This window comes from Actinoplanes sp. CA-051413 (genome assembly GCF_050955795.1).
In the GTDB taxonomy this organism is placed as follows: domain Bacteria; phylum Actinomycetota; class Actinomycetes; order Mycobacteriales; family Micromonosporaceae; genus Actinoplanes.
This window is the reverse complement of the sequence record NZ_CP192101.1, coordinates 1-53,647: the sequence shown is the minus strand read 5'-3', so window position 1 is coordinate 53,647 and position 53,647 is coordinate 1. Positions and strand designations below refer to the sequence as shown.

54 protein-coding genes and 1 pseudogene are annotated in these 53,647 nt (G+C 70.0%); 35 read left to right on the top strand and 20 right to left on the bottom strand.

Features of this window, described 5'->3' with window-relative positions; translation table 11 throughout:
- Nucleotides 1-1,080: 1,080 nt before the first annotated feature.
- Nucleotides 1,081-1,404: a hypothetical protein gene (locus ACQP2Y_RS46940; protein WP_433732532.1), complete on the bottom strand. Its 324-nt coding sequence runs from the start codon at nucleotides 1,402-1,404 to the stop codon at nucleotides 1,081-1,083.
- Nucleotides 1,405-1,537: 133 nt separating this feature from the next.
- Here ACQP2Y_RS46940 and ACQP2Y_RS46935 point away from each other — a divergent pair, with 133 nt between their 5' ends.
- Nucleotides 1,538-1,858 carry a hypothetical protein gene (locus ACQP2Y_RS46935; RefSeq protein ID WP_433732530.1) on the top strand — a complete coding sequence of 107 codons (321 nt, stop codon included), beginning with the start codon at nucleotides 1,538-1,540 and terminating at the stop codon, nucleotides 1,856-1,858.
- A gap of 409 nt (nucleotides 1,859-2,267) precedes the next feature.
- Here ACQP2Y_RS46935 and ACQP2Y_RS46930 read toward each other — a convergent pair whose 3' ends face one another.
- A complete protein-coding gene (locus ACQP2Y_RS46930) occupies nucleotides 2,268-2,996 on the bottom strand; it encodes a helix-turn-helix domain-containing protein (RefSeq protein ID WP_433732528.1) in 729 nt (242 codons plus the stop codon).
- Complete coding sequence (locus ACQP2Y_RS46925) at nucleotides 2,996-3,331, bottom strand: hypothetical protein (RefSeq protein ID WP_433732526.1); 336 nt, start codon at nucleotides 3,329-3,331, stop codon at nucleotides 2,996-2,998. The genes ACQP2Y_RS46930 and ACQP2Y_RS46925 overlap by 1 nt, the downstream gene beginning before the upstream one ends.
- Nucleotides 3,332-4,118: 787 nt before the next feature.
- Here ACQP2Y_RS46925 and ACQP2Y_RS46920 point away from each other — a divergent pair.
- The 5 genes from ACQP2Y_RS46920 (at nucleotide 4,119) to ACQP2Y_RS46900 (ending at nucleotide 10,075) form a co-directional block, all read left to right on the top strand.
- Nucleotides 4,119-5,435 (top strand): M48 family metalloprotease, encoded by a 1,317-nt coding sequence (locus ACQP2Y_RS46920; RefSeq protein WP_433732524.1) that lies wholly within the window; start codon nucleotides 4,119-4,121, stop codon nucleotides 5,433-5,435.
- A gap of 6 nt (nucleotides 5,436-5,441) precedes the next feature.
- On the top strand, nucleotides 5,442-6,860 hold the full coding sequence (locus ACQP2Y_RS46915; protein ID WP_433732522.1) for a type IV secretory system conjugative DNA transfer family protein: 1,419 nt from the start codon (nucleotides 5,442-5,444) through the stop codon (nucleotides 6,858-6,860).
- Between the two features lie 131 nt (nucleotides 6,861-6,991).
- Nucleotides 6,992-8,101 (top strand): hypothetical protein, encoded by a 1,110-nt coding sequence (locus ACQP2Y_RS46910; protein WP_433732520.1) that lies wholly within the window; start codon nucleotides 6,992-6,994, stop codon nucleotides 8,099-8,101.
- Nucleotides 8,102-8,726: 625 nt separating this feature from the next.
- Entirely contained in the window at nucleotides 8,727-8,993 is a 267-nt protein-coding gene (locus ACQP2Y_RS46905) for a hypothetical protein (RefSeq protein ID WP_433732518.1), read from the top strand.
- Nucleotides 8,990-10,075, top strand: coding sequence for a hypothetical protein (locus ACQP2Y_RS46900; RefSeq protein WP_433732516.1), 1,086 nt, complete (start codon nucleotides 8,990-8,992; stop codon nucleotides 10,073-10,075). Before ACQP2Y_RS46905 ends, ACQP2Y_RS46900 begins: the two co-directional genes overlap by 4 nt.
- 374 nt (nucleotides 10,076-10,449) lie before the next feature.
- On the opposite strand, the gene ACQP2Y_RS46895 is transcribed toward ACQP2Y_RS46900, so the two are convergent.
- The 4 genes from ACQP2Y_RS46895 to ACQP2Y_RS46880 all read right to left on the bottom strand — a co-directional run bounded on the left by ACQP2Y_RS46895 (nucleotide 10,450) and on the right by ACQP2Y_RS46880 (nucleotide 13,490).
- Nucleotides 10,450-10,836, bottom strand: coding sequence for a helix-turn-helix domain-containing protein (locus ACQP2Y_RS46895; protein ID WP_433732514.1), 387 nt, complete (start codon nucleotides 10,834-10,836; stop codon nucleotides 10,450-10,452).
- A gap of 5 nt (nucleotides 10,837-10,841) precedes the next feature.
- On the bottom strand, nucleotides 10,842-11,093 hold the full coding sequence (locus ACQP2Y_RS46890) for a hypothetical protein (protein ID WP_433732512.1): 252 nt from the start codon (nucleotides 11,091-11,093) through the stop codon (nucleotides 10,842-10,844).
- 1,303 nt (nucleotides 11,094-12,396) lie between these two features.
- Nucleotides 12,397-13,026 carry a helix-turn-helix domain-containing protein gene (locus ACQP2Y_RS46885; protein WP_433732510.1) on the bottom strand — a complete coding sequence of 210 codons (630 nt, stop codon included), beginning with the start codon at nucleotides 13,024-13,026 and terminating at the stop codon, nucleotides 12,397-12,399.
- 221 nt (nucleotides 13,027-13,247) lie between these two features.
- Entirely contained in the window at nucleotides 13,248-13,490 is a 243-nt protein-coding gene (locus ACQP2Y_RS46880) for a hypothetical protein (protein WP_433732509.1), read from the bottom strand.
- A 152-nt stretch (nucleotides 13,491-13,642) separates the two neighbouring features.
- Between ACQP2Y_RS46880 and ACQP2Y_RS46875 the strand changes: the two are divergent.
- The 6 genes and pseudogenes from ACQP2Y_RS46875 to ACQP2Y_RS46850 form a co-directional block, all read left to right on the top strand.
- Nucleotides 13,643-14,635: pseudogene (locus ACQP2Y_RS46875) on the top strand (tyrosine-type recombinase/integrase); the annotation flags it as partial.
- Between the two features lie 135 nt (nucleotides 14,636-14,770).
- The gene (locus ACQP2Y_RS46870) at nucleotides 14,771-15,253 is read left to right on the top strand and encodes a tyrosine-type recombinase/integrase (protein WP_433732588.1); all 483 of its coding nucleotides are present in this window, start codon (nucleotides 14,771-14,773) and stop codon (nucleotides 15,251-15,253) included.
- Between the two features lie 134 nt (nucleotides 15,254-15,387).
- Complete coding sequence (locus tag ACQP2Y_RS46865; protein ID WP_433732507.1) at nucleotides 15,388-15,651, top strand: hypothetical protein; 264 nt, start codon at nucleotides 15,388-15,390, stop codon at nucleotides 15,649-15,651.
- A gap of 364 nt (nucleotides 15,652-16,015) precedes the next feature.
- Nucleotides 16,016-16,723 carry a hypothetical protein gene (locus ACQP2Y_RS46860; protein WP_433732505.1) on the top strand — a complete coding sequence of 236 codons (708 nt, stop codon included), beginning with the start codon at nucleotides 16,016-16,018 and terminating at the stop codon, nucleotides 16,721-16,723.
- Nucleotides 16,720-16,887, top strand: a complete 168-nt coding sequence (locus ACQP2Y_RS46855) for a hypothetical protein (protein ID WP_433732503.1) — start codon at nucleotides 16,720-16,722, stop codon at nucleotides 16,885-16,887. Before ACQP2Y_RS46860 ends, ACQP2Y_RS46855 begins: the two co-directional genes overlap by 4 nt.
- 322 nt (nucleotides 16,888-17,209) lie before the next feature.
- Nucleotides 17,210-18,367 carry a hypothetical protein gene (locus ACQP2Y_RS46850; RefSeq protein WP_433732501.1) on the top strand — a complete coding sequence of 386 codons (1,158 nt, stop codon included), beginning with the start codon at nucleotides 17,210-17,212 and terminating at the stop codon, nucleotides 18,365-18,367.
- A 68-nt stretch (nucleotides 18,368-18,435) separates the two neighbouring features.
- Here ACQP2Y_RS46850 and ACQP2Y_RS46845 read toward each other — a convergent pair whose 3' ends face one another.
- A complete protein-coding gene (locus tag ACQP2Y_RS46845; protein ID WP_433732499.1) occupies nucleotides 18,436-18,651 on the bottom strand; it encodes a hypothetical protein in 216 nt (71 codons plus the stop codon).
- Between the two features lie 139 nt (nucleotides 18,652-18,790).
- Between ACQP2Y_RS46845 and ACQP2Y_RS46840 the strand changes: the two genes are divergently transcribed.
- The gene (locus ACQP2Y_RS46840; protein WP_433732497.1) at nucleotides 18,791-19,348 is read left to right on the top strand and encodes a recombinase family protein; all 558 of its coding nucleotides are present in this window, start codon (nucleotides 18,791-18,793) and stop codon (nucleotides 19,346-19,348) included.
- A gap of 121 nt (nucleotides 19,349-19,469) precedes the next feature.
- On the opposite strand, the gene ACQP2Y_RS46835 is transcribed toward ACQP2Y_RS46840, so the two are convergent.
- Both ACQP2Y_RS46835 and ACQP2Y_RS46830 read right to left on the bottom strand, forming a co-directional pair.
- Complete coding sequence (locus ACQP2Y_RS46835; RefSeq protein WP_433732495.1) at nucleotides 19,470-19,970, bottom strand: hypothetical protein; 501 nt, start codon at nucleotides 19,968-19,970, stop codon at nucleotides 19,470-19,472.
- An 831-nt stretch (nucleotides 19,971-20,801) separates the two neighbouring features.
- A complete protein-coding gene (locus ACQP2Y_RS46830) occupies nucleotides 20,802-20,996 on the bottom strand; it encodes a hypothetical protein (protein ID WP_433732493.1) in 195 nt (64 codons plus the stop codon).
- A gap of 243 nt (nucleotides 20,997-21,239) precedes the next feature.
- Between ACQP2Y_RS46830 and ACQP2Y_RS46825 the strand changes: the two genes are divergently transcribed.
- A complete protein-coding gene (locus ACQP2Y_RS46825; protein WP_433732491.1) occupies nucleotides 21,240-22,070 on the top strand; it encodes a hypothetical protein in 831 nt (276 codons plus the stop codon).
- Nucleotides 22,057-22,965 carry a hypothetical protein gene (locus ACQP2Y_RS46820; protein ID WP_433732489.1) on the top strand — a complete coding sequence of 303 codons (909 nt, stop codon included), beginning with the start codon at nucleotides 22,057-22,059 and terminating at the stop codon, nucleotides 22,963-22,965. The genes ACQP2Y_RS46825 and ACQP2Y_RS46820 overlap by 14 nt, the downstream gene beginning before the upstream one ends.
- A 741-nt stretch (nucleotides 22,966-23,706) precedes the next feature.
- Here the strand turns inward: ACQP2Y_RS46820 and ACQP2Y_RS46815 are convergent.
- The 3 genes from ACQP2Y_RS46815 to ACQP2Y_RS46805 all read right to left on the bottom strand — a co-directional run bounded on the left by ACQP2Y_RS46815 (nucleotide 23,707) and on the right by ACQP2Y_RS46805 (nucleotide 25,698).
- Nucleotides 23,707-24,783: a hypothetical protein gene (locus ACQP2Y_RS46815; protein ID WP_433732487.1), complete on the bottom strand. Its 1,077-nt coding sequence runs from the start codon at nucleotides 24,781-24,783 to the stop codon at nucleotides 23,707-23,709.
- Nucleotides 24,780-25,367, bottom strand: a complete 588-nt coding sequence (locus ACQP2Y_RS46810; RefSeq protein WP_433732485.1) for an RNA polymerase sigma factor — start codon at nucleotides 25,365-25,367, stop codon at nucleotides 24,780-24,782. Before ACQP2Y_RS46810 ends, ACQP2Y_RS46815 begins: the two co-directional genes overlap by 4 nt.
- Nucleotides 25,368-25,494: 127 nt before the next feature.
- Entirely contained in the window at nucleotides 25,495-25,698 is a 204-nt protein-coding gene (locus ACQP2Y_RS46805) for a hypothetical protein (protein ID WP_433732483.1), read from the bottom strand.
- 806 nt (nucleotides 25,699-26,504) lie between these two features.
- Here ACQP2Y_RS46805 and ACQP2Y_RS46800 point away from each other — a divergent pair.
- Together ACQP2Y_RS46800 and ACQP2Y_RS46795 are read left to right on the top strand one after the other, a co-directional pair.
- A complete protein-coding gene (locus ACQP2Y_RS46800) occupies nucleotides 26,505-26,975 on the top strand; it encodes an excisionase family DNA-binding protein (protein ID WP_433732586.1) in 471 nt (156 codons plus the stop codon).
- Nucleotides 26,976-27,021: 46 nt separating this feature from the next.
- Nucleotides 27,022-27,633 (top strand): PIN domain-containing protein, encoded by a 612-nt coding sequence (locus ACQP2Y_RS46795; RefSeq protein ID WP_433732584.1) that lies wholly within the window; start codon nucleotides 27,022-27,024, stop codon nucleotides 27,631-27,633.
- A gap of 243 nt (nucleotides 27,634-27,876) precedes the next feature.
- Here the strand turns inward: ACQP2Y_RS46795 and ACQP2Y_RS46790 are convergent, their stop codons facing one another.
- From ACQP2Y_RS46790 to ACQP2Y_RS46770, 5 genes are all read right to left on the bottom strand, one after another.
- Nucleotides 27,877-28,749, bottom strand: a complete 873-nt coding sequence (locus ACQP2Y_RS46790; protein WP_433732582.1) for a ParB/RepB/Spo0J family partition protein — start codon at nucleotides 28,747-28,749, stop codon at nucleotides 27,877-27,879.
- 1 nt (nucleotide 28,750) lies between these two features.
- A complete protein-coding gene (locus ACQP2Y_RS46785; RefSeq protein WP_433732580.1) occupies nucleotides 28,751-29,497 on the bottom strand; it encodes a ParA family protein in 747 nt (248 codons plus the stop codon).
- A gap of 607 nt (nucleotides 29,498-30,104) precedes the next feature.
- A complete protein-coding gene (locus tag ACQP2Y_RS46780; protein WP_433732578.1) occupies nucleotides 30,105-32,486 on the bottom strand; it encodes a hypothetical protein in 2,382 nt (793 codons plus the stop codon).
- Nucleotides 32,487-33,010: 524 nt separating this feature from the next.
- The gene (locus ACQP2Y_RS46775) at nucleotides 33,011-33,820 is read right to left on the bottom strand and encodes a protein phosphatase 2C domain-containing protein (protein WP_433732576.1); all 810 of its coding nucleotides are present in this window, start codon (nucleotides 33,818-33,820) and stop codon (nucleotides 33,011-33,013) included.
- Complete coding sequence (locus ACQP2Y_RS46770) at nucleotides 33,820-34,611, bottom strand: GntR family transcriptional regulator (protein WP_433732574.1); 792 nt, start codon at nucleotides 34,609-34,611, stop codon at nucleotides 33,820-33,822. Before ACQP2Y_RS46770 ends, ACQP2Y_RS46775 begins: the two co-directional genes overlap by 1 nt.
- A 186-nt stretch (nucleotides 34,612-34,797) precedes the next feature.
- Between ACQP2Y_RS46770 and ACQP2Y_RS46765 the strand changes: the two genes are divergently transcribed.
- The 18 genes from ACQP2Y_RS46765 (at nucleotide 34,798) to ACQP2Y_RS46680 (ending at nucleotide 48,611) form a co-directional block, all read left to right on the top strand.
- Complete coding sequence (locus ACQP2Y_RS46765; RefSeq protein WP_433732572.1) at nucleotides 34,798-35,109, top strand: hypothetical protein; 312 nt, start codon at nucleotides 34,798-34,800, stop codon at nucleotides 35,107-35,109.
- Nucleotides 35,106-35,828 carry a GGDEF domain-containing protein gene (locus tag ACQP2Y_RS46760; protein WP_433732570.1) on the top strand — a complete coding sequence of 241 codons (723 nt, stop codon included), beginning with the start codon at nucleotides 35,106-35,108 and terminating at the stop codon, nucleotides 35,826-35,828. The genes ACQP2Y_RS46765 and ACQP2Y_RS46760 overlap by 4 nt, the downstream gene beginning before the upstream one ends.
- On the top strand, nucleotides 35,825-36,292 hold the full coding sequence (locus ACQP2Y_RS46755) for a hypothetical protein (protein ID WP_433732568.1): 468 nt from the start codon (nucleotides 35,825-35,827) through the stop codon (nucleotides 36,290-36,292). The genes ACQP2Y_RS46760 and ACQP2Y_RS46755 overlap by 4 nt, the downstream gene beginning before the upstream one ends.
- Nucleotides 36,289-36,528, top strand: coding sequence for a hypothetical protein (locus tag ACQP2Y_RS46750; RefSeq protein WP_433732566.1), 240 nt, complete (start codon nucleotides 36,289-36,291; stop codon nucleotides 36,526-36,528). The genes ACQP2Y_RS46755 and ACQP2Y_RS46750 overlap by 4 nt, the downstream gene beginning before the upstream one ends.
- On the top strand, nucleotides 36,525-38,063 hold the full coding sequence (locus ACQP2Y_RS46745) for a hypothetical protein (protein ID WP_433732564.1): 1,539 nt from the start codon (nucleotides 36,525-36,527) through the stop codon (nucleotides 38,061-38,063). The genes ACQP2Y_RS46750 and ACQP2Y_RS46745 overlap by 4 nt, the downstream gene beginning before the upstream one ends.
- 302 nt (nucleotides 38,064-38,365) lie before the next feature.
- Nucleotides 38,366-38,728: a hypothetical protein gene (locus ACQP2Y_RS46740; RefSeq protein ID WP_433732562.1), complete on the top strand. Its 363-nt coding sequence runs from the start codon at nucleotides 38,366-38,368 to the stop codon at nucleotides 38,726-38,728.
- A gap of 12 nt (nucleotides 38,729-38,740) precedes the next feature.
- Entirely contained in the window at nucleotides 38,741-39,211 is a 471-nt protein-coding gene (locus ACQP2Y_RS46735; RefSeq protein WP_433732560.1) for a hypothetical protein, read from the top strand.
- Nucleotides 39,211-40,203, top strand: coding sequence for a hypothetical protein (locus ACQP2Y_RS46730; protein WP_433732558.1), 993 nt, complete (start codon nucleotides 39,211-39,213; stop codon nucleotides 40,201-40,203). Before ACQP2Y_RS46735 ends, ACQP2Y_RS46730 begins: the two co-directional genes overlap by 1 nt.
- Before the next feature lie 111 nt (nucleotides 40,204-40,314).
- A complete protein-coding gene (locus tag ACQP2Y_RS46725; RefSeq protein ID WP_433732556.1) occupies nucleotides 40,315-42,360 on the top strand; it encodes a hypothetical protein in 2,046 nt (681 codons plus the stop codon).
- Between the two features lie 102 nt (nucleotides 42,361-42,462).
- Nucleotides 42,463-43,140: a hypothetical protein gene (locus tag ACQP2Y_RS46720; RefSeq protein ID WP_433732554.1), complete on the top strand. Its 678-nt coding sequence runs from the start codon at nucleotides 42,463-42,465 to the stop codon at nucleotides 43,138-43,140.
- 82 nt (nucleotides 43,141-43,222) lie between these two features.
- On the top strand, nucleotides 43,223-43,780 hold the full coding sequence (locus ACQP2Y_RS46715) for a Pycsar system effector family protein (RefSeq protein ID WP_433732552.1): 558 nt from the start codon (nucleotides 43,223-43,225) through the stop codon (nucleotides 43,778-43,780).
- A 5-nt stretch (nucleotides 43,781-43,785) separates the two neighbouring features.
- A complete protein-coding gene (locus tag ACQP2Y_RS46710) occupies nucleotides 43,786-44,343 on the top strand; it encodes a hypothetical protein (protein WP_433732550.1) in 558 nt (185 codons plus the stop codon).
- A complete protein-coding gene (locus ACQP2Y_RS46705) occupies nucleotides 44,340-44,918 on the top strand; it encodes a hypothetical protein (RefSeq protein WP_433732548.1) in 579 nt (192 codons plus the stop codon). The genes ACQP2Y_RS46710 and ACQP2Y_RS46705 overlap by 4 nt, the downstream gene beginning before the upstream one ends.
- Complete coding sequence (locus ACQP2Y_RS46700; RefSeq protein ID WP_433732546.1) at nucleotides 44,915-45,475, top strand: DUF3307 domain-containing protein; 561 nt, start codon at nucleotides 44,915-44,917, stop codon at nucleotides 45,473-45,475. Before ACQP2Y_RS46705 ends, ACQP2Y_RS46700 begins: the two co-directional genes overlap by 4 nt.
- 12 nt (nucleotides 45,476-45,487) lie before the next feature.
- Nucleotides 45,488-45,916 carry a hypothetical protein gene (locus ACQP2Y_RS46695; RefSeq protein ID WP_433732544.1) on the top strand — a complete coding sequence of 143 codons (429 nt, stop codon included), beginning with the start codon at nucleotides 45,488-45,490 and terminating at the stop codon, nucleotides 45,914-45,916.
- 3 nt (nucleotides 45,917-45,919) lie between these two features.
- Nucleotides 45,920-46,105 carry a hypothetical protein gene (locus tag ACQP2Y_RS46690; protein WP_433732542.1) on the top strand — a complete coding sequence of 62 codons (186 nt, stop codon included), beginning with the start codon at nucleotides 45,920-45,922 and terminating at the stop codon, nucleotides 46,103-46,105.
- Nucleotides 46,102-47,454 carry a hypothetical protein gene (locus ACQP2Y_RS46685; RefSeq protein ID WP_433732540.1) on the top strand — a complete coding sequence of 451 codons (1,353 nt, stop codon included), beginning with the start codon at nucleotides 46,102-46,104 and terminating at the stop codon, nucleotides 47,452-47,454. The genes ACQP2Y_RS46690 and ACQP2Y_RS46685 overlap by 4 nt, the downstream gene beginning before the upstream one ends.
- Complete coding sequence (locus ACQP2Y_RS46680; protein ID WP_433732538.1) at nucleotides 47,451-48,611, top strand: hypothetical protein; 1,161 nt, start codon at nucleotides 47,451-47,453, stop codon at nucleotides 48,609-48,611. Before ACQP2Y_RS46685 ends, ACQP2Y_RS46680 begins: the two co-directional genes overlap by 4 nt.
- Nucleotides 48,612-48,727: 116 nt before the next feature.
- On the opposite strand, the gene ACQP2Y_RS46675 is transcribed toward ACQP2Y_RS46680, so the two are convergent.
- Entirely contained in the window at nucleotides 48,728-48,904 is a 177-nt protein-coding gene (locus tag ACQP2Y_RS46675) for a hypothetical protein (RefSeq protein ID WP_433732536.1), read from the bottom strand.
- A 411-nt stretch (nucleotides 48,905-49,315) separates the two neighbouring features.
- Nucleotides 49,316-53,647 carry a MobF family relaxase gene (gene mobF / locus ACQP2Y_RS46670; protein WP_433732534.1) on the bottom strand — a complete coding sequence of 1,444 codons (4,332 nt, stop codon included), beginning with the start codon at nucleotides 53,645-53,647 and terminating at the stop codon, nucleotides 49,316-49,318.

The following is a 53,647-nucleotide window of genomic DNA, read 5'->3' as shown; positions in this document are numbered from 1 at the left end:
GTGCCCCACCTCCCGAAATGCGCTCTTTGTGGATCTTGTAGGCGTTCAAAATCCTTGATCTTGTATCGAAGATACCTTGGTACTTCAATCGAAGTTGACCTTGAGGACTCTGTACAGAGCTGAGCTGGCCGGATGGCCCGGCGGCCGACCAGACGACGCGTAGCGGCGTCGTGAGGCGACTGGACAGCCAGACAGCGACTCCCAACAGGGTGAGCAGGCAGCAGCCCGGCACAGACGTACTCAGGGCGACAGGGGCTGCTCGGCCACGACGCGACGCCGGCGGCAGCCAGACCTTCGAGGGCAAGCCGGCGCAGCCGGTGCGGCCGGTGCGGCAGCCGGGCGCCGGGACCAACGACGGCGACCAGCCACCCGCTGCACCCGTTCCGGCTCGGCCACGGGGCGGGGGCGGGGGCGGGGGCGGGGGCGGGGGCACAGAACGTGCGTCTTACCGAATTCCCGGCTCGGGCGCGGCAGGTTTGCTTCGCGTGGCCGATCGGCCACGCGAAAGACGCACGTTTGGTCCGACCGTGCGCGCAAGCACCCCGTCAAGCTGTCCGGTGGGAGAGTTCCGTGCCGCAGCGCACGGGAGGTGGGCGCTCGGGGGCTAACCAAGCGCCCACCGATCTCCTCGAGCGTTCTGTTCCTCCGAGGAGGGCCGCCGCGTCTTAGCAAGGGAAGCGGCCCTGGAAAGAAGTCTGCCGTGTCTCAGCGAAAACCGTCGCACGCAATGTGCGAAAAAAATCGGGACATTCCCCTCATTGAAGTACGCATCACCCGTACCCGTATTCAGCGGTGGGGATGCACGCTGGCAGCAGTGCTGCTAGGTGTCGCGGTCTCGCAGTATCCGGAGACTGCCACGCCCGTCGCGCTGGCGCTGACCGCACATGTCGCTTTCAGGCGGTCTTTGGTTTGACCGTCTAGTTCGCCTCCCTGCGCCGAGGGCGACCTCGGTACAGGGAGGCTACGACCTGCGACTGGCCTGTCGTCCCGACACGATGATGGTCCAGGCGCCAGGACCACGACGGCGAGACGGCCGTCTGTCCGCGGCTGTCCGCCCGTCCCTCCGGGCGCGATCGCGTCCTAGGTGAGCCGGCGGCGTTCGCCCCAGGTGACCGCGGTCGCCGCGGTGGGCAGGAGGGTGGACTGCAGGGCGGTCTCGCCGGCGATGACCGACGCGAAGTACCGCTCCCGTGCCCGGGCCCGCGTCTGGACCGGGCGGATTCGCACGTGGGCGCCTGCGCCGGGCGGGGCGTACACGGCGCCCTGGTCGTCGAGCTGCCAGTGCGGCCGCTGCGCGATCGCGGCGGCCAGCTCGGCATCGTCGATCACGGTCTCGACCGTACGCGGCCCGGTCCGGGCGGACTGCCGGTAACGGGCCGCTAGCCCGTAGCGGGGTGTTGCCACCCGTTGCCACCTCCCGACCTGCGCCGTTGAGCCACCGGTTCTCGTTTCGCGACCACGAATGAGGCGCCTGCAATAGTGCGGCAGCGTCCTCAGTCCGGAAGCTTGTCGTACAGGTGTGCGATAGCGTGTCGGGGTGAACTGGGGGAACTACCAGATGCAGCGCCGGGTGCGGGAGTCCGCGACGTACCTGGCGCAGGCCGGCGACGGCGAGCTGGCGCAGTACATCGTGCGGCTCTGCGAGCTGCCGGACGGCAGGTGGCTCGTGCACCTGATGGCGCTGCCCTGGGACAGCCACGTCACGGAGAACACGTTCGCCACGGTGGAGCAGGCGTGCGAGGCGGCCGACGCGCTGTATGCGATGGGCCTCGACGGCGGTCGCTGGGAGATCCGGCACTGGGGGTGGCGGCGCCCCGAGCCGGCTACCAGGCCGAGCGCCGCGTCTGACCGGAGCTGACTGCGGCCGAATTGACGTCGGCGTCAGGTCCCGTCGCAGCAGACTCGTCACCTGGACCGACCTGCGCCGCCCGACTCCACGAGCCCGCAGGCCGCGATGACCCGGACGTGACCCGGCGGAACGGTCCGGCCTCGACCGCGGGCGCTTTCCGGAACGGTCCGCCGTTCCGCACGGCCGCGGCGACCGTTCCGCCGGGTCACGGTCCACCGACACCGCGTTCACCTCCGCCGGTGGGAGCCGCAGCACGCTCACCGAGCAGCTGCCCATCGAGATCACCGGCACCATCGACATCGACCCGACACAGCTCAGCCGGGTCATTTGGAGCGGCTGAAGAAACGGCGGGTCGCCTGGCCTGGAAGGACACTGGCGGCCCCTGCTGTTACAGCAGGGGCCGCCAGGCGTGCGAACTTCAGCTGACGCTCCGCAGGTGCCCGCCTGCCGCCGGCAGGTCCTCATCGTCTCGGTGGGCGCCGCCATCGTGCTGGAAGAACGAGGCCGGCTGGTCGCTGACCTCGACGTTGCCGCCGTGCACGATGATCTGACGCGCCGCCCGTGCGGCCTCAGGGGAGAAGAAGACGTCGCCACCGTGGATCATGACGACCCGGCCACCGGTGGCGGCCTTGTCGGTGAAGGCGATCGACCCGCCGTGCACGACGATGTCCGTCTCCTGCTCGTTCGCCGCTGCCGTGGAGGCCTTGGGCTTTCCGGGCCCCGCGTTCGCACTCATGGCCGCTGCCCAAAGCTGCATGATCTGCTGCCCGGTACCGGCCGGCGTCTCCAGCGCGGCGAGGATCTTCCCGAGCACGGAGCGGGTCGGCATGATCTTCCCGTTGAAGATCCGCGACAGCGTGGCCGCGCTCTTGCCGACCTTGGGCTCCAGCGCACGCAGCGGGATCCCCGCATCGGCGCGCAGAGCCGACAGCACCTCGGCGAAGCGCGTGCCCGGGTCTTCGTGGGGCAGATCGAGATAGCCGCTTGGCGTCATCGCGATGGCGCCCGTGGAGCGGTCGCGCGTACGGGTCTTCAGAAGGTCTTTCAGCGAGGCGTAGGCGTTTGCCGTGGCGTCTGTCGCGGTCCCTTCGAGCGCGTTGCCCGCCCCGGCTGCCAGTGCGGCCACGATGAGCTCTACCGAGCCCATCAGGCTGCCTGGTCCGTGTCAGCCGGCTCGGCACCGGGGTCCTGAGCGGGGCCGGGCTGGGCCGACGGGTTGGTGCTGGGCGTGCCGGGCGCGGTAAGAGAGCCGAACCCGCCGGGGATCACGTTCGGCGGCAGGGCGGGCGGCGCCGCCTTGTCGTCGTTGATGATCCACGGGATGACGTTCGCGGCGACCAGGAACACCAGCACGACGCCGGCGAGGGCGCCGAGCAGGCTCTCGCCGGAGGCCATGAAGGCGGCGCAGACTGCCAGCACGATCAGCAGGACGAGGACGCGCAGGAGCCACCTGCGGAAGGTCAGCCAGGGATTGTGATTCACGTGCACCTCCGGTGCGGTGATGCCCCGACCGCATAGCGGTCGGGGTCGCGGTGGTCTGGGTTGGTACCCGGGCCTTGAGTTGTGGAGCCAATTACCGATTCGCGTGTGACAGCGCGAATCTGGGTGTCATCCTAACTGGCCGTATCGATAGCGCAACCGATGTAGGAGAGAAAGACCCCGCCGAAGTCAAGATGGATTGATCCACAAAAGAAGATGGGCCGGAGATCCGCAAAGGATCCCGGCCCATCGTCGTGCCAGGAGGCTGTTGTCACCCAGTCTCACCAGCGGCTCCGTCTCGCACGCCCGGGTACCAACCAGACAACGCTTCGGAGGTAGCCGCCCCTGCCGTAAAGCCGAGGCTCGCTGAGAACAAGATGGTCGCGGGAAGAAGGAAACGGAAGAACTTTGCGGCGATGCGCGCAAAAAGCTAAACAGCTGAAACGTGCAACACCCCCTGCTGAGCTGCTTTCATTGCATTCGACGAAAGCAGCTCAGCAGGGGGTGTTGCACGCAACATAGTGAAACGCTGAAAGGAATTGATCAGGCTGTGCAGGGCCCCAGCGTGGATCACCCGCCAGCTGCTCGGCGTCAGCCCGAGCACCGGTGTGTTGTGCAGTGCAGGCATCGGACGGCGCGTTCTGCGGCCCGCAGGTCACTGCAGGCGCCAGCAGTGGTTGCGACGAACTTGCACTGCGGCTGCGTGACAGTGCCGGGTGTGCAGGCCAACGGCGTGCTGACGCTGATCTCTACAGTTGACCTCCGCCAGGCGACACGGGGAGGGTGCCAGGTGTTCTGTGACCAGTGCGGGCGGCTGCTACCGGACCCGGCCGCGACGTCGTGCCCGCACTGCGGTGCCGCCCTGACGCCCGCCGTCACCCCCGCCCCGGCCCCGGTCGTGCTGGACGCGCTGCCCGCCCCGGTGCCCGGCCGGGCGGCCCGCGGCCCGAGCAGGCGGTCCTGGGTGCGGGCCACGATCGGCCGGAACGTGCCCGGCACCCTCGCGGGGATCGTGGGTGCGTGGTTCGGGGTGCCGATGGTGCTGCTGATGGCCGGGGTCGGCGCCATCGTCGGCGGTGTCGCCGGCGTGGTGTCGGGCACGCTGATCGGCACGGCGATGCTCGGTCGGATCGATGTCCTGCTCGGCTACGTGTTCCCCCTGCCGGTCTCCGCGCAGGACCTGCTGCCGACCGCGGCCGCGCAGATCGGCGGAATCGTCGGCGGCCTGCTTGGGATGGTCAACGGCGCGCTCGAGCTCGGCGCGATGACCGCGGTCTACCCGTGGCGCAAGCTCTACGCCGGCGATCCGTTGTGGCCGGTCGCGGTGCTGCTCGGCCAGGTGCTGGTCGCCGTGGTCGTCGGCGGGCTGTACGTGTGGTGGTCCGCGGCGACCGAGGCGGCCCGGCTGCGCATCGGCGGCGCCCGCCGGCTGTCACGGCGTGAGGCGGACTGGCTGCTGCCGATCCTGACCGAGGCCGGCCAGCGGCTCGGCCTGACCGGGCTGCCCAGGTTGCTCATCGACGACCGGCGCGAGCCGAACGCGGCCGCCGGCATCCGGCACATCGTCATCAACCAGGGCCTGCTGGAGCAGCTCAACCACGACCGCGAGCAGGTCGCCGGCGTCCTGGCCCACGAGCTGGCGCACTGGCGCGACGGCGACGCGATCGCGATGGCCTGGGCCAAGGGCGTCGCCCTGCCCCTGTATCTGGTGTTCGAGCTGGCCGACCGGATGCTCCGCGCCGCCCGGGCCCGCCCGCTGCAGGTCCTGATCCGGGTGCTGCTCTGGTCGGTGCTGGTCACCGTCCGGTACGGCGTCCTGCCCGCCCAGTCGCGGCTGTGGCGCGGGCAGGAGTACCGGGCCGACGCCGCGGCGGCCGCCGCCGGCTACGCACCCGGCCTGCGCCAGGCCCTGACCTACCTGCGCGGGTCTTTCGACGGGCAGCGCTCGGGCTGGGACCGCACCCTGCTCGCGTCGCACCCGCCGAACGAGCTGCGCCTGGAACGCCTGGAGGACACCGGCCGGGTCTACCCGATGAACGAGGACCACCCGCTGATGCGGGCGCTGCCCGGCTGGACCGGCGACAGCACCGTCCGGAAAGGCTGGTAAGCCCCGGTGCTCGAGTTCGCGCCGCTGCCGCGCTTCGACGTCGTCGCCCGCCCCGCGGTCTACCTGGGCCTGGACCCCCTGGATGGGTTCTCGCCGTGCTGGTCGAGCGCGCAGGACTCGGTCGGCGTGGTCGGTCCGCCCCGCTACGGCAAGAGCTCAGGCGTGCTGATGCCCACGTTGATGACCTGGGACGGCCCGGCCGTGGTCACCTCCACCCGGCCCGATCTGCTGCAGTTCACCGGCAACCGCCGCCGCCAGCTCGCCGCGGCCCGCGGCGGCCAGGTGTATGTGTACGACCCGTTCGGCTCGGTGCCCGGCGTAACCAGCGTCCAGTGGTCCCCGATCGCGGGCTGCGCCGATCCGTCCGTGGCGTACCGGCGGGCCTCGGCGATGGTCGCCGTGGTCGGCCAGGGCGTGAGCGACTCCGGGCACTGGACCGCCGGCGCCGCCTCCATCCTGCGCGCGCTGTTCCACGCCGCCGCCCTCGACGGCTCAGACATCGCCGACGTGCGCCGCTGGCTGGCCCGCCAGGACACCGAGCAGGCGGCGACGATCCTGCGCGCCTCGACCAGCATGGCCGCGGACTGGGCCGACGACCTGGACGCGCTGCACCTGCTCGGCGACCGTGAACGCGGCAGCTTCTTCTCGATGGCCCGAACCTGCATCGACGCGACCGCCGAACCCCGGGTCCGCGCCTCGACGCACGGGCCGTTCCTGGACATCGACGCGTTCCTGACCAGCGGCTCGACCCTGTTCATCGTCGGGCCGTCGCACTACCAGAAGGTGGCGGCGCCGCTGATCGTCGGCCTGGTCGACGCGATCGCCCAGCGCGCCGCCGAGCTCGCCGCCCGCACCCCGGGCGGCCGGCTCGATCCGGGCCTGCTGCTGTGCCTCGACGAGGTCGCCAACATCGCGCCCTTGGACTCGCTGCCCGAGCTGGTCTCCGAGGGTGGCGGCGCCGGGGTCGTCACCCTGTGGGCCGCGCAGTCCCTCGCCCAGCTACGCGCCCGGTACGGCACCGACATGCAGCAGGCCATCCTCACCGCGACCACGGCGAAGGTGATCTACGGCGGGATGAGCAACGGCGGGGACCTGCGCGACGTGTCGTCCTGGGCCGGCGAGTACAGACAGGCGCAGGCCACGTACTACACCGGCGGACCGGACCCGACGCGTTCGCCGGCGCAGCCCGGGCAGCTGGCCGACCGGGACAACGAGGGCCGGCAGCATGCGATCGGTTCGCTGTACCGGCCCGTGCTGCCCGTCGACGCGCTGCAGCAGCTCCCGCCCGGGCGGGCCTGGCTGTTCTACCGCTCCGACAAGCCGCTACTGGTCGAGACCCGCCCCGCCGGCCTCATCGCGCCGTACCAGGCCCTGTCCGGGTACACCCCGCTGCACCCGCTCGACCGGCTGCCAGCCGCATCATGACTGCCCTGACCTGCCCGCGCTGCGGTGCGCCGGCGGCCGCGGCCGCCCGGTTCTGCCGCACCTGCGGCGCCTCTCTCGCCGGCGCCCCGGACCCGGCGCCCGCCCCGGTCCCTGCCCCGGAGCCTGCGCCCGTGCCTGTTCCGGAACCTGGCCCGGTCCTCGCTCCGGAGCAGGTGCGGGCTGACGCGCTCGCGCCGGCGCGGGCCTGGTGGAACCGGCGGCCGCGCGGCCGCACCCCATGGCTGGCCGGGCTCGGCGTCGCCCTGGTCGTCGTGCTGGCCCTGGTCGGCTACCTCGCCGCGGTCACCATCAACAACACCCGGTACCCGCCCGACCAGCCCGTCCGGGCCCTGTTCGCCGCCCTGACCGCCCGGGACACCACCACCGCGGCCGAGCTCGCCGGCTGCACCTCACCTGCCTGCACCGGCAACGCCCTGAGCAGGGGGTACGAGCCACCGACCGACGTGCAGCTCGGCAAGATCTCCTACAGCGACCCGACCGACAACACCCGCCGGCCGGACAAGTCGATCGCCTACGTCCCCGTCACGTACCGGCTCGGCGGCGCCGCGCAGACCGTGACCATGCGGGTGCAGCGCACCGGGACCGGCCTGGCCCGCCCGTTCCGGATCATGTCCGGCGCCACCGGCCGCCTGGCCGTCACCGCGGGCCGCCTCGACCAGGTCCAGGTCGCCGGCGCCCAGGTGCCCGTTGACGACCAAGGCGTGACCGTGCTACCCGGCCGCTACACCGTCCAGGTCCCGCCGACTGACCCGCTGTTCGCCGCGACGCCGGCGGCCCCGGCGCAGGTCGACGTCCCCGCCACCGCCGACCAGCGCGCCACCCCCGTCGCCCTGCAGCTGCCCGTGCAGATTCGGCCCGACGTCGTCGACCAGGTCGACGAGCAGGTCGCCGCGTTCCTCGCCGCCTGCGCCGAGCAGGAGACGCTTACCCCGGCCGGCTGCCCGTTCCGGGTGCCCGGCATCGTCATCAGCGCCACGGACGTGCGCTGGCGCATCGACCAGGCACCGGTGATCGAGGTCGTGCCGGCCGAGCAGCCCGGGCCCACCGACCCGCCGGCGGCCATGCGGACCATCACGCCGGGCCGGGTCACCGTCACCTACGCCGCGTTCACCTCCGCGGGCGGCGACCGCAGCACCGTCACCCAGCAGCTGCCCATCGAGATCACCGGCACCGTCGACGTCGACCCGGCGCTGCCCGGCCGGATCATCTGGAGCGGCTGAACCACCGCGGACAACACGGCGGTCTCTCGCGGGCGAGGACATGACAACGGCGGGACGATCCGTAACGAGGGAGAGGCGCCGCTATTTTGGGGGCCCCGCTGCGGGCAGCTACAGCGATTGATCCGCATCCGCCAGGGCTTCGCACTCCGTGATCAAGCGCCGGATATTCACGCCGTTACGCAGTTTTAGCTCTCCGTGCCCGACTCATGACCACAAGCGGTGGCACGGGTGCGGGGTCCCGTAGCCGTGGGACCCCGCTTCTCGACGTGGTGAAACCCGTGAGACCGATGTCGAGAATGCATGCCAGCCCCCACCATGATGGCTACGACCCGTTCATGCAAGGGTCTGACCTGGGGTTTCTGTTCCGCGGCCATGTTCACGTACCCGCCGCGGTTGTGAACTTGCTGGTCTTCGCCTCGTTCATGACGCCCCATGTCGATCTTGATGAACATCGGGGTGCCTCTACGGGCTACCGCACCGGGCGCAAAAGGGGAATCGTCTTCTATCGCCTGGACGACTGGGCTGTGGAGTAGCCGCCACGGTGAGCCCTCTCGTCTGCGCGAAACCCAGAGCACGCCGGCTCCGGCTGGCGTGCTTCCTTCGTCCCTTTGAAGGGTTGAGACCGATGTCGTTCCTCCCTTGCCTGCCTACTGGGCTGGGCAACCGCCAGCGCGTGCCGTCACGCGCGGTGCTCATCATCATCGTGGTGTTCGTGTCCGCCACAGCGCCGTTGCTGCTCATCAACGGCGGCATGCCGACCGCGGACGCGCTGGCCACGGTCGCCGCCGTAGCTGCCTTCGCGGTCGGCTTCACCTACCAGGTGCTGGCCCTGATGGCCGGCGGCCGCCCGGCGGGCGGGCCCGCCGACGCGTCACCGCTGCATCTGAGGTGAGCCGGACCAAACGGGACGGTGCATCCGCAGATCCGGACCAACCGGCGAAGCTGACCCCGCGATCGTTCAAGGACATCCCCGAGGACAGGCCGGCCAAGGCGCTGGGTGAGTACCTCAGGAAGATGCTCCGCGATCAGGACATCCTGCCTGACTGGATGACCCGCACCGGGACCGCGAAGAACACGATCACCACCACCATGGACGGCCGCTACAAGGGGTGGCCGTCGATCGAGAAGTGGCTTGAGGTGTTCGTCGACGAACGCGTCGGTGGCACCTACACCCAGCAGCAGTACGACCACATCCGCGAGCTCCACGAGGAGGGCCGCAAAAGCCACCAAGCAAACACTCCGAAGGTCGCCAAACCGGCGCCGAGACGCAAAGCACGCAAATCCGAGCAGGCCGCGCCTGCTCCCGCACCGGGTCCGGCACCTCCACCGCCAGCACCCAGACGGTTTCCGGCATCCTCGGCCTCGCTGCACGCCCAACTCCCGCGGCGGGAACCCGGAATGCGCCTCAACGTCGCTGAAGGAGTCTTCCTCGACGACCACGAGGCCCAGCAACGCCAGACCGAGCTCCGGCAGGAGGCGCTGCGCAAGGCCCAAGAGGCATGGCAGCGCCGAGCCGAGACGCTGGCAGACGCCCCACCCGGGCATTGCCGCTACATCGGACGGGCTATCGCCGAACAGACCAAGCCCCACCAGCCGCTCACCGCCACCGAAATCCTCATGTACACCTGGGAACGGTCGCGCGGCACCCTCTACTCGGCCCACAGCCGCGAGGACAGAATCCGCGCGCAGATACGGTCGCGGTTCCGCAACACCCTCGACGCACCGGACAAACTCCAGGCGTCGCCACCGGCTCCCGGGCTCGCCATCAACGGCGCTCCCGGCGACAGGACACCCCTGCCGACGCCGCAACGACCGAAGACCACAAACCGCTCACCGCGATCCGGTCTCCGCGTTCCCCGGCAGTGGACCAGCGCTCCTCCCATCCCGGTGACAGTCGGGCTGATCCTGCTGCTCACCGGCCTGTTCACCGGCTCCGGCTATGTAGTGATCGACCAGATCCTCGGATGGGTCTGACGACCTCACCCACCGAGGCGCACTGTTAACGGCCAGGGCCGCCCACCGGCGGCCCTGGCCCTCGGCCGCGCTCAGGGCCGGCCCCGTTCGGGTACGCCCGGCCTTGGAAGGGGTCCGGCTGGACGGCACGCCCTGCCAGCCGAGCCGGTGCCCGGGGCGTCGAGCGTCAGGTCCGGCCGCCGAGGAAGTGGGCCAGGGCGAGCAGCACGGCGATGGTGCCGCCAGCGCCGGAGCGGGCGCGGCTGGCTGGTGCGGGTGAGCCGTCAGCGTGCCGTTCATGGCACATCGGTCGCGGCCCGCTCGATCGCGCGGTAGACCGTCGAGCGGCGAGTGGCCCACCATCTGTGCTGGCGGGCCACTCGTTTGGTGCTGGGTTATGCGGGTTTGCGTCGGGTGGCGCCCGGCGGCTCACTGGTAGGGACGGCGGTCAGCCGCCTCGGCGGGTGGTAACTCGTGCCGATCGGGCCGACGTCGTCGGGGATCGGCTTGAGGATGTTGCGTACGGACATCCACCGGGCCTTGAGCTCATCCGTGGCGTCGAAGCCCATGATCGGCCCGTACTCGGCGAGGTAGGCGACCAGGAAGCTCCAGCGCGGCAAGATGCTGCCGTGCAAGTACCGGTGCACCGTCGCGGGTGAGGTACCGGTCACCTTGGCGACCTCGCGGTACGACACTTCGCCTCCTCGGCGATGCAGCCCACGCATGTAGATGCCGAATTCGCGCAGCGCGGCCTGGTATTCCGGATCGTTGACGGTGGCCATGGCGGTCACACCGCCCGGGACGCCGCAGCGCCGAGGACGTAGCGAGCCGTCATGCTGGCCGCGCACACGACACCGATGATCGCGGCCAGCGCCGCGCCGAGGGTGTAGCCCTGCACGACCAAAGCAAGCACGACAGCAGCGACCACGATCAGGATCAGCAGACGCCACCGGCGTGCCGAGCGGGCGCGGGCCTCCTGTGGGTCTAGAGGCTGACACGCCCACCGGAGCGGGCGGACAGCTATCAACGCGAAGATCATCGCGCTCCTCACTTTCCGGGCGCCCCCGCGAGTACGGAGGCGCCCGCCAACGGTCTTGGCGGCTCGGACATGGGTATTGCGAGCGAGATGCTTGAGCCACCGCTGGCCTACGGGGTTGCCGCCCCGGACACCGAACATCTCGCCTTCACAAATGATGCATGACTTTCGGCGAGCGCGCATCAACCCGAACCGCGATACCCCGGACCGGAACGATTACAAGCCGAGTCAGTCAGCGCGCCGATTAATTTGCGTTTGGACGCCACGGAAGCACAAGAGTGAGCAAATAAAAAAGGCAGGAAAAGCGTTATGCTTTTCCTGCCTTATTCCACAAAAATAGGCCCCCGCGGCAACGGAGGCCCGATTTTCAGTTGAGTCCTCGAAGCCGCCAAGACCGTTGGAAGAAGCGACGAGGGCTCCGGGCGCGGACCGGGCGTTGGGGGCAGTCACGGTGACTTAGGTGGTAGCCCACTGTCGCCCCCCTCGGTATGCCCTGCTCCGTCCCACGGGTACCAGCATCAAAGTTCTGAGCTGTTTAAACAACCTCCTGGAACGAACTGGAACGAACTGAGGGGGATCTGCCCGCGGTCTGCAAGCGGATGAAACGAACTGACCATGCGCACAACGTTGCGTAAGTGTGCCGGCGGCCAACAAACAGTTCCGATGGGTCCCACTTAGCCTCACATCGCCTCCCTTTGGATCTCGGAATGCGCGCACCCAAGGCGCGTCACGCGCGTGAAGCGCCCGCGCGTTCGGAAGCGCGCCCCCACGCGCGCGGGCGGGCACCCTCGCGCGGGCACGCGCGCGATGCAGGCCACAAAAACGATCATTAAGCAATTTCCTAAAACGCCCCCAGCGCATCGATGTAAGGCAATTGCAAGCGCGTCTGCCAAGCTTTACCTGGCACCATCGTCGAAACGTCGTTCATTGCTCGAAAAATGATTCGATAAAGAGTCGAGGGTTGACCCTTTCCGACCCGTCGGAGCACTCCCCAAGAGCTCCAAAAGTTCCCGCATCGTGAGACGATGAGGTCGGCCTGTCGATCAGCCGAGCGTGCCGGCCCGGCGTGTCGTCGTCGGCGTCTACGGGTTTGGCGCCGCCGGGAGAACCGGCCGTGCGAGCGTGCCGGTGTCGCGGGCGCGCCGCGCGACCGGCAAACCACAGGCAGCGGCCGGTTGTCACCGCGGCCACCGCGCAGCCCAGCACCGGGTACGACGATCACCCAGCACGTCTGACCCGAACCGGTAAGAGACCGGTGGCCCTCTCCCCAGACGGGGCAGAGGGCCACCGGTCTCTTACCGTCGCCCTACCGCGGCTCGTCGCCGTCAGCGGGCAGCACGAGCGCCCACCGGTGGCACCGGGTCATGCCGTCGAGCTCGAGCACGTCGATCGGCCCGTCCGGGCCGGTACTGTCCGCGACTGTGCCGAGCGCCGCGGTCATGTCGCCTGCGTCGTCGTCGGGCAGGCAGATTACCCGGTCGCCCGGCTGCGGGCGCGTCCCGTTGCCCTCGGCGTCGCCGATCAGCGCCCAGGAGTGCGCGATGACATCGACGATCTTGCTGGGCACGCTGACGCCGAGCAGGTCACCGGCGTATCCGCTGGCCTTGCCGATGTGCCCGACCCACTTCGGGCGACCGGCGGGGAACTTGGAGCGGGTCAGCACGAGCACCGGGGCGCCCTTGACCGTACGGGGCCGCTGCGTGGGCAGCTCGGCCAGCGGTGTCCGGTCGGACACCGTCAGGCCGGCCTGGCCCTGGGCGTAGCCCTGGCTCCAGTTGTAGACGGTCTGGCGGGTGACGCCGGCCGCCTTGGCGATCGTGGCGATCGGTTCGTCGGCTTGCCGGGCCGCGGTGACGGCGAGGCGTAGCTGGTGCTCGGCGGCGGAGTAGTCCTTGGCGGCCTGACGGACGGCATCGAGGAAACGCGGATCAGCCATGTCCAAACATTAGACAGTTTGTGGTCAGAGTGTCCACTCATTTTACGTCTAGTGTTTAGACACTTCCAGTTGGGCGATCAGGCGAGGCGTTCGACCACCAGGCGCCGGCACACCTGGGCCTGGTGGTCGAAGCGCTGCCCCCGGCTCGCTGGACGGTCCGGGCGGGCGGCGCGACCCCCGCCGCGGCGTCGTCCGCCAGCCGGGCGGGCCAGGTGGGGATGTCATCCGCGGCCGCCGGCACCGAAGTGGGCCAGGCCGAGTAGCAGGCCGGTGGCGCCGGCGAAGGCGGCGCCGCCGGTCAGGATGGCGTTCGGGATGCTGGCGCCGCCGGCGTGGGCGAGCAGACCAGCGGTCACGGCGACCAGCGCGGCGGTCAGCAGAATCAGCAGCACCCAGACCCAGCGCGGGGTGCCGGACGGCGCGGGCGGCGGGACGGGGGTGGCGGCGGGAGCCGGGGAGGTCATGGCGGGCGGGGTCCTTCCGGTCGGCAGAGCTCTCCTTAAGGGAGAGCTGCCTGACTTCGCCCTGCTTCGCAGGATCCGACGGTGGCCGAGGACTGCAAAGTCGCAGTAGTGATAATCACTGTTATCACCTGCTGGGCCGTAGGCTGGCCAGCATGGCCTCTCCGCTGCCCGACCTGGTGCACCTCGCCGGACACGGTGAGCTGGAGCCGGCGGATCTCGCATTGTCCGAAGTGCCGCCGGCGTCCGGCCCTCGCGCCGAGGCCAACGCGGAGCTGCTCTGGCACACCCTCGCCTCCGGCGCCACCATCGGCGACCGGATCCACGAGCAGGGCGAGGAGGGCCCCGCCGCAGACCAGCCGTTGTCCGTCTTCATCAACGGGGAGCTCTACCGGGAGGAGGTACTCAGCCTCTCGATCGGCTCTCGCAACCTGGTGTGGCTTAGCGATGGCGGCGCGGCCCGAACGCTCAGTGCGGACGAGCAAGCCCTCGTCGATGCCGTGGCGGCGCTGCCGCTGCCCGGCAACGGTCCAGGCCGGTGGACCTGGCGCACCGCCACCGTTGCCTGGCTGCTCTCGCGGCGCTCGCCGCACACCCGCCGGGCGTATTTCCGCGACCTCGCCGGCTGGCTGAGCTGGCTGGCCGCGCGTGACCAGGACCCCCGCGCGGTGCGCCGCGGCGACCTCGACACCTACCTCGCCCAGCTGCGCGACGGCCCGCGACCGCCCGCCGCCAGCACCGTCAACCGGCGGCTGTCCACCCTGTCCAGCTGGTACGGCTACCTCGCCGACCACGACCTGGTCGCCCGCAACCCGGTCACCGCCGTCGACCGGCCGCCGCTGAACCGCGACTACTCGCCCACCGTCGGGCTCACCGTCGCCGAGGTCCGCGCCCTGCTGCGCGCCGCTAACCAGGTGGTCGAGCGCCGCACCATGACCGGGGCCGGCGACCTCGTCACCTCCGGCCGCGACCGCGTACTGCTCGGCTTGCTCGCCAGCCTGGGCCTGCGCGTCGGCGAGGCCACCGGCCTGGACGTGAGCGACCTACGCGTCAACCAGGGCCACCGCACCGCCGTCATCCGCGGCAAGGGCGGCCGCACCCGCGAACTTCCCGTACCGCCAGCGGTCGCCCGCCACCTTGAACCACTGCTCGCCGAACGCCGCCGCGACATCGCTCGTCGCCGGATCCGCGACCAGTTCACCCCGCTGATCGACCGCGACCAGGAGCAAGTACGCCGACAGCTCAGCGCCGGCGTCCTGCCGCGGCGAGCTGTCGAGCGCGGCATGTCTCTCGCCGCCGCTCGGGCCCTGGTGGACAACGGGGGCGTGTACCTGGCACCCGCCTCGGCGGCGTGGTCGTCGGCAGATCGAGAGATCGACGGCCTGTCATCCGCCCAGCTCGAACAGCGGGGCGAGCGCGGGCCGCTGCTTGTCACCAGCGGTGAGAAGCGGCTGACCCAGGCGGCCGTCTACGCCATCGTCCGGCGACTGGCCCGCGCCGCTGGCCTGCCCGCCGCCGAGCAGGTCAGCCCGCACAGCCTGCGCCACTCGGCCGCCACCGCCGCCCTGGACGACGGCGCCCCGCTGCGCGACGTGCAGGACTTCCTCGGCCACGCCGACCCGCGCACCACCCGCCGCTACGACCGCAACCGCGGCTCGCTGACCGCTCGCCCGCGCACCGCCTCGGCGTGCTGTACGCCGAGTAAGGACCCTTTGTCGACATTGCGGGCCGACACGAGTTCCCGGCGTCAGCTCCGCCTCAGGTGACGCGCGTTGATCTGGTGCCGGCAACGGGTCGTTTTTCGACAGCATCAGGCCAGCTCGAGCGGCGTCGGCGGGAACTGGACGGAAGCGGTCCGGGGGCGAGTGCAACGTAGGCCTTGCCCGGCACGGATCTCTCCGTGCCAATCTCGCCGCTTTCCGACAGGGACCTTCTCAAAGACCTCGGCAGCCTTCTGCAGAACCTCGCGCCCCTGGTGCCTGACCCGGCCCAGACCGTCCTGGACACAGCCGGGCAGATGCTCGAGTTCGGGCCCGATCTCTGGTCGGCGTCGCGGCACGCATGGCGCATGATCGCGGCCTGCGTTCATGCTGGCCGTCGTCGTGCCAGGCGGGCCGTGACGCGCATGATGCGCTGGCCTCGCAGCCGCGCGACGAAGATTTGACCTATTGTGTCCGGTTCGCCAGGACCGGGGCCACATGGTCCCGGTCCTGCGCTGAGGTGGTCACCGCTGCGCGCCGGTTTCGCCGTCCGGCTTCCGCTGTCCCGGCTCTTCCGCCCTGCACTGGTTCTCGCACGGGTCTCGTCAGCGGCTCTCGGCACTCGGTGATCGGCACTTGTGCTCGTCAATGCACCCGCTACGACGTGCGGTTTACCGATCGATGGTTCGTTTGTTCGTCGAAGGTCGTACGGCAAGACTGTGCCCCATGACCAAGCAAACGAAGCAGACCTCATTCAGCAAGCGTCCGGCCCCCGTCACCGGGGGGCAGACCCGAAGCGCCTTGCTCATCCGAGCTAAACGCGCCGCCGTGCCCCTGCGCAAGGTGTTCGTCCAGCTGCCTCAGAGCGCCGAGACCCGGCCCGGGCTGCTCGCGCCGTTCATCACCGCGGGCGACCTGCGCGGGCTGCGCGCCTACCTGATGATCGTGGCGGCCAGCAGCAACACCACCGAGCAGGGCACCTGGACCACGGAGCTGGACAGCCTGGTCTGGGCCCGGCTGTTCGACGCGCACACCGGCGCCGAGCACGCCGCCGCCCGGACCGCGGCGTGGCGGACCATGGGCCGGCTGCAGGACAAGGGCCTGATCGAGTGCCACCGCACCAAGGGCAGCCGCAACATCGCCGTCACGCTGCTGCGCGAGGACGGCAGCGGCAAGGAGTACACCCGGCCCGGGATCGCCGACAAGGACGCCTACCTGCAACTGCCCATCGCGTTCTGGACCAAGGGCTACGACGAGAAGGTCAACCTGCCCGGGCTCGCCATGCTGCTCGCCATCTGCAACGAACGCAGCTGGGCCGCCTTCCCCGCCGAGTGGATGCCGGCCTGGTACGGCTGGTCCGCCGACACCACCCTGCGCGGGCTGAAGAACCTGCGCGAGCACGGACTGATCGAGCAGCGCGAGCGCTTCAAGAAGGCGGCGCTGACGGCGCCGGGCTCGACCATGTTCTACGAGTACCGCCCCGCCCGGCTGCTGCGTCCGGCGGTCCAGGCCCGGCCCGCGGGAGAGACGGCGTGAGCGCGAAGAAACCGACCCCGGCCGGCGATCCCGGCCGCGAGCCCCTGCTGCGCATCCAGCTCACCGTCCCCCGGTCGCTGTGCTGGATGCTGGCCGGCGCGCTGCTCGGCAACCTCAACGACCTCGGGCCCCTGCTCCAGGGCCTCGGGCGGTTGCTGCTCTGAACAGCTCTGGTCGGGTGTGCCGGACACGGAACGGCGGTAACCCGCGCCGGTCCCCGTGACCGGCACATCCGACCAGAACTCATCGTTTCCACTCCCGCCACTTGCCCATGGCGGCTTCGGGCCACGTAAGTCACGGACTCTGTTACTTCCGTACTTCGGTACTCCACACTTCGCGGATCAGGTAGCCACCGTGGCCGGAAGCGCCTCTGACGCTGATCTTGGCCCCACGGAAGAGAGCGGTGCGCATCGATGCGTCTTGTCGTACTGGTCTGGCATTCTGACGCTGGGTATCCATAGTGATCACTATCTGTTGGAGAGTGCCGTGCCGAATCAGCAAGAGGTGGCGATCAGCAAGCACATCGTCAAGCGGCTGGGTGAGCGCGGCGTCGAGGAGACGATGGCGAGCCTGTTCCCGGTCGACTGCCAGACCTGCAATCGCTCGCTGGCTGGCACAACGATGGCGCTGGTGGTCACGGACATGATGGTCTTTGCCCGCGCGGCGCTGCACCACCGTCGTTGCCACAAGTCGGAGTGGAACGACTCCGGCATGGTCTCGTCGGCCGGCGGAGCCACCTTGAGCCACCGGATGCGCACCCCGATGCTGCCGTGGACCAACGCCAGCACCGGCGAGGTGGTGATGCAGCCGATGTACCTGCTCAACCCGGGACTCGAGGCCGTGTTCCTCGAACGCGACGCCGACGAGCAGTGGCACGTGAAGCTGCCGACCCAGTTCACCGCCGCCGGCCTGGTCCACGACGCCAGGCAGCTCTCTGAGCGGCCGGTCCAGGAGGCCACCGTCCGGCTCGCCGACGACGGAGTGGCGCTCACGATGGAGAACCTGCCCCCGCAGACCTACGTGTGCGACGCCGACGAGGCGTACCGCGAACAGGTCCGGGCCCGCGGGGGCGTCATGCTCATCGTCACCCACGCCCTGAACCCCGACACGATGCTGCACGGCGACGATCTGCTGCAGGTGCTCGACGATCACCGCACCCTGGCCGGGTGGGTGCCGCTGGCCGAGGTACGCGAAAAGCAGCCGAGACAGCCGGCGCCCTCGAACCCGGCCAAAACCGGGACGACGTACCTGCTGCACCGTAGTCCCCGCCATCTCGCGGTCGGCCCGCTGCTCGGGCACAACCCCGCGGCACTGTCCCCCGAGCAGGCTCAGCAGTGGGCCGAGCAGGTGATCGGCTGCGAGACGATGATCGGCTGGGACTCCACCATCGGCGGGGAGCCGGCCAGCGGATGGTTCAACATCGACTTCCTCAGTGTTGCCCAGTACGTCCTGATGCAGTACCCGGACGGCTGGCGGGTGCTGCGCACCCTGTCGCGGGTTGCCGGAGCCGGCGGCGCGGAGACCGACACCGAGGCGAAAGTGTGGGCGGACAAGGTCGTCAAGTTCAAAGATCAGGTCACCGGCCTGCAGTGGACGCCCGGTCCCACTCCAGACGGTGCCATCACCCTGTACGCCGTCGCTTGAGCCTCCGGACCTGGGAGCCGCCGCGCGCTTGAGTGAATACTGGTCGGCCGGACCGTTCGGGTGGTCGATCAGCCGGTCAGCATCGTGATGATCTGGTCGAGCTTCGCGGTGTGCTCGCGGCGCAGGGACGTGATCGCGTCGCCCTGGGCGTGCAGCAGCTCGGTGTGCTGCGACTGGATGATCGACAGCGCCTGGATCAGGTGGTGCTGGGCGCGAACGGTCTGGGCGACGTCGCCCAGGTCGCGGATGTCTTGATGAAGCTGGCGGGATATGGATGGTGCCATTTTGGGGTACACCCCAACACCACATTCATCACGGGCATCAGATGTCGTCAGAATAGGGTACCCTTGGGCATTTCTTGACGCATGTCCGGTGACTTTATAGAGTCCAGCTCGACAGAACACGTCGGGAGAGGACCAGACGATGCGCGTCGGATACGTCAGAGTCAGCACCGTCGACCAGAACACCGTCCGACAGCTCGACGGGGTCGAGGTTGAGCGGGTCTTCACCGACAAGGCGTCCGGCAAGGACACCACCCGGCCGAAACTCGATGAGATGATCGCGTTCGTCCGTGACGGCGACACGGTGCTTGTGCACTCGATGGACCGCCTTGCCCGCAACCTCGACGACCTGCGCCGGCTCGTACGCACCCTGACCGGCAAGGGGGTGCGGGTGGAGTTCGTCAAGGAAGGCCTAACGTTCACCGGCGAGGACTCACCGATGGCCACCCTGCTACTCAGCGTCATGGGAGCGTTCGCCGAGTTCGAGCGCGCCCTGATCCTGGAACGCCAGCGTGAGGGCATCGCCGTGGCCAAGCAGCGCGGCGTGTACACCGGCCGCAAGCCGGCGCTCACCTCCGAGCAGGCGCAGCAGCTGCGCGAGCGCGTCGCCGCAGGCGAGAAAAAGTCCGTGCTGGCTCGGGAGTTCGGCATCAGCCGCGAGACGGTTTACAGCTACCTGCGCACGGCCATTGCCGACTGACCAGCCGGAACTGCCGATCCAGCTCTCAACAGCATCCGGCAGAAGTCGGCCGGGACCGCTGCCTTCCCTCGAGGCTAGGTGAGCGGGCTTGGCAACGATGACACCGCCGTATGCGGGCAAGTTAGAAGGGCGGCTCGTCGTCGAACGCGGCGGAGGCTGCTCGTGCTGGCGCGGTTGCCCATGGGTCTTCGAAGCCCGAGCGCTGTTGCCACAGCTGAGGATCCCGGCGCGGCGGCAGAGTCGGCATCTCTTCGTCCTGCTCGTAGTCGTCGAGCATGGCGTTCCAGTGCCTCTTCACCGCGGCTCGAAACGACTCGGAATCATTGCTGTACTCCCCCCAGCGTTGCTCGTTTGGGTCGCGGCCGGCGATGCCGCAGAGCGCCTCGAGGATGGTGTCCACGGTGGGCCAGATGCGCGGGATGGTTATGCCGGTGAGGACACGGCGGATCGTCTCAGTGCTCGCAGTGCCGCTTAGGTTCCGCGCGTCGGCGTTGTTTTTGATCCAGTTGGAGATGGTGCGCAGAGGTGGTCGACCGGCCTCACGATAGTGCGAGAAGAGTTCCTCGACGAACGCGCGGTGCGGTCCTTCGGGCAACTGCGCCTTCGTCGGCATCCGCAGCATCCTTGGCATGGTGTCCCGTTTCGTCTCAAGCCGACCCGTGATGACAACCTAAGTCTAAAGACACCATGTATCGGCACTCTTTGACACATGGTTGCCAACCGTAGACATCACTTGTCCTTACCGTGTCTTCGCAGGTCAACCACTTTTGATGGTCCCCGACGATGGAAACAGTGGCGCAGCGAGCGCCTGCTGGAATCTCATCCTTTGAAGGGCCTTACGTTGACGAATCCCACTGCTCGTGGTCTCTGGCTCGCGGTTACGGCTCTGACCGCCGCGTTGGTCGGCATCGCCGCTGGGCTGCTGGCTTGGGTCGGTGGACTGAACCCGCCTACCTCGATCCTGACGGGTGGAGCAGCCTTCGGTAGCACAGTCCTGCTCGTTTTGGCCGTCCTGCACTTTGCTGGTAACGCCGCGGACTGAGTTCGAAAAGCGTGCGGCTTGCCAAGATGCGCCGCGTGGGCTGCCGACTACCACGCATGAGACTCGGTTCCGTACGGCCGGGCTGCAGCTCTGCGTCGACCGGAGCAGGTCCTGGCACGCGCCCCCTGCCGGTACTCGACGATCTGGTCGCCGGACGCGACCGTGCTGGGTGGCTTCCTCAGGCCCTGAATGGCGACCCGGCCGGATCGCGGCTCAGCGGGCGTACGCGGTAATCGCATCGCCCTGCTCCCCTCCCACCCTGCTGGCGAAAACTGGTAGACCTTGTGGCCGGCGCAAGTGGCGGGTGCGCATCTCTCGCGAGCGCAGCCGCCAGAGCACTCGAGGCCCCACAGACACCGGCAGCCTGGTTCCGTGGTGCGCAAACCAGGCTGCCGGGGGTGGAGGCCATGGTTAGTTGAGGCCGACGATGCTGTGAAACAGCACGATCGACGCGCCCGCGGCACCGCCTCCCCACAGCACCGCGCCTGGTAGGGAACCGTCGACGTGGTACGACAGGAAGCCCGCCAGGACACCGATCACAAGGGCGAGCAGCAGGATGACCGCGGCGCGGACGGTCAACAGCGGTGCAGGCGGTGTGGGGGGCATGATGTACCTCCAGGGATTGTGTGGCTAACGCCAAGTAGTAGGTACGTATGCGCAGGTCACCCCATGGATCGGCCGGGAGAAACTCGTGGAAAAAAGTTAGGGGAAGTCCGTGGGCTCCCTGCGGCGGGTGCACCTAGGAAAGGTCATTCACGGTGCTGTTCGCCTGGTTGCGATAGGTCGGGCACAGCAAGGCGAGACGACCGAAAGGGCGGCGGCGGGGTGGCTGGGCACGACGATCAGACGGTGGACGAGGAGCCCACCGCCGACGACGTGCCGCCACTACAACCTGGCCGATGGAAAAACTTCGACGAGCTCACGGGCATTTCGGATGCAGTACAGGCGCAGGACATCGCCTGTCAGCGCGACAATCTGCGCCGGCGCCTCGCCGACCAGAGACTGCGCGACGCCCTGGCCGAGGAGAACTTCGCCGGCGCTCGATACCGCCGGTTCGAGCAGGAACTCGCTGCGTACGGGATCTCGGTGCTACGCGGTTGGATGCACTCCGGCTACATCTTCAAGGCGACCGCGACTCTGGGGTTCCACCTCGACCCAACCGAGTACGAGCTGGAGGAACTGGTTCGCGACTCCGATGTCCGCGAAGAGCTGGCGAACATGACAGTCGCAGTCACGCTGCCGAAGTTCCGCGACCAGGCCCTCGTCGGCGGCGGCTGGACGAGCGACGGCGGGGCCAGCCTGCCCACCTACTTCGTGGGTGCGACCAAGTACGTGTTCCCCAACGAGTTCCGCCAGCACCGCGCCTACCGGTCTCGGTACAACCGGGCGACCCATGAGACGGCCGTCAAGACAGGGCCGCTGCTCGACCCGCTCAGCGACCCCGCGGCGACGGTGCCGAGCGACATGCACGTCAGGGACGTCATCCGCAGTCTCGACGGGCGGACTGCACCGGTGGTCGCGCTCCGCCTGCTCGGCTACAGCCACGAAGAGATCGCTGAGCTGCTCGACCTGCCTACCGACCGAGCGGTAGAGGGCATCCTGTACCGGACGAGAGCCCGGGCGGAAAAAATCAAGAAAGCCATGACCAGGAAGCGAGGTGATTCCGATGGGCGAGCATGACGAGAGTTTTGAGGCGCTACTCGAACAGTCGTCCCTCGGATCGCCGGGAGCCCGGGAACTACGCCGCCGCACGCCGCGCGACCAAGTGGAAGCCGTCCGGCGCATCGCCGAGCTGCGCCAGCTCATAGCCTGCGGAACCGGAGAACAACGACAGCAGGCCGAAGCTGACCTGACCAACGTGTTCCTCACCCTGGGATATGCCAGTCAGCTGGATGATCTCACTCCGACATCGGTCCCCACGGTGGAACCGCACCCTGCCGAACCGGCACCGCACCCTGTCGAGCCGGCGTCCAGCGGTGAACCCGCCCAATTCGCCACCTTCCGCCGGCCGTCCAACGAGGTTCTGGCGCTGGAGCATGAAGCGGCTCGCGTGCGGGCCAGACTGATGGACCCGGAGACCGCGCTGCGGGAGCTGGCCGAACGCCTGACTTTCGCGTATGTGAACGCGGGCAAGCCGTCGTTGGCCGTGCTGAGCGAGGCCGTCCACTACAGCAAGGGCACGCTGTCCAAGGTGTTCGCCGGCAAAATGGTGCCCTCCTGGCCGCTGGTCGAGGGGCTCGCTGCCGAGCTCGGGGTGCCGACGCAGACCGTCATCGGGGAGTGGTTCCATCTTTGGACTGCGGCGAACACGTTGCGGCGCAGGCCGGGCGGGATGCGCGAGCGGACCGCGACCGAGCCAGCCCCGACCGCGGCGCCGAGCGTGGCACCGACCGTCACGGGTTCGGGCCACACCTGCCCGGCCTGCGGCAGCTGGGTGGTCGACCCCGCGTTGCACGCCCAGTGGCACCGGCAGGCCGGGGAGGTCGGCCAGGGAGGGCCTGCCTCCGGGGCGCTCGGTGGGTGGGGCGCACAGGCCCGGGCCATCGGTTTGACCCATGAGAGCGATGGTCCGTGAGGTCGGGCCAGACCGGGTAGAGCGCCCCCGGACCAAGAGCGGCCTGAACTGGCCCCTGGCCGTGACCGGCTCGAGAAGCTCGCCGAGCACCTGGATGTGGACACTCGTACCTTCGCGTCGGTCTGGGTGCCCTTGTGGGAGGCGGCAAGTCGCAAGACCGAGCAGAAGCCCGACCCCGCCCCTGAACCGCAGAGAGGCCCGTGGGGCGCGCCGCCCGGCTTCGAGTGCCCGGCATGCGGCTCCTGGGTGACCAACCCCGCCCGCCACATCAAGTGGCACATGCCGGCCGATACCGGCTACAGCGGCGGTTCGGTAACCCCTCTACGCCCGGTGCAGTAGGAGCTGGAGCCTTCCCCAGCGCGGGGAGGGCTCCAGCTCGTCGCCGGCGAAAGGGCGGTCAGTCCTCGATCGGCAGGACGAATCCGCCGCCGGCCGATGCCTGTGACCGGGCCGTCGATCGCGGCGACCGTCCTGCTGGGGCTGCGGCTCCTCGCCGTCGGTGTGGCTCTACGGCTGTGGCCCGCCCGGCGCCCGAAGGCGACCGCGTCCGGCCGCTGACCGCTGGGATGGGCTGCCGACCGCTTCAGTCCGGCGGCCGTGCGTGGTCGTCCCACTGGGTGACGCAGGAGTGCAACCACACCGCACAGCCGGCTCAGGTCGTCGATCAGTGCCGGCGACCGGGGGTCGGCTGTAAAGGTGGGCCGAGCCGGGCCACCTTCCGTTCGGAGGGCGGCCCGGTCGTCAGTCGCTGACTCCATGTCCGGCTGTCGCGCAACGAGCATCCTCGGGCGGCTCGTCGTCCTCAGGCGGTCCCGCTGACTGTGAACTGGTCTTGGATGAGGATTCGCTGCACCTTTCCGCCACCAATTGCAGGTAGACGGGTTCGGGCTCCGATGCCGACTCCGCCCGCCAGTACTGGTTGAGCCCGTGTCCCAGGATGAGCAGATTGGAGACCTGCGAAGCGTTGTGCTCCTCGTCCGGTACCAGGTGCCTGGGTTGATAGAGCCCCGCACAGTAGAGAGCCAGCTGGCCCTGCCCAGAAGGCTGGGCGGGCAGGTTCGCCCTCTTCAGGTGTCCCAGGTATGCCCTCCCCCAGTCCTCGAGGTTGGGCCGGCGTTGGTGGTCCGATGTCTCGGTGTCTGCGGTGTTCCTTGCGGGAGTCGCGCTGTCGTATGTCGCCAGTGCTTCCAATACTTCCCTTGCCGTGGGGGCATCGGCGTGGTCGATCAGATGCTTGATCGCGTAAGACAGTGCTGAGTGCCAATTTGTGGTCGGGGCCGTCGCCCTTGTAGCACGTTCCGCTTCTGCCTGGGTCTCCGTCGCGCGCTTCTCGGCGGCTTCCAGGATCTTCCGGGCGTCCTCGTGTGCCTTGTCGAGGATTTCCTGCGCGCGTCCGAGCGCGGTGTTGACGTAGGCGTCCATGCTTTCGACCGCGGCCGCTGCCTTCTCGCGGTGCCTGGCCGCGAAGCGGGCTGCGTAGTTGGCCTGTCGCATCTCCACGATCGCCCGGGTTTGCGCGGCTTCCACGGCCGCCTCGGCGGCGGCCAGCTTCGCCTCGGCCTCTCGCAGCTGGCAAGCGACCTCCTCCAGGCGCATGGCAGCCGAGAATGGCATCTCGAAATCCGGAAGTCCGTCGAGCTCTCCCCATGCCGCGCCGGACATTGAGGCCGACACGTCCATCCCGGCATTTTCGAGCAGCTTGGTGAGCTGTTCCTCGATGTGCTGGTCCTCGACCTGGTCGACGACGCGGTCGACGAGGTCGAAGGTCTCCCGGAACTCTTCGCTGGAAGGCTTCGAGGTCGGGTCGTCGATGGTCATCGGGCCTCCTTCCTCATGGAGCCGGCGTCTTGTTCCGCCGCCCTCTCGTCCTTGATGGCCTGTTTGAGACGCTTACGGGCTTCGAGCAGGCTCTGTCTCACCGCTTCCGGTGAGCGTCCGAGCATCGCCGCGATCTCCGACGAGCTAAAGCCGTCGACCACGAACGCCATGACCTTGCGCTGCTCGGTGGGCAAGGAGTTCAGCAGGCCGAGAACCCATTCGCTGTCTTCCCACAGAGTTAGGGCGGCGTCCTCACGGCCGAGGGCGGTGCCTGCGCCGCGTTCGACCTGCCGGACCCGGAGACGGTCCAGACCGTGGGTCTTGGCCTTGATGAAGTTGCTGATCACGGCGCGGCAGCCGTAGGCCACCCGGTCGCCGATGTCGTCCCAGCGCCGCAGGACCTCGTGCATGGCCTTCTGGGTGGCCTCTTCGGCCTGCTCCTTGGTGGCGCCGGCGTACATCGCGGTCTTCATCAGGGTGCGGAAATGCTCACGGTAGAACTTCGTGAACCCGACGGGCGGGGTATTGCGAACCTCCACAGGCGGCGTGACCGTAGCTTGCGCTACGCCGTTGTCTGCCTCCACTCGGCCAGCCTCCCCTCGGCGGGTGTGGCGGCCAACGGTATGGCCGCGTCACAAGGGTTGGTCCTGTAACGCGGCCGGACGTGAGGCGTGACGCCAAACTTTCTTAGAATTCTTCTTCCAGGCCTGGTCAGCGCTGGGTCAGGAACCATAGGACCAGGGCGACGGAGATGATCGCGACCACCGCGGCGATCACTGTTGCCGGAATCGAGCCGGTGGCGAGGAACGCCCCGACCACGCTGGCGACGGCGCTTTCCAGCAGCAGGACGGCCGACACGGAGGCGGCCCGGCCCGGGCGTTCGGCCGGCGGCTGGGGGGATGCAGCGACGGTCATGGCGGTTCCTTTCGAACGGGAGCCCTGCTTTCACATGGAGAGGTCCACCGGCACCCAAGATCGTGAGGCTTCCGTCGAGACTTCGCGGTAAGCGGGTCACGCTCGCCGCTTAGGGGCAGGCGCTCCAACCGGCCGCGCCTTACTGCCGACCTCGCTGGGCGACCACGTAGCGCGGCGAGACCGTTTGACGCTGCTGGTCCCTAGATAGCCGCCGACGTCAAGATCGAGGCGTTGCACGAACCCGCGATGGCTGCGATCAAGTAGGCCTGACTGCCAGGCCCGGTTCATCAGGGCGCGGGTCACGCTGCCGGCCACCGTGTCGGGGGTGGCCACAACGACGATGTCCATGCCGTCGACGGCCGCGGACGCCACGGTGGGCCAGTCAGGGCCAGGCTCGGGAATCAGCGCCAAGTGCTCCAGCGGTACGCCTGCCTCAGCGGCGGCGAGCGCTCCGAAGGTCGGCATGCCCACGATCGCGGCTCACGCGCCTGTGCTCATCGCCTCGGCGAGTAACGCGATGACCAGCGAGGTCGAACGACCGCAGCAATAGTCGCGCCACGCCGGATGCCACCGGGCCGGGGGAACAGGCCGGCCAGCGCCGGTGGCTTGGCAGGTGACGAGCGGCGTATCCGATCAGCAGGGCCGCCAGGTAGCGATCTGAGCGGCCGCGTGCAGCGCAGCAGTACGATCTCGGCTAGGGTGCTTTTAAGTGAAATAAGTTAAAGGCACTTGCAGATACTGCGCATGTGTTCGAAGCTTGACGTACGAGCCTCATACACACAGGGCTCCGCAGTAAGGGGTAGACCATGAGCACCACCACGACGCTCGCCGCCAAGGCCATCCAGCTCTCCGAAGCCGCCAGCCGTCCAGGCAGCCCGGAGCATGACTCTCTGAAGGCGGTGCTCGCGCTCATCTCACGGCTTGACGGCGAAGAGGTTCGCTTGAATGCTGGCGGCACCGGCTCTGTTGCCGTGCCTGAGCTGGTGGTCGATTTGCTGAGGCAAGTGTGTGCCGTCCTTGACCGCGGAGACGGCGTGGTTGTCAGCGAAGTTGCCCGAAAGCTAACCACCAGCGAGGCCGCACGGGTCTTGGGCGTGTCTCGGCCGACTCTGATTGCTCTGCTCGACAAGAGTGAGATTGCCTCGCACAGGGTCGGTACTCACCGGCGGGTGGCACTGACCGACGTGCTGGCCTATCGCCGCCAACGCGTCGCACAGCAGCGTCAGGCCTACGAGGCGATGATGGCCGAGCAGGACGAGCTGGGTATCTACGAGTAGCAACCACCCCATCGCTTTCAGTGCGCGGCATCGGTAGCCTGGCTGAGTGCTGCCGGTGCCTCTCACTGTGTTCCTCGATGCCAACGTGCTGTACTCGCGCTGCCTGCGGGATTGGCTGGTAATGATGGCTCTCGACAGCGGCTATACGGCCTTCGATCTGCGGTGGAGCGAAGCCGTCCTGGCCGAGGCCTTCTATCATCTGCGCCGCAACTACCCTGATGCCCCGGAACGGCGGATCGAGCGCTGGCGCGAAAAGATGGACGAGAACTTCCCCCAGGCCAAAGTGACGCACTGGGATCCCCAGTCCGTCCCGCGCCCAGCAGACCCAAACGATCATCATGTGCTCGCCGCCGCCTATGCCGGTCAAGTTGATTTCCTCATTACCTGTGACGGCGACGTCGCCAACTTCCAGCGGTGCCTCGACGAAATCGATGCCGGCATCACCGTGCTGCACGTCGACGACTTCCTCTGCATGATCGCCGAGCGGTATCCCGAACTCGTCCGGCGGCGCTACCTGTCCCAGGTCATGTACTTCCAGCACCGAGACCGGGTCGATGAAGACACCGCGGCAGACTCGAGCTTGGAAAGTCTTGAGAAGGCAGGAGCAAAGCGCTTCTCATTCTTGCTTCGTACCGATGAGCGCTTCCGAATCTGGTGAGTCACTGTCGGCGGCATCCTAGGCGCGAACCCCTCGGCGCGGACGGAACTTGCGGGCGCCTACCGCGTACAGGCTGATCCACCTGGATGCCGTCTGTAGGTGCTCGGCGCCCCGGCTGCCCGCGAAGTACACCGCTACCAGGACCGCCGACGGTGTCAGCTTTCCAGAACGCTGCTTCCGCCGGTCCTTGTTAACCGCGGTTAACAAGGACCGGCGGAAGGTAGTGCACTCGGAACGGGCTGCTTACTTCTCATCCAGGAGAAGCTGGGCCAGGGCGCGGAGATCTTCCGGTGGAAGCGCCGCTCGGAGCGACTCAGCGATCACCGGGGGGGTCGTGCCGAGTCTGCGCACGGCGGTGATGACAGTCGACGCTCTACGCGGCTCGGGAACGTCAGCGAGACGGGGTTCTCCAGGTTCCGCCTCGGCAGCCTTGTCCACGGCCGCCTTCCGCTTGAGGATCGCTCGTAGGGCGTCCATCTGTTCCGGCAGTGGGTACAGGTGGAGCTTGCGGACGTCGCGAAGCGGCACTCCCCCTGCACGGATCATGTCCTGGACTTCGGGGGCGAGTTTGAGCAGGTTCATCCGCTGGGTCACCCATGCCCGGGTTCGGGAGAGGCGGTCGGCGGCGGCTGCCGGCGAACCGCATTCTTTGATGATCAGCTCGATGGCGCGGGCTTCCTCGACGGCGTCGTAGTCCTGGCGGTCGAGGTTCTCGGCTGCGGTGGCGCTGACGAACTGGGCTCGGGACTCTGCGAGTTCGTCCTTGACGGAGATGTCCATCATCTCGTCCACGCGTTGCAGGGCCAAGCGACGCCGGCCGCCGGTCACCTGCACGAAATCGGCGGTACCGAGCTTGTCCTCGAACTCGGGGAAGATTTTCGAGAAGGCGGCGCGGGTGACGACCGTGCAGGCCTGCAGCTGGCCGTTCTTGCGGATCGAGTCGGCAATCTCGTGGATCTTGGGAGAGTCCGGATCGAGAACCCGGGTGTTGAGCGGGTTCGCGGCTACCCGATCGAGCAGCACGCTGCGCGAGCCGTGGGTGGCGATCCGCGGAGCCCGTACCTCCGCCGGCGCCGCGCTTGCGAGGGATGACAGGTCGACGCGCTTTCCCGCCATCTCAGCCCTCCTCGACCAGAGCCTGGGCGCCGGCCTGCCGGGGTACACCTGCGGGGGAGCCGCCGTAGCCCAGTTCGAGAGCCAGGCGCAGGAAGTCTTCTCGGGCCTCGGACGCGGTGCGGTTCTTCGGGTACTGGGTGACGACCTGGCCCTCAGCGCTCGCGCGGGTGTGCAGTTTGTAGCGCCGGACCACCGTGTCGCACATCGGCCATCCGCAGGCGGCGATGAACTTGGCGGTCTGCTGCAGGTCGGTCAGCCCGTCGCGGGGATCCCAGTTGTTGACCACGACCCGGTACGGGATGCCGCGCGGGGCGACGACCTGGTTGATCGTGAGTCGGGTCGGCTCGTAGGACAACGGTTCCGGCGTCATGGGCACGATGACGTCGTCGCACTGATCCAGGGCTGCCTGCAGGATCCGGTCGTCTTCCAGGCTGCCCGGGGTGTCCACGATGATGTGTGCGTAGTTCAGTGTTCGTAGCCGGCCGAGGAGCTTGGGGTCGTCGACCTGGCTGAAGTCGAAGGGCAGACCGCCGTTCTCCTTGACCCGTCCGGACCACCACACCGATGAGCCTTGCGGGTCGGTGGATACCACCAGGACGGGGCTGGGGCCGTCTTGCGGCGTTGCGGCCTTGAGCGGGTTGTTCTCGCCGGACAGGACGGCGTGGGCGACGGCGCCCAGGTTGACGGCGAGGGTCGTTTTGCCGACCCCGCCTTTCTGGTTCGCCACTACGTGAATCTTGGCAGGCATGTGCCCCTCTTCCGTGTGCTTCCCGGGGGTTCCGGTACTTCGGACTGGGAGCATCGTAAGGCCATCGCACCCATGCTGAGCTGCTGCCACGCGCCAGTCGTCAGGTCAGGCAGGCCGTTGATGGTCGATCCCTTGTTAACCGCGGTTAACGGCCCAAGGAGGCTCACCGGCATCGACGGACAAGATCCGACCTGTTAACCGCGGTTAACAGGTCGGAGGCCGGCTAGGGCGCGACCGCTGGGGTCAAGGACTATTTACGACCTCACCTGACCTGCGCCTCTACGTCGGATACTCGCCGCGCCGGTGTCGACGATCGAGCCTCAGCACGATGCAACTCATGCGGCCGGGTGCCGGGAACACCTGACGAGGCCGTCCATGGGCGGCAGCCGCACAGACGCCCAGTTAACCGCGGTTAACAACGCGGGTCCGCGGCTGGCGCTCCCGTCAAGGACTATTTACGACCTGCATCACCTGCGGGTTCGCGCACGTCACACGCGAGGCCTGGTCAGCGGTGCGCGATTGCGGGCCTCTCGCGATGCCGTCCTGCTGGACAACAGTCGCCCGGCTTCATGGACGAAGCGGCGGCGGTGCACGGCCGGAGCGAGTATCAACCGCAGCGGCCTTGACCCGGCTGGCGCACGGCGGGCCAGTCCTCGTAGCCGTCGGCAGCGGGCTGGACGCGCGCGGGGCCGGCGGACATCCGGGCCGCCTCCACTGGGTCCGCCGAGGGCGTGCTGTTGTGGCTTAGGCCGGCCGCGGCCGCAGCGGCACGGGCGGCGGCCCGACCGCTTTGGTCACCAGCGCGAGTAGCTGCCGCAGCGGCATCGCGAGCGTCGAGCATGGCGCGCAGCGCTGCCGTGCGGGCCAACTCGGCGTCTCGAGTGTCGGCAGCCGCCGCTGCGGCGGCCTGGTTCCGTACCGGGGAGGGCCACGGTACGACCGCGTCCGGGTTGGCAAGTGCCCGGTCGAGCATGGTCGCCAGATAGCGCAAGGGGGAGTGGGCCTCGCCTGGGGCAATGATGGTGTGAATGCCGGCGTAGCGCTCGACCAGCGTCACGACGTCGTCTGGGTGCTCGAGCCAGGCCGGACCGAGCCGCGGGCTCACGGTGGCGGCGATCATCCGCAGTCGCAATCCCCGTTCACGGGCCACCGCCGCGGTCCCGCTTCTGCCGATTCCGGCATCGTCCAGATAGCGCTGCAGGAAGTCGCACCGTTCCGCCAAGGCCGCGGCGAGGGGTTTTGCCCACGACATGGCTTCTGAGTGACGTGCACGAGGCTGTGACGATCGACGCGTGCCGTAGGGCTTCCTAGGATGGGCAGGGCTTGTGACCTGGTCGGGCGCGGTCGTCGTCGAGCGCGAAGCGCCCTTTTGGTATTGATCTTCGCCCCGGCCGTTAGGCCGCGAGCTACCGATCAGCCGAGATGTTGATCGGGGAGAGAAGTGCAGACCCCAGTACGGACCGGAAGATGATTTTCTACCTGTACCCCTCCGGGGGTGGTCGAAGAAATTCTTGACGCGTTCGGCGAGTTCAGCGGCCTTCTGCACCGCGATGAACGCGTCGTGGGGAGCTCGTACGGCGCGCTGCACGGCGGCCATCGACGACGGGCCGCCCGGGGGAGTGGCGGCAGCCTGGCTGGCCTTGGCGCGAGCCATCATGGCCGCGGTGACGGCCTTACGGGCGTCAGGAACCCAAACGTCGTTGACCGCCGCCTGTAGCTGCAGGTCCTCAGCGGTGCGCTCGGCCACGGCGGCCTGCGCGTCCAGGAAAGCCGCCTCGGCGGCCTCAGCTGTCCTGCTCGCCTCGGTGAGCAGGGCCTGGTGTTCTTCGACGAGCTGCACTGCCCGGTGCAGTAGCTGCGCGATGATGATCGCGGCCTGGCCCAGGAACGGCTCGGGGTTGTACCTGCTGCGGTGCAGCGGCTTGAAGTCGTAGGCGGCGCGTTGCCTACGACGCCGGGTCTCCGTGCGCTCTTCCAGGGTGCAGGCTCGGCCCTGCTGGACCTGTTCGGCGCACTTGAGTGCGACGGAGCGGGCCCAGCCGGTGGTGACCGTCTTGGTGGCCACTCCCGCGTATAACGCGGTCGGCTCGAGACCGGCCATCGACCCGCGCCCGGTGCGGTAGTCCGCGTCGATCGCCATCACCGCGACCACCTGCGGGTACTCCACCGGCCGGCCTCGCATGCTCAGCCCACGCTGCTGCCGATCGGCGGCGTCACGGGCGAGGAAGTCCGCAAGCAGCCACCACGCCCGCGCCCATCCCAGCGCTCCCCGCTTGACCTGCAGACGACCCTTCGAGCCAGTCTTGGTCAGCTCCGGCATCGCCTCGATCACCGCCGCGACCCTGGCGTGCCACCGCTCGACGTCGGCGAGCCGCTTACGCGCCAAGGCAACCTGCTCAAGTGCCGCCTGATGCTCGGCCTGCAGCTCGGCGACGCGCTCGACGCCGGCGGCCGCCTGCGCCTGGTCGAATTCGTGGATCGCCCGCGCGGCCTCCAAGAACGTCGCCGCGTCGCCGCACCGCCAGCACGACCCGGCACCGTCCGAACGGCCGCACACCTCACACGCCAGCCGCACCTCCAGGTCCGCGACCCAGCCAGCCTGTTCCGCGCTCAGCCCACGCGAGCGCTCCCCGCGGCGAGCCCTGTCCTGACGCGACCGCCAGCACGTCAAGCACAACGGCGTCGAGTCCCCGGCCGTACGCCTGGACAAGCCCTGCCGGGGATACGCAAGGCCTGCGGCCAGGCAATCGGAGCACCACTGCTGCTCACCAGTCAGGTACTGCGTCCGCAACGCCGGCGGCACCGCGACCACACCGACCGGCAACTGCAGCTGCCCCACGGCCGTCGACCGGCGTGGCAGCAGCCGCAGATGCGTCCGGCACGCCCGCAGGCCCGCGTCGACCGCCGGCACGAAGCGGCCCGCGTCATGACACGCCTCGCACCAACCGTGCAATTGATCACGAACATGCTGCCCAGCCTGTGCGGTCATGACCGATCACCAACGCCAGCACGAAGCACATCAGCACAGCCCGCGCCAACAAAACCCCAGCTCAGTGGGGGTGGAGCCGCCGAAGGCCTAGCAACGCCGGCCACGGCGGTGACGAGTACGGGCGGGTACCCCCGACCCCGGGAAAGCCGCAGCATGGCGACACGCCCACAGGCGATTCGAGGACAAAAAAGCACCCGCCCGGGGGCGAGTGTTATCGTTGCCTCCGAGTTAGGGGCCCTGAACCTCCTCTTACCTGCGGCCAAACAGACTTGGGAGGTTCGGGGCTTTTCTCTGTCTATGGACTTGTCCACGCCCTCCAGCGCGGTTGATGACTCTCCTAGATCACAGTGCTACCGGCGGATCGTACGGCGATCTCGGTACGAAACCGGTCACCGACACGCATCAAAGCGTGCCATCCACCTGTCTCAACGCGTTCGGTCGTAGGCCTAATTGATCAATTCAGCTTGATCCAATACGAAGGGCTGTAGAGCCCAGCCGTTGTACGGGCAGACCAAGCGCTGGGATCACCCCTCTGGACCGGTGAACCGGCATAGAGCAGCAGTGGCGTCATCATGGATTTTGCCCCGCCAGTGCCGGACGCGAGGGTGGTCGCCATCCGCACGGCGTACCTCATCAATCAGCGCCTGGGGGCCTTCGTCGTTGGCCACAGCGAACATCGCCTGCCAGGTCCATCCATGCCGCTCCACCAGGCGTGTTACCCCGTCTGAACAAAGCAGGGCCTGCCGAATCTCAGTCAGAGGAGCCTGCCCCATGAGAGCCTCGCCGGCAGCTTCAGGGACAGTGCTAGCCACCCAGAATCCTCCTGGTCGGTTACGCACTGTCGCCACGTAGTCAGGATCATAGGTCCGCACTTCTGCATCGACGACCGGCGCATCGGGGAGATGATCGACCCTGTCGTCGATGACGACGGTGTGTTTTCCCGCAGCGTCCTCAACAACGACTGCGCAGTCGGCGAGCACGAGCCATTCGACCAGATCGCCACGGGTGCGCAAAATGGCGACCGCCGCACCTGGCGACAACGGGTCGCTCAAATCGCAGGTAGGGCCATGATCGGCCATAGTCGCGCGGATCGCGGCGGCGAGGATGTAAGGCAAGGTCTCGCGGTCATGCACGGTGAGTTTGTATGCGAGATGGTCCGCCAGGTGCTCGACGATCCAGGTCACTGGGTGAACGCATCCGCCGGTCCGTCCGGGATAGCGACCAGCGCCGTCGAGGACTAAGGCCCAGTTCTCGCCAGCGCGGAAGCGGTCCTCGTTGTCGCCGGCAGGAGCCGACTCGGATGCATAGCTCGTTTGCACTAAGTCGGTCACCATCAGTCAGGGATCTTGAACTTGTAGGCCATCTTGACCATGTCGCCGGCCATGACGGCAAGCATGATCTCAACCGCGCGGCCCATGGAGTCGTACGTGGTACGGATGAGGTCAATAACTGGAGTTCCAGCTGGTAGACGCAGTGCGACGCCCTCTGGGCCGGTAGGCATACGCACGGACCACTCTTCGCAGATTTCGTCGAGTTCGTAATCGTCTCCGTGGCGAGTCTTGCCGACGTCCTCCAGTCTGGCAAAACCGCCGCCGGGGCCAGTCTGCTCTTCCTTGATCAGCGTGCCGTCGACGACATCGAGCTCGTAGTAGCTGTCTGCCAGTTGATTCGGCCTGTCGTCAACCAGCGTGGTGCGGCGGCGCACCCACACAGGTGTGCCGACAGGGATGTCGAATCGCTCGGCCACCTTCTCCGGAGCAGGGGTTACCCCGAGTTCCCGCATCATTTGTCCTGCTGTGTGACCCTGCGCCTCCGCTTCAGCCGTCAGGATCGGCTTGCCGCTACGCCATCGGCTCTTGCTGTATCGGTCGATGCCGTGGCGTCGAGCGCTGGGCCGCTCCCGTACGAAGGTCCCCTTACCTTGCTGGGTAACTACAAGGCCTTGCTGGCGCAGCAGATCCATGGCTTTACGCGCCACCGCGAGGCTGCACAGGTTCACTTCGGCCAGCTCATCAAGAGTGGGCAGCTTCTGCCCCGGGGCGTACCGACCTGTCTCGATCTCCATACGCAGGTCATCAGCCACACGCACCTGGAGCGGACGCGCGTCAGTGGGCCCGGTGCTCATGGCGTCACCCTACTTGATCTGTTGCATGTCTGCATACAGACCTCTTGACGCGTCGGGTTGGGCTCTCTACGGTGAAGACATCTTTGTAGGTCTGTATACACACCTGCAGACCTACAAAAGACCCTGACGGCGGTCACCGTCAGGGTCCCTAACCGGGTCGATTCACCTGTGAGAGGAGCCCGACCCATGCTCAGTTTCCTACCTTCCCCGCAACCCGAGGCAAGTGACCCTCCCTCGTTCGCTTCCATCAACGTTGCCGCGCTGCAGACGATCGCTGACCCGTGGCACCGCTCACGCCTCGCCGCAGAGCAAGCTCGGTGCCTGGAAGCGCAGATGGCCACGCTCTTGCAGATTCGCCGTGATGCGGTCGGTGAGCTGGTCAACAGCCACCGGACGCCGCTGTCCAAGGTGGCTTCCCACCTGGGTCTCACGAAGAGCCGCATCGGCCAGCTCGCGAAGGCCGCTCTGCGCACGCTCGACGGTGGTGACGCTCGATGAAGGCGCTCACTGCTTTTTCCGCGGCTGTCACCGCGATGGCGACCACAACCGCGGGCCTGGCCGTGTACGGCAACCGTCGTCTGCAGCGCCGCCTCGCGGCCGCCAACGGCGAGCTGGTCGAGGTCCGCTCGGTATCTCTGCACGACCCGCTGACCGGGCTGGTCAACCGCCGCGGCATCACGGCTGACATGGCCGACCGGATGGCCTCGCGTGCCTCGTGGGCGCTGATCCTGGTCGACCTGGACGGCTTCAAGCCGGTCAACGACACGTACGGGCACGCCACCGGCGACCTGGTGCTCGCCGAGACTGCCCGCCGGCTGGCGACGGTGGTCGACCCAACCGCCGATCTGGTGGGCCGGCTGGGCGGCGACGAGTTCGTCATCCTGGCCGCATCGCCGATTCCGGCGATCTCGATGATGCTGGCCCGCGACGCCGCGAGCGTGCTGCGTGAGCCGTTCACCGTCGACGGCGACGTCCGCGTCGAGGTGAGCGCCAGCGTCGGTCTGGTGCAGGTCATGCCGGGCGACGACACCCGTGCGGTGATGCGCTCGGCGGACGCGGCGCTGTACCGGGCCAAGGCCGCCGGCGGGAACACCGCGGTGGAGTTCGGCCCGGCCGAGCCGCTGGTCGGCGTCGACGTCGAACGGCCCCAGCTGCGCGTGCGTGACATGCACCCGCACCGCGTCCCGGCCGAGCTCGGGGTGGTGATCGCGCGATGACGACCTTCGCCGTTCCCCCAACCGGATCCCCGGCCTGGCGCGAGATCTACCAGACCCCACCTGACGTGCAGACCGGTCGCTGGTGCCCGATCGACGACACCACGCTCGTGGTCCGCCTCGACGGGTGGAGCTGCCCGGCGTGCGGCGCGGCCTGGGACTTCCAAGGGCTGGCCGGCCGGTGGCTGGCCGACACCGCCGCGGTGACCACCATCGAGCCGGCGGCGCGCTGGCGGCTGTCGCCGCCGGCGGCGATGGCCGGTGTGGCCGGCTGCGCACTGGCTGCCGCGGGCATGGTCGCCGTGCTCGGCGAGCTCGACGAGCGCCTGGTGTGGTGGCTGGCCGCCGTGGTCGGTGCCGCCGCGGTGCTGCTACTGGCCGGGGCGTGGCTGGCCCGGCAGCTCGAGGACCGCCGGCACCGGCACAACCGAGTGCTGCGCACGGTCGAGGGCGAGGCGAGCCGATGAGCACGCAGCTGATCGTGAAGGTCCACCTCGACTGGACCGCCCCCGGGCACTACGACGACGAGCACTCGCTGCCGTGCCGGCTCGGCGACGGGCCGACCAAGATGCGTGACAGCCAGGACCGGCCGTGCCACCTGAAGTGCGCCGAGGACGAGATCGCCCGGGAGCTGTACGGCCGGGGCCAGGTCCTCATCGCCGATGAGCGGGTGGCACCGGCTCGACCCAGAGGTGACCGGTGACCACGCCGATCGCCGGGGCCGCCGCGAGTGCCGCCCGAGCCGAAGAGCTGGGCAAGAAGGTCGAGCAGGCCCGGACCAAGAGCGCCAACATCAACCGGGCGACGTGGGGTGTGGCCGTCGGAGTGATGATCTACGGCACGGTCAACGTCACGATGCTGCTGATTCAGCACCACGTGCCGTGGCTGATCGCGCCGCTGCTGAGCCTCATGGTCGACCTCGGGCTGATCGTCGCCTTGCTGGCGGCGCCGGTGCTGGCCGACTACGGCCGCAAAAGCGGCTGGGTCAACACGCTGCGCTGGATCACCGCACTGATGAGCTGGGGGCTCAACGTCACCGAGCCTGCCCTGAAGGGCGACTGGGTCGGCGTCGGGATCCACTCCTGCGGCCCGCTGCTGCTGATCGTGGTCGCCGAGGCCGGCGCCGCTCTGCAGCGAACCCTGGCGGACATCGTCGGTGAACTCGCCGCGGAGCTTGCCACCGCGCAGCAGGCGGTCCCGCAGGCCCGCAAGGCGCTGACCGATCTGCAGGCGGAAATCGCCGGGGCGCGCCGGGAGCTGGCGGAAATGCAGGCGCGGGCCGAGGCGGAAACCGAGCGGGCGGAAACGGAAATCGCCGCCCGCGCCGAGGCGGAAACCCTGGCCGCGCAGGCCACCGCCCAGGTGGAAACCCTGACGGCGCAAGCCGCCGCTCAGGCGGAAATCGAGGCCGGAAAGCAGCAGGAAATCCAGCGACGGGCGCAGGAGGAAATTGGGCGGCTGCAGAGCGCGGTCCGCGACGCGATCGAGGCCCGCGATGAGGCCCGCCGGCACGCCGGCGAGCAGACCCAGGCGGCCGGGCTGGCACAGGGCCGGCTGACCGAGGCCCGCGACAGCGCCGAGCGGGCGGCGGCGGCCAAGGCGGCGGCCGAGCAGCGGGCCCAGGCGCACATGCAGCAGGTGTCCGCTGCCGCTGAGCAGGCCGAACACCAGTTGCGGCAGCAGCTCGCCGCGGCCACCGGTGCCGCTGCGGCGGCCGAGCGCCGCGTCGCGGAGCTGTCCGAGCAGGTCCGCACGGTGGAGGCGCAGCGCGAGGAGGCCCGGGCGGCCGCCGAGCGGGCGGGCAACCGTGCGGCGATCGCCGAGCAGCAGATCGCCGATCTCGAGCGGGGCCGCGACGCGGCGTTCGACGAGCTGGAGAACGTCCGCCGGCGGCTCGCCCGGGCCACCGAGAAGGCGGAAATCGCAGCGACCCGGCAGCCGGAAATTTCCCGTCGCCCGGTCCGGAAATCGGCGCTGCCGGTGCTGACCCGGCTGCCGGAAAACCTGCCGGTCGTCGAGTCGGTGCGACCGGAAAAGGTCGCCCTGGTGCTGGTCGCCCGGGTGACCTACCCGGACGCCACCCTGGCCCAGCTTGCCGAGATCACGGAAATTTCCGACCGCACCGTCGGCAAGGTCGTGCGGGCCGTCCCAGCGGACATCGCCCCCGAGATGGTCGAGCAGATCCTCGCCCTGGCCGGCGGCAAGGTCCTCGCCCTGACGGACGGGCGGGCCGCGTGATGACCGAGAACCAGCACCAGGAGGTGCAGCACATGACCCCGGACACTGAGCAGCAGCCCATCACCGCGGCGGCCGTCGCCACGGCACCGGCGGCGGTCCGTGCGCCAGGCTCGCGGCCTTCCCCGCGGCCCCGTACGGCCCCGCCGGCCGCGCCCGGACCGGCCCCGGACAAAGTTACCTTCAGTGACGATGCGCAGGTCTCCAGTCTCTCCACTGGAGAGTTCGAGAGCACCCCTGCGCCAGAGGCGTCGCAGGAAAGCGGGCCGGAAGTCTCCACTCTCCAGTCAAGTCTCCACCTCGACTTGGACACGCTGCGTGAGCAGATCCGGTCCGGGCTGGCGGGGATCAAGGGCTATCTGACGCCGCCGTCGGTGCTCACGCAGCCGCCGGCGTCGGTGGCCGAGCTGGCCGCGTACGCCCACTGGGGTGCCTGGACATCGCGCACGGACGGGCCGCTGCGCCGGCTCGGGATCGTCTGGCACCGCCTGGTCAGCCTGCCGGTCACGGTGGTGTGCCGCTACGTCGAGTGGATCGCCCAGCGCCCGGGCCGGGCCATCCCGGTCTACCTGCTGTTCAAGCTGCTCATCTCCACCGGCCCGGGCCCCTGGGTCGCCGACCACCTCATCCGACCCGTCCTGGGCGTCATCGCCTGGGTCCTGCTCTAAGGGAGAGCGCTCATGGCGAAATCAGGCGCCAAGGCGGCCGTGCGGGCCGTACAGCAGAAAGGCATCAAGGGGCTGGCCTGGACCAGCTTCGGCATCGCGGTCGTCGGCGGCACCCTGGCCCCGGAGATGTTCCTGGGCCGGCTGATCCAGGGCTTCCTCGGGCTGTGGCCGTGGCACTGGATCCCGCCGGTGCTGCTGGCCGCGACGATCGTGGCCGTCGCGGTGGACATCTTCATCGACCTGACGCCGAACCAGACGGCGATCTGGTCGGCGCTGACCATGCCCACGATCGCGGCCAGCGTGAACGGCAAGCTCGGTGACACCGTGTCGGGCTGGTGCCGTGCGCTGCTCGATCAGATCGACGGCTGGCTGCACACCTGGATCACCGACTCATCGACCGGCCTGGCGATCGCCTGCATCGCCGCCGCGCTGATCATGGCACGCCGGGTGGTCAAGAAGTCCAAGGCCGCGGGGGTGGCGTGATGCTGTTCGACGTCGCCGCGCTGTGGCTGATCGTGTGGATGTTCAAGAACGCCGCGATGGATGTCATGTACGCCGGCAGCGGCAAGCCCAACCCGCGGTACGAGCTGAAGAAGGCCAAGGCCCGCGCCGCCGGGCAGCCCGACCCGGTGCAGCACCGCTACGGCAGCCGCGACTGGTTCGCCGACCTGCTCTCCGACGGTCTGCAGGCGCAGACCGACTGGCGCCGGCGTAAGGCCGCTGAGAAGCGTCAGGCCCGCGAGCTCGCCGAGGCCGAGCCGGACGGCGACGGGCCGGACGGGGCGGGTGGCCGCCCGGTCGGTGACCCGGTGGCCAAGCCGGGCGTCCGGCCCGCCGGCGACGACCAGGAGCCGGGCGTGCCGGACGGCTTCGTGCACGCCAACAGCAGCTACATCACCCAGGAGGGCGCCGGTAAGTGGTCCTGGACGTGTCGTAAACCGGCCTGCCCCGGCAAGGGCTTCGACTACGACACCCAGGAGCAGGCGCAGGACGGCGCCCGCCAGCACCGCTGCGTGACCAGCGCCGCCGGTAACCAGACATCCGAACCGGGCGCCGGCGGGGCACCCGATCCGGAGCAGCCGCAATCGCCCCGTCCGACCGCGGCGCCGGACAACCGGCCGGACGCCAAGGTCATCCCGTTCCGCACCACCAAACCGCAGGAGGAACCCGTGAGCACCGACGTCAACAGCGAGGTCATCGGCCTCGACCAGTCCATCGCCTACGCCCGCAGCCTGGCCACGTTCGCCGGTGAGCACGGCCAGGCCGGCAACGAGGGCTACATCGGGCACCTGACCACCGCCAAGGTCGAAGGCGCCGCGCTGCAGACCGCCGCGGAGATGCAGGAGGCGTTCGCCAACGCGGCCGCTGCGGCCGAGGCCCACGCCGGCGAGCTGGAGAAGCAGAAGGCCGTGCAGGAGGCGTTCGACGCCAACCCGGACGCCGGCGACAAGGAGTTTCAGACCGAAGGCCGCTAGGCCTTCCACCGGGGCCCGGGCGCCACTTGGCCGCGCCGCCCGGGCCCCGGGCACCACCTCTGATCCACCGCTCAACCCGTTCTTCCGCCCGGCACCATCTGGAGGTATCCGGTGACCACCACGACGCACACCAGCGACGAGCAGCTGCACGACGAGCCCACCACCGACCCCGCGACCGCGGCGCCGGTGCCGGTGGGTGCGCCGGAGCTGCCCGACGCTGGCCTGCGCGCACAGATCACTCCGTGGGCCGCGATGGGTGCCCTGGTCGTCGCCGCCGGCGCGGTCCGCCTGGCGCAGCACGCCACCGACGCCGACGCGCAGATCGCCTACGGCGTCGCCGGCGTGGCGTTCACCGTCGCGGTGGTCGCCGCGACCGCCACCGGTCGCCGGATCACCGACCGCAAGATGCGCCACCGCATGGTCGCCGCGGCGTACCTGGCCGCGTCGTGGCTGACGATGATCTCGTTCACCGGGGTCACCCTCGGCGCGGTCGCCGCCTTGAGCATCCTGGGCGCCGGGCTGTCGCTGCTGTGGTGGCGCGAGCACCGCATCGGGCCCGGCACCGCCCCCGGCGCCGAGGCCGACCTGCCGAACATCGACAGCAGCGACCTGTTCATTGAGCGGTGGAACGCGCACCTGGGCGGCAAAGGCAAGCCGTTCGCCGGTGCGAAGCTGACCGACCCGCAGATCATCAAGGCCGGCTACCGCTACACCCTGGAGCTGGTGCCGGGCGCGCAGAGCGTCGAGCAGGTCCGCGCCGCCGTCAATGCCCTGCGCGGCGGCCTGCGGCTGATGCCGGGCCAGGACATCATCGTCGAGGACCACCCCGAGCTGCCAGCGCCCGCCGGGCTGCTGACCATCGTCACCCGCCCACCGATCGCCAAGGCGCAGCCGTGGCCCGGTCCCGAAGCCGGCTTCAACGCCCGGACCGGTGCGGTGAACCTGGGCCCGTTCGCCGACGGCGAGGGCTGCGCCTGCTGGCGCGTCTACACCCGCGACTCGATCTGGGGCGGCTTCATCCAGGGCGGCACCGGCTCGGGCAAGTCGCGGCTGATCGAGCAGATCGCCATGAGCTGCGCCGCGTCGACCAGCCACCCGACGATGATCTGGTACGGCGACGGGCAGAACGGCGACAGCAGCCCGCTGCTGGTCGAGCACGCCGACTACGCCGCCACCAGCTTCGAGGCGATCTACAACATGGCGCAGGCCGCCCTGCGCGTCATGAAGATCAACGGCGTGGAGCGGCGCCTGGCCAAGCAGGTCGGGTTCACCCCCACCGCACTGCGGCCCGGCCTGCTGATGATCGTCGACGAGTCGCACAAGCCGCTGTCGGCCAAGGAGAACCCGCTGCTGGCCGCGGCCACCCAGCTGGCGTTCTGCTCGATCGCCCGCGAGGGCCGCAAGAACGGCGTCGCGCTGATCCTGGCCTCGCAGTCGCCCACCTTGGACGCGTTCGGCAGCTCCGGTCTGGCTGACACCCTGCGGGCCTGCCTGCTGGACGGCAACGGGGTGATCCTGCGCTCGAACACCTCCAACGCCAAGACCGTGTTCGGTGTGGACATCAACCCGAAGAAGTTCCCCAAGCTGGCCGGCTACGGCTACCTGTGCGACCCCGGCGTCGGGGCCCGCTCCGCGCCGTTCCGCGGCTACTGGGTCACCGACGAGCTCGCCGCGTACTGGCCGTCCCGGATCACCTGGCGATCGCTGCCCGCGCGGCAGGCCAACTTCGCCGGCAAGGACTACGCCCAGCGGCGCGAGGTCGCCGCCGAGCAGCAGTTCGCCGACCAGATGCTGATCGCGATGGCCGACGCCGGCACCGTGGATGAGATCGAGGCGCTCGAGCAGCGCATGGACGCCGCGGCCGCGGCCCGCAGCACTGTCGACGTCGTCGAGTTCGGCGACTCTCACCCGCCGGTGCGCCGGGTCGCCAAGTTCTGGGAGCAGCCCGCCGGCGGTGCCGGCGGGCGTCCGGCACAGCTGTCCACCGGGCAGCAGAAGGTCCTCGACGCCATCCGCGCCGGGCACGCCATGCCCAAGGAGATCACCACCGCGACCGGCTACAGCTCCAGCCAGGTCTACAACCTGCTGGGCGAGCTCAAGACCATGAACCTCATCGCCCAGCCCCGCCAGGGCCGCTACCAGGCCACCGCCGCCTAACCCCCTCACCGCTCTGCCCGGCCCGGGCCGCGCTCACCGCGACCCGGCCTGGGCCACGCACACCCAAAACAGGCCCCACCCAGCAAAAGGAGAACCACCACCGTGGACACCCCTACCCCCGGCCGTCAGCACCTCACCCTGGCCGAGACCCCCGCCGACCACACCGCCGGCGGCAGCCGCTGGCGGCAGGCGTTCGCCGAGCTGCCCGCCTTCTGGCGCGACAACCGCGGCCTGCTGTTCATCCGCGACAACTGGTTGTTCGGCGCATTCGGGCTGGCCGCGGTGAGCGTGCTCGGGCTGCTGCTGTGGCTGATCTGGGTCATCCTGACCGCGATCGTCGCCGCGATCGGCTCCGGGCTCGGCGCCGCTGGCTCCGGCCTGGCCGGGCTCGGCGCCTGGATCACCGGCGGGCCGGTCACCACCTCGATCAGCGACCCGGTCCGGGCCTACCTCGACGCGCACACCACTGGGCTGCCCGCCACCGGCCGTGACCTGTGGATCGTCTGGATCGTCGCCGTCGGCGTGCTCTACGCCGGCGCCCTCGCAGGCTCCACCTACGCCCGGATCGGCTGGGCCGCGATCGGCGCCCTGAGCGCCGCGGCCGCCTACTTCGGTGCCGCCACCGGCTCCGGGCCGGCCGCGGCCGGGCTCACCGTCACCGTGTGGCTGCTGCTGTCGCTGCTGGCCTACGCCCGCGCCAAGTCCGCCTCGGTACTCGAGCAGATCGCCCTCGACCTCGCCGCGCGCCGCGCCGCTCGCGAACAGACCGCCACCCGCTGACCCCGACCCGTACGCGGGCGGCCCCACCGCCGTGAGAAAGCCATGCGGGGCCGCCCACCACCTCAAAGGAGGCAACGCCATCATGCCCGACCAGCGAACCGACCTGATCGAACCCATCCCGGCCTCGCCGCAGTTGGACGCGCTGTTCGACGAACGCGACAGCATCCTGGCCGGCGCCCGCCTGGACGCCGAGCTGCACAGTGTGCGGGCCGCCGAGCCGCGCGCCGACACCAAGGCCGGCAACCTGCAGTCACTGTGCTCCGGGCTGCTGCTCGCCGGGCTGGCCCTGCTCAGCACGGGCCGGCTGCCCGGCCCGGCCGGCGCGGCCGGCTGGGTCGCCGCCGTGCTGCTCGGCGTCGCGGTGGCCCTGCTGACGGCCGCGGCCCGGCCGAACCTGGGCGGTGACTTCGGGTTCGTGCGCTGGGCCCGCACGGCTAGCGACCAGGACCTGCTCGACGCCGTCGCCAACGAGCCGGCCGCCGACAGCAGCGGCGAGCTCACCCGGCAGGCCCACCAATTGCGCTGGCTGTCGCGGTCGCTGTACGGCAAGTTCGCCCGGATCCGCACCGCGCAGAGCCTGCTCGTGACCGCCCTGGTGCTCGCCGCGCTCGCGGCCGCCCTGACCGCGCTGGGCCGGTGACCACCATGACCACCACACCCACCCGCGCCGCGGCGGCCGCGGACATGGACCCGCAGATCCGGGCGCAGCTGCTGCGCGCCGCCCGCGGCGTGCGCCAGACGCCCACCGGCGACGTCCCGATGGGCATCCGCTACCGCACCCCGGCCGCCCCGGCCCGGCCGGTCCCGGTCGACCAGCGGCCGCTGTGGATGACCCTCGCACCCACCGGCGTGCTGGAAGAGATCGCCGAGACGACTCCCCGGGCCGGCCGCAAGACGGCGCGGGCCGCGACGCCCGCGCCCGCACGGCCGAGCAGCACCCCGACGCCGGCACCGGCCGCGATCGACACGGCGGCCCAGGCACCGGTGACCAAGCCCGTCACCCGCAAGGCCCCCAGCCGCAAGCCGGCCCCGGCGCCCCGCGTCGCCGAAGCCTTGCGGCCGCGGGTGCTGGGCAGCTACGACGCGTTCGCCTGCGAGGCCTGCGGCAGCCGGTACTCCCAGCCGTTCCCCGACCACGGATGCGGGCCGCTGACCCCGGTCACCGTCACCATCACGACCAAGGTTGCAGGTGAGCGGGCATGACCGACACGACGACCCCCGCGACCGCGATCGCGGTCGACCGCGCTGCTGAGCTCACCGTGCTGCTCGCCGAGTACGGCGCGCTCAAGGACGAGCAGCAGAAGCGCATCGACCGCCGCGACCACACGGTGTTGGGCACGCTGACCGCGATCGCGGCCACGCTGGCCGCCGCGGCCAAGCTGCCCGAGGCGCTGCTGCTGCTCCCGGCGGTCACCGTCATCCTCGGCTGGACGCACCTGGTCACCGACGTGAAGGTGGCCACCGCCGGGCAGTACCTGCGCGACGGCCTCAGCGTGCGCCTCAGCGCGCTGGCCGGCGCCCCGGTGCTCGGCTGGGAGACCGCTCATCGCGCCGACGGGCGCCGCCGGCAGCGCCGGTGCCTGCAGCTGGCCGTGGACCTGGCCACCTTCCCCGCACCGGCGCTGGTGTCGGCGGGCGCCTACGTGGCGCTGACCGGCCCGCCGGTGCTCGGCGGGATCGCCGCGGTGGGGCTCGCCGCGGCCGCGATCGTGCTGGCCGGTCAGCAGGCCCTGTACGCCGCCGGCGGTCGCCGGCTGCGGATTGGGGGCCGGCGATGAGCAGCATCGGCACCGTCCTGGCCTTCCTGGGCTGCTTCGCCGCGCTGGGCGCCGGGCACCTGCCCGGGGACATCGCCGTGCAGCGCAACACCGACGCGACCGGCAAGGCCTACCCCAGCAACGACCGGCTCGCCGCCGGCGTGCACCCCTTCACCGGCTGGGCCGCGTGCCTGCGCCATTGCACCTCGTACCTGGCCTGCCAGGCCATCGCCCTGGCCCTGGTGCTGGCGGTCATCGAGATCCCGCTGCCCGGCATCATCGCCGCGCTGGTCGTCAGCGGCGCCACCCACGCGGTCATCGACCGGCGCTGGCTGGTGCAGCGCATCCTCGCCGCCAAGGGCTGCACCGGCTGGCGCGAGGCCCCGTTCTGGGTCGACCAGGCCCTGCACTGGGCCGCCATGTTCGCCGCCGCGTTGATCGCCGCCCGCACCACCACCTTCACCAAGACCGCCGGGATCGTCGTCGCCGGGGTGCTGCTGATCGCCTACGCGCTGCACGTCGAGCACCGTCACGCCCGCGGCGTCGCCGCCGGGCCCGCCCCCACCGACCGGTACTGAAAGGCGAACCCGATGACCACCACGGACACCACCTGGACCGGCTTCGAGCGGGCCTGCGCCCAGCAGATGCCGGTCACCATCGGCGGGCGCCGCTTCCGGGTCACCGGCCTCGGCACCTGCCCCGAGGGCCGCTGCACCGCCGGGGCGACCTGCCCGGGGCTGCTCTACCTGCACACCGACGACACCGGCACGGCCCTGCTGGCCCTGCCCGCCGCGCACCTGGCCGGGCAGCAGGAGTACCGGCTGGAGATCGTCACCGACCCGGACCCCGACACCCCGGTCGCGCTGGTGTGGTTCCGCGCCGACGGGATCGCCGCGGCGATCGCCCAGGCCCGCCGGCTGCTGGCCGCCCACGACGGCCCCGACGACCAGTACGGCGAGCTCTACCAGCGCAACGGCGAGCTGGCCGACTTCCTGACCACCCTGCACCAGGGAGCGTGAACGATGCCGCACGCCGACACCCTGACCGTGATCCACGACGACGACACCCGCACCACGTACACCGACGCCCGCTACCAGCTGCACCGCGGCGGAGTCCGGATCTGGACCGCCGACGGTGAGACCGTCCACACTGATGTCCTGATGACGCAGGCCTACCGGCAGCGCACCGACGGCGAGGCCACGCGGTGAGCACCGCAACCGGCGAGGTTCTCGGCCTGACCCAGTCGATCGCCTACGCGCAGCACCTCGCCGAGCAGGCCAGGCTGCACGGCCCGGACGGAAACCAGAGCTACCTGGCCCGGCTCGCCGCCTGCCGGGTCACCGGCGACGGCCTGACCACCGGGCACAGCATGCAGAACGCGTTCGCCGCCGCGGCCATCGCCGCGGCGGCCCACGCCACCGAGCTCGGCAAACAGACGAGCATCCAGGAGCAGTACGACGTGAACCCCGATGCAGGCGACAAGACCTACCTGACCGGCGCTGACGGCACCGACCCGGCGGTGGCCGCGGCCACCGACGAGCCGGCCGAGCGCAGCGAGCGCGACGTGCTGGCCCGCGGCGCCTACATCGGCCCGGGACCGCTGCGCTGGCAGCGCGACCGGGCCCGGGAGTGGGACGCCGGACGCGTCGATGCTGACCAGCGGGCCGCCGCGTACGCCCACGCCGACCAGGTACTCGCCGACCGGGCGCAGGTCGCCGCCGGGCCGGGCGCCGACCGGCAGGAGACGATGCGCGAGAACGGCGTCCTGCGGTGCCCGCCCTGGTGCCCGCAGGACGACGACGAGCACGACCACGAGGCGCACATCGGGCCGGGTAGCACGTTCACCACCGCCGACGGCGACACGGTGACCGTGCGGCCGCGGGTGAGCTGGTGGTCCGATATCGAGCCTGCCGTCGAGATGACCGTCACCCCGGGCGAACACAGCGACGGCACGCTGGTGCTCACCGCGGCCGAGCTGGGCCGGCTGCAGCAACTCAGCAGTGAGGTCCTCGCCGAGGCCCAGCAGCAGCACGGCGACGACGCCCTGGCCTCGGGTAAGCCGGCCTACCCGGGTGCGTACTCCGAGGCGGTCGATGCCGCCCACGACGTCGACGACCCGGCCGCCGCGGCCGCCGCGATCGACCTGCAGGACCGCGCCAGCGGCTACGACCTCACCGCAGACACCCATGACGACGGCGACGGCCCGTACCTGGACTGGTCGTCGCGGACCGAGGCCGGAGTGCGGCACCTGGAGGTCAGCGACGGCGAAGACGCCATCGGCCTGTCCCTGACCACGCCCGAGTTGCAGCAGCTGCGCGACGACATCGGCCGGCTCGTCGGCGCGGTCAACGACGGCGAGCCGGACCCCGGCATCATGTACTCAGACGACGACGGCGCCTACATCGACTGGAGCACCACCGAGGACGGCGTCCGCTACGTCGAGTTCGGCGACGGCGACGACGCCGTGCAGCTCGAGCTCACCGACGCGCAGCTGCGCGAGCTCCACCAGCGGCTGGCGCTGCAGCTGCAGCTCGATGCCCAGGACAGCGACCGGTGAGCACCGCGGCCGCCGGTGAGATCACCGGCCTGACCCAGTCGATCCACTACGCCCAGCACCTCGCCGAGCAGGCCGAGACACACGGCCCCGACGGCAACGAGGGCTACCTGGCCCACCTGGCCGCCGCCGGCGTCACCGGGGCCGGCCTGGTCACCGCCCGGCAGATGCAGAACGCCTTCGCCGACGCCGCGGCGGCCGCCGCGGTGCACGCCGTCGAGCTGGACAAGCAGACCAGTGTGCAGGAGCTGTACGACGCCAACCCCGACGCCGGCGACAAGACCTACCTGGCCACCACCGGCGCCGACCCGGCCGCCGCCGTCGAGCAGGAGACGCCCATGACCCATGAGCCGGCCGCGCCGGCGGCACCCCGCGGCCACTACCACCCCGACCAGCCGCGCGCCGCCGACGGCAAATGGATCAAGGTCGGCGACGAGCTCGGCTACGCCGACGGTGAGAACGTCCACGCCACCGGCCGGGTCGTCGGGGCCGGCCCGGTCCCCACGACCCTCGCTCTGATCGACTACCCGGACGACGGCATCAACCAGAAGGGCGCGTTCGTCGAGGTCGCCACCCCGAAGAACGGCTACAACGCGGCCACCGGCGAAGAAGCGGACGGGCGCCGTTACTGCCCGCCGCAGCTGGGCCCGGACGAGGCCGAAGCCACCGCCGGGCACCTGGAAGAACTGGCCGGGATGGTCGAGTCCGGGTACCGGCCACCCGCGCCGACCAAGCACACCCGAGCCCGGCAGCGTGTCGAAATGCTGCTGCAGGAGAACCGGGCCGCCCGACGCGACCGCATCTTCGTCGGCGACGACGACGTCCCGCTCACCACCGGCGACCTGCTCAAGCTGCTGATCGAGGCCGATCCGACCATGAGCGCCCCGCAGACCCGCCACGCCGTGCGATCCCACGCCGCGGTCGCCGCCGGCGGCGAGGACGGCACCCTGTGGCTCGACCTGGAGCCCGACACCGCCGGCACCTGGCACGTCGTGGCCACCGCAGTCGAAGGCACCGAGTCCCCCGACGACGGCGACAACCGCCAGTACACCGCCCGGCACACCCCCGACAGCGCCCGCGAACTCGCCGCCAAACTGCGCGCGTTCGCCCGCGCCGCCCGCCGCCGCGGCAGCGGCAGCAGCGGCGGCAACGACCACTAACGCGCCGCACAACCGACGAGGCCCGGACCGTGACGGTCCGGGCCTTCGTTGTGCCCTGGCGGGCTGCCGCCCGACGAGCGAGGAGGTACCCCTCGCTCGCCGAGCTGAGCTGGGGATCAGGTGAGGAACGCGTACGAGGTCATGGCGAGCGTGAGTGTTCCGACGAACGCACCCGCGGTCATACCCAGAATGATGATCGGCGTCGCGTTGAACCGCGCCGTCAACAATCCGGTGATACCTGCGATCAAAGTGGCACCGATGAAGAAGGCGATGAACGCCGCGGTGGGGCTCATGCCGTCACCGCCAAGTTGACGCTGAGTACACGTTGGTTACTCCGGGTGTCGAAAATCCACGACACCGAGTAGCATCTTTCTTGATACATGTCGTCTTGCCCTTCTTGATTAAGCCCTAGCTGGGTTAACGACGTGCTGGTGGCCCCCGGTTGGCGCCGGGGGCTTCACCGTGTCCGAGGCCTACAGGCCCTCCGACTTGATCTGCCACGCCACCAGTGCGTCGTCACCACATAGCGTAATGCAACGGGTGGGGTTTTCCGCATCCCGCAGTGACGGCTGTAGCTGGTTGCCCCTACCCATCAGGGATGAAGCGGACAAAACTCGCCATCGATGTACCGAACGTTGCGGTGCTCGCGTTCTGCAGCGCGCCCGGCACGGACAGGGCTTGACCACACGCATCCAGACTCTGGCCTACATGCCCAGCGACGGCCCGCGGCCGATGTCCGGGCCGCGGTGGTGGTGGTCGTAGTCGTCGCGGATGTTGCGTTCGGTCTCGGCCTGGCGGGCGGCCTGTTCAGCTTCGGCCTGGCGCTGGGCGTGGGCCTGGCGGCCGTCGTCCTCGATGCGGCTGATGCCGGGGTCCAGGCCCTCGCGCAGCGCCGCCTCAGCGCGTAGCCCGGCGGCACGTTGCTGCAGGCGGGTGGCCTGCTGGCGGTTGTCGTGGGCGCTGTGCTCGGTGAGCCGGACGCTGCCGCCGATCCCTTGGGCGTCGATCTTGCGGGCATGCGCGGCGCGCTGTTCCCACTGGCCGTTAAGTTCGGCCAGCTCCGCGGCCGCGCGGCGGCCGCCCTCCGGGCCGCCGGCCTGGCGGTCGTACTGCCCGGCCTGGGCGTCGTGTTGGGCGGCGGCCGCGGCTGCGGTCTGGGCGGCCTGGCGCAGCTGGGCCTGCTCGGCGGCGATTTGCGCCCGTGAGGTGCCGGCCAGGCGCAGCGCGAGGGGGTTGCGCTGCCGTTCGATCTCCAGGCGGGCGACGTCCTGCCACGCCTGCCGGGAGTCGGCGTACCCGGCGGCGGCCGCGGCCCGGGCGGTGTCGGCCTGCTCGCCGGCGGCGACGCGGGCCTGCAGCTGGGCGCGGTGCTGTTCGAGCTCGCGCATCGCTCGGCCCTCGCCGGCGGCGGCCGCGGCGCGCAGCTGGGCGAGCGTGGCGGCCTGCCGGTCGGCGGCCGCGGCCAGGCGGGCGGCCTCGCGTGCGGCGGTGGCGATCGCGGCGGGCAGCTCGGCGTCCGGGATCGTGCCGTACGGCCGGTCGCGCCAGTGCGGGACGCCGGTGTTCGCGCCCTGCGGGGCGCGCTCGGCGCGGCCGCCGGCCTGCAGCGCGGCCTCGCGGTCGCGGCGGGCGGCTTCGGCCCGGGCGGCGACAACGGCCTGCTGCAGCTGCTCGCGGGTGAACTGGCCGGACGCCGGTTCGCCGCGGCTGATCTGGGACAGCTCGGCGTAGGTGGCCAGGCGGTGCTCCCGGTCGGCTGCCGCTTGCTGGGCGGGGTCGAGCGGGATGCGCCGCAGCCGGTCGCGCAGCTCGTCGCGGTCGGACGGCTGGCGCAGCTGGGCGTCGGGCAGCTCGGCCAGGCGCGCGTCCAGGGCGTCGAACGCCGCGGCGTACCGGTCGACCGCCGTGCCGATCGGGACGGTGTCGGTGAGCGCGTCGACGGCCTGGCGCTCGCGTAGCTGCTGGGCGGCGGCGCGGACCTGGGCGATGGAGTCGTGCAGCCGCTGCCAGGCGGTGGCGTGCGCCGGTGCCGGGGTGGGCGGGTTGATCGGCTCGGGTTGCTCGCCGAGCTCGGAGAGGACGATGCGGTCCGGGCGGTCGCCGGCGATCGCCGCGGCGTACGCGGTGACGGCCCGCGCCCGGGCCTCGGCCGGGTTGGGTGGCGGGCCGTGCCGCGCCCGGTCGGCGTCGGTCTCCAAAGGCTGCAGGGCGAGCCACAGGTCGGTGCGGTGCCGGTCGCGGGACATCGCCGGGTAGAGCACGTGGGCGTCCATCTGGTTGCCGTAGACCAGGGCCTGGTCGGCGGTCAGACCTTGGGCCTTGGACGCGGTGATGGCGTAGCCGAGCTGCAGCCCGCCGCGCTCGACGTAGCCGGCGCCGACCCACGTGCGGATCAGTTCGGGGCCGTCCGGGCCGGGCTCGCGGCGCTCGACCTGCACCCGGCCGGCGGCGTCGGAGTCGACCACGACGCCGCGGTGTCCGTTGAGGATGCCCAACTCGCGGTTGTTGGTCCGGGCCAGGACCTGGTCGCCGATGTTGAGCTGCAGCGTGCGGCCGTCCGTCAGGGTGTACTGGCGGCCCTGCGCGGTCTGGTCGGCGCCGAGCAGCTGCTGCTGGGCGAGTTGGTTGAGGGCGTCGACGTCGGCGTTGGTGTGCGCGAGCAGCAGCAGCCGGTCGATCCGGTCGTGCGGATCCGACCAGGCGGCCCGCGCCCGGGTCCAGTGCTCGAGCATTTCCGTCTGGGCCTGTTCCGGGGTGGCGGTGACGTGCAGCCGGCCGGTGTCGGACCACGCCTGCAGCGCCTGCTTGCGTTCGTCGGCCCGCCACACGGCGAGCGCGGCGCGTTCGTCGACGTCGACCTGGCGGCGGTTCTCCGACAGCTCCAGGCCGCTGACCATGCCGTGCACCGCGGCGAACGTGCCGCCGACGCCGACCGCGCGCAGCTGCAGTGGGTCACCGATGGCCACGACCTTCGTGCCGCTCTCGCCGGCGGCGGTGAGCAGCCGAGCGAGGTGCCGGTCGTCGACCATCGCGGCCTCATCGACCACCAGGACGTCGACGCCGGACAGGCCTGGGCCGTCGTCGACGCGGGCCAGCCAGGACGCGATCGTGCGCGAGGTAATGCCCGCCTCGGTCTGCAGGTTCGCGGCCGCGACCGCCGCGGTGGAAGCGCCGGCGACGGTCTGCCCGGTCGCCTCGTACGCGCTGCGCAGCGCGGACATGAGGGTTGTCTTGCCCGCGCCGGCGACGCCGATGACGGTGTCGACGCCGTGCCCGGCGGTGGCCAGCCGGGTCAACACGGCGCGCTGCTCGGCGCTGAGCGTGAAGCCGGCACCCGCCTCGAACTGGGCGACCGCGAGGTCCAGGACGTCGTCCGGGACGACGGCCTGGCCACCGTCGTAGCGGTCCCGGGCCGCCTGCAGGACGGTGCGCTCGGCGTCGACGATGTCCGCCGTGGTGAACCGCGCCGAGTTGCTGAGGTGGACCGCCCCGGTGGCCGGGAGCGGCACCGCGAGCTCGTCCGCGAGCACCTCATCGGTCAGGTGTTCGGCCTCTTCGAGGTCGGCCACTCCGGACCGGGTGGCGTCCATGACCGCGGCCAGCACGTCCGCGCGGCTGGTGACCTTGCGGTGCCCGGTCAGGCCGTCCTCTTCCCGGAAGACCCGCTCCGCGATGGTCGTCGGCGCGACGTCGACGGGGGCGGGTGTGTGCTCCGGACCGGGCATCGCCTCGGCGACCAGGGCGGCGGGGTCGACGCCGGCGGCGGCCGCCTGGGCGTGCCACTCGGCGCGCAGATCCCCACCCGCCCCGGGACGTTGCTTGGCCTCCCGCGACTTCGCGGCCGCGGTCTTCGCCTGCTCGGTGCTGGCCTGCCCGGGGTCGACCCCGTCGGCCTGCAGCCGGTCGGCGACCTGACCGGCACGCTTGGACATCCGCGCGCGCAGATCGTCCGGGACGGCGGCGACTTCCCACGCCCCAGTGCGCTCGTCACGCACCCACTGCATGCCCCACCGCTCGCGAGTGACCGCGCGCAGCCGGGCCTTCACCAGCGCGTCGGCGGCGTGCGCGTGGCGGTGCAAGTCCCGCCCGCCGGCGCCGATCGTCGACCAGCGCCCGTCCGTCCCGCGGACCATGTTCATGAAGGTCAGGTGCGCGTGCAGGTGCGGGTCCGGGGCCTGCCCGGCGACCGGCCGGGCGGTGCGGTGCACCGTCATCCAGCCGAGCAGGCCGGTCCCGTCGACGCGCTCGGCGCGGTGGCCGTCGCCGTGGTGACCGCGCATCCCGTAACCGGCCCACTGCTGCACCGCGCTCACCGTCTCGCGCACCGCCTCGAGGTAGACGTCTTCGAGCTGGGCGGCGGTTTCCGGATCGGCCATCGCGGTCAGCACGCTGTAGCTTTTGGGCAGGTCCAGGGTGAGGTCGTAGCCGCGGTTCCCGACCACCACCCGAGCGTCCCGGTGCTCCCGCGCGGCGGCCAGGACGTCCGCGGCGTAGACGTCGTCCAGGGTGATGCCGGCGGCATCAGCGACGCGCTGCAGATCGGCAACCGGCGCGCGATGCGCAACCGTATCGACGTCCGGACGCGCACCGTCGGGTCCGTCTGTCCGCGTCTGTTCGCGCGCCACGCCGCGCTGCAGCCGCCCGTACCGGGCGACTGTTCGCGGCTCGGCGAGCAGCTGCGCCGGGGTGGTTCCGGCCCGTTCCGCGGCCGCGCGCACGGCCTGGACGAGGGGGCCGGCGGGGAGCTTCGCGCGCGGATCGACGGCCATTTTCGGCGCGACGAGGACCTCGCCGCTGACCGGATCGGCGCCGTCTGCGAGCGCGCGGGCGGCCGCCTTTCCGGCGTCGTCGATGGCCGTTCCGGGCTCGATACCGACCTCGCGCAGGCCTTCGCCGACCCATTCCAGGGGGCTGTCGGACTCCAGGCGGTAGGCCACCTGGGTGTCGTCGCCGGCAGTCAGCGAGCACCCGGACTGAGCCTCCAGGCGGTAGTCGATCTGAGCCATCGCGGGGCCGAGCGTCGTCACCCACGCCAC

Bases quoted from the DNA above. Each gene is read 5' to 3' on its own strand.
- ACQP2Y_RS46930 (WP_433732528.1), bottom strand. From the start codon at position 2,996: ATGGGCTCGGTAGAGCTCATCGTGGCCGCACTGGCAGCCGGGGCGGGC.
- ACQP2Y_RS46905 (WP_433732518.1), top strand. From the start codon at position 8,727: ATGTCGTTCCTCCCTTGCCTGCCTACTGGGCTGGGCAACCGCCAGCGC.
- ACQP2Y_RS46895 (WP_433732514.1), bottom strand. From the start codon at position 10,836: ATGGCCACCGTCAACGATCCGGAATACCAGGCCGCGCTGCGCGAATTC.
- ACQP2Y_RS46890 (WP_433732512.1), bottom strand. From the start codon at position 11,093: ATGATCTTCGCGTTGATAGCTGTCCGCCCGCTCCGGTGGGCGTGTCAG.
- ACQP2Y_RS46885 (WP_433732510.1), bottom strand. From the start codon at position 13,026: ATGGCTGATCCGCGTTTCCTCGATGCCGTCCGTCAGGCCGCCAAGGAC.
- ACQP2Y_RS46880 (WP_433732509.1), bottom strand. From the start codon at position 13,490: ATGACCTCCCCGGCTCCCGCCGCCACCCCCGTCCCGCCGCCCGCGCCG.
- ACQP2Y_RS46870 (WP_433732588.1), top strand. From the start codon at position 14,771: ATGTCTCTCGCCGCCGCTCGGGCCCTGGTGGACAACGGGGGCGTGTAC.
- ACQP2Y_RS46845 (WP_433732499.1), bottom strand. From the start codon at position 18,651: ATGGCACCATCCATATCCCGCCAGCTTCATCAAGACATCCGCGACCTG.
- ACQP2Y_RS46840 (WP_433732497.1), top strand. From the start codon at position 18,791: ATGCGCGTCGGATACGTCAGAGTCAGCACCGTCGACCAGAACACCGTC.
- ACQP2Y_RS46835 (WP_433732495.1), bottom strand. From the start codon at position 19,970: ATGCTGCGGATGCCGACGAAGGCGCAGTTGCCCGAAGGACCGCACCGC.
- ACQP2Y_RS46830 (WP_433732493.1), bottom strand. From the start codon at position 20,996: ATGCCCCCCACACCGCCTGCACCGCTGTTGACCGTCCGCGCCGCGGTC.
- ACQP2Y_RS46820 (WP_433732489.1), top strand. From the start codon at position 22,057: ATGGGCGAGCATGACGAGAGTTTTGAGGCGCTACTCGAACAGTCGTCC.
- ACQP2Y_RS46815 (WP_433732487.1), bottom strand. From the start codon at position 24,783: ATGACCATCGACGACCCGACCTCGAAGCCTTCCAGCGAAGAGTTCCGG.
- ACQP2Y_RS46805 (WP_433732483.1), bottom strand. From the start codon at position 25,698: ATGACCGTCGCTGCATCCCCCCAGCCGCCGGCCGAACGCCCGGGCCGG.
- ACQP2Y_RS46800 (WP_433732586.1), top strand. From the start codon at position 26,505: ATGAGCACCACCACGACGCTCGCCGCCAAGGCCATCCAGCTCTCCGAA.
- ACQP2Y_RS46790 (WP_433732582.1), bottom strand. From the start codon at position 28,749: ATGGCGGGAAAGCGCGTCGACCTGTCATCCCTCGCAAGCGCGGCGCCG.
- ACQP2Y_RS46785 (WP_433732580.1), bottom strand. From the start codon at position 29,497: ATGCCTGCCAAGATTCACGTAGTGGCGAACCAGAAAGGCGGGGTCGGC.
- ACQP2Y_RS46780 (WP_433732578.1), bottom strand. From the start codon at position 32,486: ATGACCGCACAGGCTGGGCAGCATGTTCGTGATCAATTGCACGGTTGG.
- ACQP2Y_RS46775 (WP_433732576.1), bottom strand. From the start codon at position 33,820: ATGGTGACCGACTTAGTGCAAACGAGCTATGCATCCGAGTCGGCTCCT.
- ACQP2Y_RS46770 (WP_433732574.1), bottom strand. From the start codon at position 34,611: ATGAGCACCGGGCCCACTGACGCGCGTCCGCTCCAGGTGCGTGTGGCT.
- ACQP2Y_RS46765 (WP_433732572.1), top strand. From the start codon at position 34,798: ATGCTCAGTTTCCTACCTTCCCCGCAACCCGAGGCAAGTGACCCTCCC.
- ACQP2Y_RS46760 (WP_433732570.1), top strand. From the start codon at position 35,106: ATGAAGGCGCTCACTGCTTTTTCCGCGGCTGTCACCGCGATGGCGACC.
- ACQP2Y_RS46755 (WP_433732568.1), top strand. From the start codon at position 35,825: ATGACGACCTTCGCCGTTCCCCCAACCGGATCCCCGGCCTGGCGCGAG.
- ACQP2Y_RS46750 (WP_433732566.1), top strand. From the start codon at position 36,289: ATGAGCACGCAGCTGATCGTGAAGGTCCACCTCGACTGGACCGCCCCC.
- ACQP2Y_RS46735 (WP_433732560.1), top strand. From the start codon at position 38,741: ATGGCGAAATCAGGCGCCAAGGCGGCCGTGCGGGCCGTACAGCAGAAA.
- ACQP2Y_RS46730 (WP_433732558.1), top strand. From the start codon at position 39,211: ATGCTGTTCGACGTCGCCGCGCTGTGGCTGATCGTGTGGATGTTCAAG.
- ACQP2Y_RS46715 (WP_433732552.1), top strand. From the start codon at position 43,223: ATGCCCGACCAGCGAACCGACCTGATCGAACCCATCCCGGCCTCGCCG.
- ACQP2Y_RS46710 (WP_433732550.1), top strand. From the start codon at position 43,786: ATGACCACCACACCCACCCGCGCCGCGGCGGCCGCGGACATGGACCCG.
- ACQP2Y_RS46705 (WP_433732548.1), top strand. From the start codon at position 44,340: ATGACCGACACGACGACCCCCGCGACCGCGATCGCGGTCGACCGCGCT.
- ACQP2Y_RS46700 (WP_433732546.1), top strand. From the start codon at position 44,915: ATGAGCAGCATCGGCACCGTCCTGGCCTTCCTGGGCTGCTTCGCCGCG.
- ACQP2Y_RS46695 (WP_433732544.1), top strand. From the start codon at position 45,488: ATGACCACCACGGACACCACCTGGACCGGCTTCGAGCGGGCCTGCGCC.
- ACQP2Y_RS46690 (WP_433732542.1), top strand. From the start codon at position 45,920: ATGCCGCACGCCGACACCCTGACCGTGATCCACGACGACGACACCCGC.
- ACQP2Y_RS46675 (WP_433732536.1), bottom strand. From the start codon at position 48,904: ATGAGCCCCACCGCGGCGTTCATCGCCTTCTTCATCGGTGCCACTTTG.